The 55,208-nt window shown below is 64.6% G+C and carries 56 protein-coding genes (2 of these 56 running past the window's edge); 36 read left to right on the top strand and 20 right to left on the bottom strand.

From position 1 onward, the window contains the following. Positions 1 to 1,381, bottom strand: partial view of a flagellar basal-body MS-ring/collar protein FliF gene (gene fliF / locus ASE30_RS11450; protein ID WP_057284428.1) — the 5' portion only. Its footprint begins 299 nt before the window's first position; only the first 1,381 of its 1,680 coding nucleotides appear in the window; the start codon lies at positions 1,379 to 1,381; its stop codon lies beyond the left edge, outside the window. A gap of 333 nt (positions 1,382 to 1,714) precedes the next feature. Between fliF and fliE the strand changes: the two genes are divergently transcribed. Next, positions 1,715 to 2,047: a flagellar hook-basal body complex protein FliE gene (fliE, locus tag ASE30_RS11455; RefSeq protein ID WP_057284429.1), complete on the top strand. Its 333-nt coding sequence runs from the start codon at positions 1,715 to 1,717 to the stop codon at positions 2,045 to 2,047. 48 nt (positions 2,048 to 2,095) lie between these two features. Here the strand turns inward: fliE and ASE30_RS11460 are convergent, their stop codons facing one another. From ASE30_RS11460 to ASE30_RS11490, 7 genes are all read right to left on the bottom strand, one after another. Then, a complete protein-coding gene (locus ASE30_RS11460) occupies positions 2,096 to 2,905 on the bottom strand; it encodes a flagellar brake protein (protein WP_057284520.1) in 810 nt (269 codons plus the stop codon). 14 nt (positions 2,906 to 2,919) lie between these two features. After that, the gene (locus ASE30_RS11465; protein ID WP_057284430.1) at positions 2,920 to 3,246 is read right to left on the bottom strand and encodes an EscU/YscU/HrcU family type III secretion system export apparatus switch protein; all 327 of its coding nucleotides are present in this window, start codon (positions 3,244 to 3,246) and stop codon (positions 2,920 to 2,922) included. Then, positions 3,246 to 4,610, bottom strand: coding sequence for a flagellar hook-length control protein FliK (locus ASE30_RS11470; RefSeq protein WP_057284431.1), 1,365 nt, complete (start codon positions 4,608 to 4,610; stop codon positions 3,246 to 3,248). Before ASE30_RS11470 ends, ASE30_RS11465 begins: the two co-directional genes overlap by 1 nt. After that, the gene (locus ASE30_RS11475; protein ID WP_057284432.1) at positions 4,607 to 4,957 is read right to left on the bottom strand and encodes a flagellar protein FliT; all 351 of its coding nucleotides are present in this window, start codon (positions 4,955 to 4,957) and stop codon (positions 4,607 to 4,609) included. Before ASE30_RS11475 ends, ASE30_RS11470 begins: the two co-directional genes overlap by 4 nt. Before the next feature lie 47 nt (positions 4,958 to 5,004). Further along, entirely contained in the window at positions 5,005 to 5,433 is a 429-nt protein-coding gene (gene fliS / locus ASE30_RS11480) for a flagellar export chaperone FliS (protein WP_057284433.1), read from the bottom strand. A 17-nt stretch (positions 5,434 to 5,450) separates the two neighbouring features. Beyond that, positions 5,451 to 6,836, bottom strand: coding sequence for a flagellar filament capping protein FliD (gene fliD, locus ASE30_RS11485; RefSeq protein WP_057284434.1), 1,386 nt, complete (start codon positions 6,834 to 6,836; stop codon positions 5,451 to 5,453). Between the two features lie 144 nt (positions 6,837 to 6,980). After that, positions 6,981 to 7,358, bottom strand: coding sequence for a flagellar protein FlaG (locus tag ASE30_RS11490; protein WP_057284435.1), 378 nt, complete (start codon positions 7,356 to 7,358; stop codon positions 6,981 to 6,983). Positions 7,359 to 7,499: 141 nt separating this feature from the next. Between ASE30_RS11490 and ASE30_RS11495 the strand changes: the two genes are divergently transcribed. Then, the gene (locus ASE30_RS11495; protein WP_057284436.1) at positions 7,500 to 8,237 is read left to right on the top strand and encodes an IclR family transcriptional regulator; all 738 of its coding nucleotides are present in this window, start codon (positions 7,500 to 7,502) and stop codon (positions 8,235 to 8,237) included. Between the two features lie 32 nt (positions 8,238 to 8,269). Here ASE30_RS11495 and ASE30_RS11500 read toward each other — a convergent pair whose 3' ends face one another. From ASE30_RS11500 to ASE30_RS11515, 4 genes are all read right to left on the bottom strand, one after another. Continuing rightward, the gene (locus ASE30_RS11500) at positions 8,270 to 9,436 is read right to left on the bottom strand and encodes an acyl-CoA dehydrogenase family protein (RefSeq protein WP_057284437.1); all 1,167 of its coding nucleotides are present in this window, start codon (positions 9,434 to 9,436) and stop codon (positions 8,270 to 8,272) included. Then, positions 9,426 to 10,664, bottom strand: coding sequence for a CaiB/BaiF CoA-transferase family protein (locus ASE30_RS11505; RefSeq protein WP_057284438.1), 1,239 nt, complete (start codon positions 10,662 to 10,664; stop codon positions 9,426 to 9,428). Before ASE30_RS11505 ends, ASE30_RS11500 begins: the two co-directional genes overlap by 11 nt. Next, a complete protein-coding gene (locus tag ASE30_RS11510) occupies positions 10,664 to 11,635 on the bottom strand; it encodes a tripartite tricarboxylate transporter substrate binding protein (protein WP_057284439.1) in 972 nt (323 codons plus the stop codon). The genes ASE30_RS11505 and ASE30_RS11510 overlap by 1 nt, the downstream gene beginning before the upstream one ends. 67 nt (positions 11,636 to 11,702) lie before the next feature. After that, the gene (locus tag ASE30_RS11515; protein WP_057284440.1) at positions 11,703 to 12,119 is read right to left on the bottom strand and encodes a cupin domain-containing protein; all 417 of its coding nucleotides are present in this window, start codon (positions 12,117 to 12,119) and stop codon (positions 11,703 to 11,705) included. Positions 12,120 to 12,282: 163 nt separating this feature from the next. Here ASE30_RS11515 and folC point away from each other — a divergent pair, with 163 nt between their 5' ends. The 4 genes from folC (at position 12,283) to purF (ending at position 16,496) form a co-directional block, all read left to right on the top strand. After that, positions 12,283 to 13,593 carry a bifunctional tetrahydrofolate synthase/dihydrofolate synthase gene (folC, locus tag ASE30_RS11520; protein WP_057284441.1) on the top strand — a complete coding sequence of 437 codons (1,311 nt, stop codon included), beginning with the start codon at positions 12,283 to 12,285 and terminating at the stop codon, positions 13,591 to 13,593. Between the two features lie 72 nt (positions 13,594 to 13,665). Continuing rightward, on the top strand, positions 13,666 to 14,457 hold the full coding sequence (locus ASE30_RS11525) for an SPOR domain-containing protein (protein ID WP_057284442.1): 792 nt from the start codon (positions 13,666 to 13,668) through the stop codon (positions 14,455 to 14,457). Further along, positions 14,457 to 14,945 (top strand): CvpA family protein, encoded by a 489-nt coding sequence (locus ASE30_RS11530; protein WP_057284443.1) that lies wholly within the window; start codon positions 14,457 to 14,459, stop codon positions 14,943 to 14,945. Before ASE30_RS11525 ends, ASE30_RS11530 begins: the two co-directional genes overlap by 1 nt. Before the next feature lie 30 nt (positions 14,946 to 14,975). Further along, positions 14,976 to 16,496: an amidophosphoribosyltransferase gene (purF, locus tag ASE30_RS11535; protein WP_057284444.1), complete on the top strand. Its 1,521-nt coding sequence runs from the start codon at positions 14,976 to 14,978 to the stop codon at positions 16,494 to 16,496. A gap of 55 nt (positions 16,497 to 16,551) precedes the next feature. Here purF and ASE30_RS11540 read toward each other — a convergent pair whose 3' ends face one another. After that, a complete protein-coding gene (locus ASE30_RS11540; RefSeq protein WP_057284521.1) occupies positions 16,552 to 17,331 on the bottom strand; it encodes a GntR family transcriptional regulator in 780 nt (259 codons plus the stop codon). A 207-nt stretch (positions 17,332 to 17,538) separates the two neighbouring features. On the opposite strand from ASE30_RS11540, the gene ASE30_RS11545 reads away from it, so the two are divergent. The 11 genes from ASE30_RS11545 (at position 17,539) to ASE30_RS11595 (ending at position 27,096) form a co-directional block, all read left to right on the top strand. Further along, positions 17,539 to 18,396 carry a fumarylacetoacetate hydrolase family protein gene (locus ASE30_RS11545; RefSeq protein WP_057284445.1) on the top strand — a complete coding sequence of 286 codons (858 nt, stop codon included), beginning with the start codon at positions 17,539 to 17,541 and terminating at the stop codon, positions 18,394 to 18,396. Continuing rightward, complete coding sequence (locus ASE30_RS11550) at positions 18,393 to 19,394, top strand: ornithine cyclodeaminase family protein (RefSeq protein ID WP_057284446.1); 1,002 nt, start codon at positions 18,393 to 18,395, stop codon at positions 19,392 to 19,394. The genes ASE30_RS11545 and ASE30_RS11550 overlap by 4 nt, the downstream gene beginning before the upstream one ends. A 57-nt stretch (positions 19,395 to 19,451) precedes the next feature. After that, positions 19,452 to 20,552: a cupin domain-containing protein gene (locus tag ASE30_RS11555; protein ID WP_057284447.1), complete on the top strand. Its 1,101-nt coding sequence runs from the start codon at positions 19,452 to 19,454 to the stop codon at positions 20,550 to 20,552. 26 nt (positions 20,553 to 20,578) lie between these two features. After that, positions 20,579 to 21,070 carry an aromatic-ring-hydroxylating dioxygenase subunit beta gene (locus tag ASE30_RS11560; RefSeq protein WP_057284448.1) on the top strand — a complete coding sequence of 164 codons (492 nt, stop codon included), beginning with the start codon at positions 20,579 to 20,581 and terminating at the stop codon, positions 21,068 to 21,070. A gap of 14 nt (positions 21,071 to 21,084) precedes the next feature. Next, entirely contained in the window at positions 21,085 to 22,374 is a 1,290-nt protein-coding gene (locus tag ASE30_RS11565; RefSeq protein ID WP_057284449.1) for an aromatic ring-hydroxylating dioxygenase subunit alpha, read from the top strand. A gap of 2 nt (positions 22,375 to 22,376) precedes the next feature. Next, positions 22,377 to 22,706, top strand: a complete 330-nt coding sequence (locus tag ASE30_RS11570) for a non-heme iron oxygenase ferredoxin subunit (protein WP_057284450.1) — start codon at positions 22,377 to 22,379, stop codon at positions 22,704 to 22,706. Beyond that, complete coding sequence (locus ASE30_RS11575) at positions 22,703 to 23,947, top strand: FAD-dependent oxidoreductase (protein ID WP_057284451.1); 1,245 nt, start codon at positions 22,703 to 22,705, stop codon at positions 23,945 to 23,947. The genes ASE30_RS11570 and ASE30_RS11575 overlap by 4 nt, the downstream gene beginning before the upstream one ends. Continuing rightward, positions 23,944 to 24,375, top strand: coding sequence for a nuclear transport factor 2 family protein (locus ASE30_RS11580; protein WP_057284452.1), 432 nt, complete (start codon positions 23,944 to 23,946; stop codon positions 24,373 to 24,375). The genes ASE30_RS11575 and ASE30_RS11580 overlap by 4 nt, the downstream gene beginning before the upstream one ends. Before the next feature lie 31 nt (positions 24,376 to 24,406). Beyond that, positions 24,407 to 25,213: a 2-oxo-hept-4-ene-1,7-dioate hydratase gene (hpaH, locus tag ASE30_RS11585; RefSeq protein ID WP_057284453.1), complete on the top strand. Its 807-nt coding sequence runs from the start codon at positions 24,407 to 24,409 to the stop codon at positions 25,211 to 25,213. A 5-nt stretch (positions 25,214 to 25,218) separates the two neighbouring features. Next, a complete protein-coding gene (hpaI, locus tag ASE30_RS11590; protein WP_057284522.1) occupies positions 25,219 to 26,016 on the top strand; it encodes a 4-hydroxy-2-oxoheptanedioate aldolase in 798 nt (265 codons plus the stop codon). Between the two features lie 87 nt (positions 26,017 to 26,103). After that, positions 26,104 to 27,096 (top strand): tripartite tricarboxylate transporter substrate binding protein, encoded by a 993-nt coding sequence (locus ASE30_RS11595; protein ID WP_057284454.1) that lies wholly within the window; start codon positions 26,104 to 26,106, stop codon positions 27,094 to 27,096. A gap of 42 nt (positions 27,097 to 27,138) precedes the next feature. On the opposite strand, the gene ASE30_RS11600 is transcribed toward ASE30_RS11595, so the two are convergent. After that, positions 27,139 to 28,068, bottom strand: coding sequence for a LysR substrate-binding domain-containing protein (locus ASE30_RS11600; protein ID WP_057284455.1), 930 nt, complete (start codon positions 28,066 to 28,068; stop codon positions 27,139 to 27,141). A gap of 95 nt (positions 28,069 to 28,163) precedes the next feature. On the opposite strand from ASE30_RS11600, the gene pcaH reads away from it, so the two are divergent. From pcaH to ASE30_RS11650, 10 genes are all read left to right on the top strand, one after another. Next, positions 28,164 to 28,874 carry a protocatechuate 3,4-dioxygenase subunit beta gene (gene pcaH, locus ASE30_RS11605; protein ID WP_235515253.1) on the top strand — a complete coding sequence of 237 codons (711 nt, stop codon included), beginning with the start codon at positions 28,164 to 28,166 and terminating at the stop codon, positions 28,872 to 28,874. Positions 28,875 to 28,876: 2 nt separating this feature from the next. Further along, positions 28,877 to 29,467 carry a protocatechuate 3,4-dioxygenase subunit alpha gene (pcaG, locus tag ASE30_RS11610; RefSeq protein WP_057284457.1) on the top strand — a complete coding sequence of 197 codons (591 nt, stop codon included), beginning with the start codon at positions 28,877 to 28,879 and terminating at the stop codon, positions 29,465 to 29,467. A gap of 10 nt (positions 29,468 to 29,477) precedes the next feature. Continuing rightward, entirely contained in the window at positions 29,478 to 30,860 is a 1,383-nt protein-coding gene (locus tag ASE30_RS11615) for a 3-carboxy-cis,cis-muconate cycloisomerase (protein WP_235515254.1), read from the top strand. Positions 30,861 to 31,099: 239 nt separating this feature from the next. Beyond that, positions 31,100 to 32,116 (top strand): tripartite tricarboxylate transporter substrate binding protein, encoded by a 1,017-nt coding sequence (locus ASE30_RS11620; RefSeq protein ID WP_057284459.1) that lies wholly within the window; start codon positions 31,100 to 31,102, stop codon positions 32,114 to 32,116. Between the two features lie 114 nt (positions 32,117 to 32,230). Then, positions 32,231 to 33,547 carry a Rieske 2Fe-2S domain-containing protein gene (locus ASE30_RS11625; RefSeq protein WP_057284460.1) on the top strand — a complete coding sequence of 439 codons (1,317 nt, stop codon included), beginning with the start codon at positions 32,231 to 32,233 and terminating at the stop codon, positions 33,545 to 33,547. 14 nt (positions 33,548 to 33,561) lie between these two features. Next, positions 33,562 to 34,551, top strand: coding sequence for an ABC transporter substrate-binding protein (locus tag ASE30_RS11630; RefSeq protein WP_057284461.1), 990 nt, complete (start codon positions 33,562 to 33,564; stop codon positions 34,549 to 34,551). A 44-nt stretch (positions 34,552 to 34,595) separates the two neighbouring features. Next, positions 34,596 to 35,567, top strand: a complete 972-nt coding sequence (locus ASE30_RS11635) for a PDR/VanB family oxidoreductase (protein WP_057284462.1) — start codon at positions 34,596 to 34,598, stop codon at positions 35,565 to 35,567. A gap of 17 nt (positions 35,568 to 35,584) precedes the next feature. Then, the gene (locus ASE30_RS11640) at positions 35,585 to 36,781 is read left to right on the top strand and encodes a Gfo/Idh/MocA family protein (RefSeq protein WP_057284463.1); all 1,197 of its coding nucleotides are present in this window, start codon (positions 35,585 to 35,587) and stop codon (positions 36,779 to 36,781) included. Between the two features lie 75 nt (positions 36,782 to 36,856). Further along, positions 36,857 to 37,402 (top strand): MarR family winged helix-turn-helix transcriptional regulator, encoded by a 546-nt coding sequence (locus ASE30_RS11645; RefSeq protein WP_057284464.1) that lies wholly within the window; start codon positions 36,857 to 36,859, stop codon positions 37,400 to 37,402. Positions 37,403 to 37,532: 130 nt separating this feature from the next. Then, a complete protein-coding gene (locus ASE30_RS11650; protein ID WP_057284465.1) occupies positions 37,533 to 38,312 on the top strand; it encodes a sulfite exporter TauE/SafE family protein in 780 nt (259 codons plus the stop codon). Between the two features lie 66 nt (positions 38,313 to 38,378). On the opposite strand, the gene ASE30_RS11655 is transcribed toward ASE30_RS11650, so the two are convergent. The 6 genes from ASE30_RS11655 to map form a co-directional block, all read right to left on the bottom strand. Beyond that, positions 38,379 to 38,909, bottom strand: a complete 531-nt coding sequence (locus ASE30_RS11655) for a M48 family metallopeptidase (RefSeq protein WP_057284466.1) — start codon at positions 38,907 to 38,909, stop codon at positions 38,379 to 38,381. A 2-nt stretch (positions 38,910 to 38,911) separates the two neighbouring features. Beyond that, positions 38,912 to 39,508: a nucleotidyltransferase family protein gene (locus ASE30_RS11660; RefSeq protein ID WP_235515255.1), complete on the bottom strand. Its 597-nt coding sequence runs from the start codon at positions 39,506 to 39,508 to the stop codon at positions 38,912 to 38,914. A 5-nt stretch (positions 39,509 to 39,513) separates the two neighbouring features. After that, entirely contained in the window at positions 39,514 to 39,999 is a 486-nt protein-coding gene (locus ASE30_RS11665; protein ID WP_057284467.1) for a disulfide bond formation protein B, read from the bottom strand. A gap of 50 nt (positions 40,000 to 40,049) precedes the next feature. Beyond that, entirely contained in the window at positions 40,050 to 40,763 is a 714-nt protein-coding gene (locus ASE30_RS11670; protein ID WP_057284468.1) for a MarC family protein, read from the bottom strand. A gap of 79 nt (positions 40,764 to 40,842) precedes the next feature. Continuing rightward, the gene (locus ASE30_RS11675) at positions 40,843 to 43,449 is read right to left on the bottom strand and encodes a [protein-PII] uridylyltransferase (RefSeq protein WP_057284524.1); all 2,607 of its coding nucleotides are present in this window, start codon (positions 43,447 to 43,449) and stop codon (positions 40,843 to 40,845) included. Between the two features lie 16 nt (positions 43,450 to 43,465). Then, a complete protein-coding gene (gene map, locus ASE30_RS11680) occupies positions 43,466 to 44,287 on the bottom strand; it encodes a type I methionyl aminopeptidase (protein ID WP_057284469.1) in 822 nt (273 codons plus the stop codon). A gap of 796 nt (positions 44,288 to 45,083) precedes the next feature. Between map and rpsB the strand changes: the two genes are divergently transcribed. The 9 genes from rpsB to bamA form a co-directional block, all read left to right on the top strand. Then, positions 45,084 to 45,833: a 30S ribosomal protein S2 gene (rpsB, locus tag ASE30_RS11685; protein ID WP_057284470.1), complete on the top strand. Its 750-nt coding sequence runs from the start codon at positions 45,084 to 45,086 to the stop codon at positions 45,831 to 45,833. Positions 45,834 to 46,011: 178 nt separating this feature from the next. Then, positions 46,012 to 46,890: a translation elongation factor Ts gene (gene tsf / locus ASE30_RS11690; RefSeq protein WP_057284471.1), complete on the top strand. Its 879-nt coding sequence runs from the start codon at positions 46,012 to 46,014 to the stop codon at positions 46,888 to 46,890. A 178-nt stretch (positions 46,891 to 47,068) separates the two neighbouring features. Next, positions 47,069 to 47,785, top strand: coding sequence for a UMP kinase (gene pyrH / locus ASE30_RS11695; protein WP_054425864.1), 717 nt, complete (start codon positions 47,069 to 47,071; stop codon positions 47,783 to 47,785). A gap of 15 nt (positions 47,786 to 47,800) precedes the next feature. Further along, a complete protein-coding gene (gene frr, locus ASE30_RS11700; protein WP_057284472.1) occupies positions 47,801 to 48,361 on the top strand; it encodes a ribosome recycling factor in 561 nt (186 codons plus the stop codon). A 178-nt stretch (positions 48,362 to 48,539) separates the two neighbouring features. Further along, a complete protein-coding gene (gene uppS, locus ASE30_RS11705) occupies positions 48,540 to 49,304 on the top strand; it encodes a polyprenyl diphosphate synthase (RefSeq protein WP_057284473.1) in 765 nt (254 codons plus the stop codon). 52 nt (positions 49,305 to 49,356) lie between these two features. Further along, positions 49,357 to 50,214 carry a phosphatidate cytidylyltransferase gene (locus ASE30_RS11710; protein WP_057284474.1) on the top strand — a complete coding sequence of 286 codons (858 nt, stop codon included), beginning with the start codon at positions 49,357 to 49,359 and terminating at the stop codon, positions 50,212 to 50,214. Continuing rightward, positions 50,211 to 51,410 (top strand): 1-deoxy-D-xylulose-5-phosphate reductoisomerase, encoded by a 1,200-nt coding sequence (locus tag ASE30_RS11715; RefSeq protein ID WP_057284475.1) that lies wholly within the window; start codon positions 50,211 to 50,213, stop codon positions 51,408 to 51,410. The genes ASE30_RS11710 and ASE30_RS11715 overlap by 4 nt, the downstream gene beginning before the upstream one ends. Before the next feature lie 112 nt (positions 51,411 to 51,522). Beyond that, on the top strand, positions 51,523 to 52,854 hold the full coding sequence (gene rseP, locus ASE30_RS11720; protein WP_057284476.1) for an RIP metalloprotease RseP: 1,332 nt from the start codon (positions 51,523 to 51,525) through the stop codon (positions 52,852 to 52,854). A gap of 53 nt (positions 52,855 to 52,907) precedes the next feature. After that, positions 52,908 to 55,208: the 5' portion of an outer membrane protein assembly factor BamA gene (gene bamA / locus ASE30_RS11725; protein ID WP_057284477.1), read on the top strand. Its footprint extends 45 nt past the window's final position; the window shows 2,301 of its 2,346 coding nt (coding positions 1–2,301); the start codon lies at positions 52,908 to 52,910; its stop codon lies off the right edge, out of view.

Consider the following 55,208-nt stretch of genomic DNA (forward strand, 5'->3'; position numbering starts at 1 on the left):
CGCGCCACATCGGCACCGGCGGCGGGCCGTCGTTGAACTGGCTGTTCACCAGGTTCAGCGAGTCGCCGCGGGATTCGGAATAACCCATGGCTTCGCGCACCAGGTTGGTGAGCTTGTTCAGTTCTTCAGGCGGCAGGGCCTGGGGCTCGCCGTCCTTGTCGCGGATGTAATTCACCACCACGGCGACCGACAGGCGCTTCAGGTTGCCCATCGGCTGCTTGATGTGGCTGATGGTGCGGTCCACTTCATAGTTGGTGGTCGCGTCGCGGCGTTCATTCAGATTGGTGGCAGGAGCCTGAGTGCCGGTTTGCTGCTGTTGCTGCTGTTGCTGCTGCGCGTTGGCCGGTTGCTGCGGCTGGCCGGGGCGGGGAGGCTGCGGTTGCGGCGGGTTGGCAATCGGCGCCTGCGCGTTGGCCGGCGCCTGGTTCGACAGCGCGCCGGGCACGCCCTGGGCCGGATTGACGCCGCGCTGGGTCGAATCGCTGGTCTGCTGGCTGCGCACGGCGGCCTGGCCCGGTTCCTGATTGGGACGGTAAACCTCGGACGTTTCCTCGCGGCGGGAGAAGTCGACGTCGGCGCTGGCTTGCGCATGCACGTTGCCCGACCCGACCAGCGGATTCAGGATGGTGAGGATGCGTTCGACGGTGCGTTGTTCTGTTTCGCGCACGAAGCGCAACTGGTCCGCGTCCATGCCGCGGCCTTCGCCCACCGGCGCCGACAGCAGGCGGCCGTTCTGGTCGACGATGGACACGCTCTCGGCGGTCAGTTCGGGCACGCTGGAGGCGATCAGCCAGGAGATGGCCGAAACCTGGGAATCGCTCAGACTGCGGCCAGGGTATACATTCAACAGTACCGACGCGGTGGGCGCCTGGCGCTCACGCACGAACAGCGACTGGCGCGGCATGGCCAGGTGGACGCGTGCGTGCTGCACGGTATGCATGGCTTCGATCGACCGGGCCAGCTCGCCTTCCAGACCGCGCTGATAGTTGATCTGTTCCGCGAACTGGCTGGCGCCAAAACGGGCATTGTCCATCAGCTCGAAGCCGACGGAGCCGCCGCGTGGCAAGCCTTGCGAAGCCAGTTGCAGCCGTGCGTCGTACACGCGGTCGGCCGGTACGAGCAGCGCGGTGCCGGTCTCGTTGTAGCGGTAGGGCACGTTCATCGTACCCAGCGCCGTCACGATGGCGCCGCCATCGCGATCGTCCAGGTTCGAGAACAGGACCTTGTACTTCGGTTCGCTGCTCCACATCGCCACGGCGACGATCACCGCGACCGCCGCGGCGGCGGCGCCGAGGAGGATGGGCTTGGGCAGCGCCCGAATCCTTTCCAGCACGGGGAACTTGGCCAGTAGCGATGAGCTCAGGGTAGCCTGCTGATTCATCGACGGCTCCCGCTGGCTTCGCGGAGCAGGGAAGAGGACTTCATGTCTGGGTAGGGCAGATTACACATGCAACGTGCTTCTGGTCTGGGAAGAGCGTGGATTATTGCCCCTGAGACGGCAATCCCAATCGTTGAAAACAGCCGTTTTTTGGCGTTACTTGTCCCCTATGTCGATGGCAATGCGCAAAGCCGCGCCACGTAAGGGGGCGAGGGGGGCTGCATTTGGGGAAATGTCGGGTTTTTTGGCGGTTCTTGTCGGCTATGGACGCGTCCGATCGGCGTTACGCTCTGTATGCACATTGGCGTAATCCCCCCACCAGCAAGGAATCAGGTAATGGCTGTCTCAGGCTTGTCCGGCATCGAAAGCATGCTCCAGCAGATGCGCACGGTAGTGACCAAGGCGGAAACCGGCAATTTTGCCGCGGGCGAAGTCGCAGGTCAGCCCGACGGCTTCGCCGCGGAACTGCAGCGCTCCATCCGCCGCGTGACGTCCGCGCAAAACGCCGCCAGCAACCAGGCCAAGGCGTTCGAGCTGGGCGCGCCGGATATTTCGTTGAATGACGTCATGGTCGACATGCAGAAGGCCAGCCTCGGCTTCCAGACGGCGGTTCAGGTGCGCAACAAGCTGGTTGCGGCCTATAAGGAAATCTCCTCGATGGCCGTCTGAGCCCGCAGGCGGGCGCGGGGCCTTTCCCAGGGGAAGGCCCGCGTCCGTTCAGTTGCGCTGCGCGCCTTTCTCCAGGCGCCACACCACCTGCTGCAGCCAGTTCTCCTGGCGCGCATTCAAATTCAGGAACAGTGCTCCCAGGTGGCTGACCGGCGGCTCGCCGGTGAGCGACACGTGCTTGGGCGCCGAGTCGTCTGGACTGTCCGGATTGTCCGCGACGGCCATGGGCTGGCCTGAAACCGGGTACACATTGCGAACTTCCAGGTCGGCGTTGAGCTTGCCGAGGTCGCCGAAATCCAGTTGCACGTCTTCCATCACGGTGCCGCTTGCGGGCAGCAAGCCCACCGGCAGGCCCACGCGCAACCCCACGCCATCCACCGAGATATCGCGGATCGTGAAGCCGACCGGCTTGTCCGCGGCTGCGGGCTGCCACGAGGCAAAGCAGCGGCTGGCGCTGGAGATCATCGAGGCGCGGAACATCTTGCGGCGCTGGATACGGGCCAGGCGGTCCGGGAAGGGCGACATCAGCGCGGCGCTGCCGTCATCGAAGTGGATCACCTCGGGCCGCGCTACGCGAAAACGGATCTGCACGCCGCCATAGGCGGTGGCATTGAAATAGAAGGTGGTGCCGCTCAGCAGGCCCATGGAGTCGGACTGTTCGAAGTCCGCCCCGGCGTAGTCGCGCGGGCGCCAGAAAAACTGGCGCGTTTCCTTGTCGGCGCCGAGGATCAGCACGGCGATCTCGCGGTCCGCCGCGTCGCGCACGAGGATGTGGCTGTCGGGGTGCGTCAGTTCAAACAGAGCTGAGCGCATGTCTTCCGGCCGGGTCAGCAGGAATTCCGGGTCGCTGGCATCCAACACGTTGATAATCCTTAGGTAATGAGATCGGGCTGCGGGGCGCCGGGCAGTTCGCGCGATTCCAGGCGATAGAGCCAAGCCAGCAATTCTGCCACCGCCACGTAGAGTTGGGGTGGAATATGTGCATCCAGGTCGACCTGCATGAGCAAACCCACCAATTCGCGGGATTCATGCACGTACAGCCCGTGTTCTTCGGCGGCGCGCACGATGGTGTCGGCCAGTTGGCCGTAGCCCTTGGCCACGACGCGCGGCGCGCCGTCCTTTTCGTCATAGGAGATCGCGACCGCCGCGTTGCGGTTGGCATTGGGGCCATTGTCCGCGGTAGGGGGGGTAATGCTCATCAGTAATCGGCCGGGATGACGGGGCGCGGTTCGACCACGCTTACCGAAAGATTGCTCAGGGTGAGGCCGGCGGCAAGCAGGCGCGAACGCAGCGTGTCCGAAGAACCGTTGATTTCGGTGGCGCTGTGCGGCGCGATAAGCTGCAGCACGATCTGGTCGCCGGCCAGATTCAGCCGGGCATCGACGAGGCCCAGGCGCGGAAGATCCAGTTTCAGGCGCGTCGCCCAGGTGGGAACCGCCGACTCGCGGTCCGCGCCATAGGGGTCGCGTTCCACTTCCCATTCCATGGGTGTGCCGGGCCAGGCTTCGCCTTGCCAGTGCAGCGTCTGGTTGGCCAATACATCGAGCTGCTGGCGCACCAGCACGGTCAAATCCTGATGTATGCCTGCAATGGGTGCGCCGGGCGTGGACGAGCCCGACGACGCCGGACCGGACGGCGCGTCCGCGCCGGCGCCGGACCGGCTTGCGCCCGACGACTCGGCCCGGCCACGGTTCTGCGTGTTGGCTTGCGAGGCGTCTTTGGCCAGATGGGCCTGCGGCTCATTCTGCAAGGTGGACGGATTGGTTCGGCCAAAGACCATGTCGGTCAGGTGCGATTCGTAGAACAGCCCGCTGGTTTGCAGCGCGACCCGCAAGGCTTGTCCCAAAGCCCGCGCCGACGGGCCGCCCGCCGCCAATGCGGCATGGGACGCGGCATCGGGCCCCTTGGCGCCGTGGGCGCCATTGGCCAGGCCGGCGGCATGCGCGGCGGGCTTGGCGGCCGCCGTGTCGGCGGCGCCCGCCGTGGCGGTCGGCAGGGCCGGAGGCGGGGTGCCGGCCGGCTGGGCCGAGGCGGGCTGGCCGGGTAGGGCAGCTTGGCCGGGTTGTCCGGGTTGCCCGGGTTGCCCGGTTGGGCCGGGTTGGCCAGCCGCGGCCTGGCCGCTGGCCGTGCCGCCGGGCGGGGTGCCGCTAGAATCCGCGTTCCAGAGCGGTGCTCGTCCCTGGACGGGCGGCGCGGCTTCTGGAAACTGGGCCAGCAAGGCAAGAATGGTGCGGGCGGTCGTGCCCAGCGTGGTCGGGGCGGATGCCGTCGTGTCGCTGCTGGTGACCAGGCCGCGGGCGGCCAGGGCCAGCGCCGCGGCGACTTTGGGGTCGACAACAGTATTCTGGCGGTCGCCTCGGGCGCCGCCAGTCTGTATGCCTTGCTGGGAATCGCGAGTGGATCCGTCCGACGGTCCGGGCCTTTCGGGGCTGCCGGGCTGGCTGACGGCGTCGGCTCGCGCGCCCGAAATCTGGTTGGCGTTCGCGGCGGACATCGTCGTGCCAAGCACGGCGTCCAGCCGCTGCACCAGGACGTTGCCAAGCGCGGCGGGACCGATACTCATTCTTCAGGCGCCTGGTTGCCGTACGCGGACAGCAGGGTCTGTTGGCGCTTCATGCGTCCCAGCAGTTCACCCAGCCGCGCCAGTTGCGGCAGCGCCAGGTCCCGCGTCAGCGCGTCGTTTTCCAGGATGCGCACGAGCAGGTCGTACTTCATGCTGCGGCCGGCTTCGTCCAGGGGGCTGGAACGTTCGGCATGGCGCAGGCGCTCCACCTGTTCGCAATAGAGCTGGCCGTGGGCGAGCGCGGTATCCCAGTCGCCGGCCTGGGCGGCCGTCAACATCTCGCCCGTGGATATGGCGATATCCTGATACTGTTCCAGGATGGCGGAGTACTGGGTAAGGGACGTCATAGAAATCTCGGGCGTTCGATGGCTGGCTGAATTCGTCGTATGGGCCATCAAAGCTGTGCGCCGGGTGCGGGTCGGTCGATGGAGGTCTGCCAGGCCTCGGCCAGGTCCGCCAGCAGGCGGTCCGCGATGTCGAGCTGTTCGATGTCCGCCTTCAGGTTTGCCATCAGAAGGGTGCGGACAATGTAGTCGTAGAGGCGGCCGAGGTTGGCGGCGATGTCGCCGCCAGCCTCCATGTTAAGGCCCATTTTCAGGCCTTCGTCGACGATCTTGATCGCCTTGGTGATTGCCGCGCCCCGTTCGGCCACGCGGCCTTCCTGCAAGTGGATGCGCGCCTGCCCGATCGCCGCCCGCGCACCATGGTAGAGCAGAGTGATCAGCCTTTCCGGGGTGGCGCTCATGACTTGCGTTTCCAGGCCGATATCGGCGTAGGAGCGGGCAGAGTATGAGCCTGAGGGGCGGCGTGCGGCGTACGTCATTAATGCATCTTCTTGGGTTAAGCAGTCGACTTGTTCAGGGCCGCGAACTGCTGGGTCAGATAGTTGGCAGTGCCCTGTTGCTGCGAGACGAACTTGTCCAGCTGGACGAACTGGGCACGCATCATTTCAAGCGAGGCGTCGCTGGCTGCCTTGGCGCGGGTGTACTGATCCTTGACGCTGGCGATCGACTTGGCCAGGCCGTCTTCCCTGGTCTTGATCGAGCCATTGGTGCCGACGATGTCCTTGGTGGCCTTTTCGAAGTTGGCGGCCAGGCCGTCCTTGCCGGACAACATGCGGCTGACGTCCGCGCCATTGGACGCCAGGGCCTTGTCCAGCTTGGTCTGGTCCAGGGTCAGTTGGCGGGTCGTCGGATTGGTCGTGATGCCCAGGTCGGCCAGCGAACGCAAGGCGCCTTCCCCCGTCACGAACTGCAGCGCGCTGGTCAGCGACGACTGGATGCTGCGGGTCGTGCCGTCGCCGGTCAGGGGCTGGTTGGTCGCGGCGTCGGCGTCGAATGCCGTCAGGTTCTTGATCGTGGTCTGCAGCGTGTTGTAGGCGGTCACGAAACCCTGGATGGCCTTGCTGGCTACCGAGGGATCGCTTTCCAGCTTCAGCGTGATCGGCTTGCCGGCTTCCGTCTTGGCGCTCAGGTTCAGCGTCACGCCGTCGATGGCGGTCGAGATATTGTTGGTGCCGCTCTTGACCGTGATGCCGTTGATATCGATTTCGGCGTCGACGGCGGCGGTGGCCGTCATCTTGCTGTTGGCGGCATCGGTGCTGCTGTAGCTCAGGACGTTCTTCAGCGAATCTTCGCCCGTCACCGTAATGGACTTCACCGATGCCTGCACGCCGGTGTTCTTGGCGGTCAGCATCAGGTAGCTCTTGCCGTCGCCATCGGTGATGACGGTGGCGCGCACACCCAGGGTATCGTCGGCGTTGACCGCCTTGACGATGCCGTTGAGGGAGGTGTCGTCCTTCAGGTCGACGGTCTTCTTGGTGCCGTTGGACAGTTCGATTTCAAACTTGCCGGTGGCGCCATTGGACGCTTTGCGGTCGGCCACGCTGCCCGATTGCAGGGTTTGCGAGGTGGCCACGCTGGTCACGTTGATCGTGTATTGACCCGCCACGGCGCCTTCGGCGGCCACGGTCGCGGTCAGGGCGTCGCCGCCGGTCACGCTGCCTTTGACGGCGCCCATCGTTTCGGGCTTGCCGAGCAGGGCGGCAGCTTTCTGCACGGCTTCCACCGCGCTCTTCAACTGACCGAAAGCCGTAACACGGGTTTCGAAGCTGGTTTGGCGGTTGGTGTACAGCTCGAGCTTCTTCTGTTCCGCTACCTGAAGATCCTTGAGAATGTCTTCCAGGGGCAGACCGGAAACCGAGCCCAGATTGGTGATGGAGGCCATGTGAAATTCCTTCCTAACGATGCGATTCTGTCAAAAATATGATGCCGGCGATCGGCCGGGTAAGGGCATAAGGCGGGCCTAATTCGGCGGTTTTCTTACCGAACGGTGTTCGAACGGATGGCGAACACCGTTTTAAGTGCCGGATCAGGCCGTAGTCTTTATGCCATTGCCTTGCATGTTCACAATCATTTTGGCGATTTTCAGCACGGTTTCGCTGGGGATCGTGCGAATTACGTCGCCGGACTCCGCGTCGACCACCGACACCACCACCTGGTGGACGTTGGGGTCTATTTCGAACTGAAGCTGGGTGGACCAGGCCTTCATCTGGTCGTTGATTTCGTCGAGCGCCTTTTCAAGGGGCAGCTTCTGCGCGTTGGACTGGTCCGAGGTCGCGCTGTCGGAGGTGCCGCTCTTCGTGCTCGCGGCCGCCGGCGTGGAGGTGGCGGCAGGGTCTGGCGCGACGGGGACGGTCGAAACCGATAACGGCGCGAACGATGCGGGGGCTAACGGGGTTACGGCCATGAACACTCCAACGGCGAGGAGGCGTCTCGGAGGAACGCGCTGTTTTCAGGGAATTCTCAGTTACCATAACGACACGCCCGCAGGGAACTTTAGCCCCCGCGCCCGCGGATGGTTCACGTGCTAAAGAGTTCGGATCGGGCAATGAGTGTCAAGACGGCGCTGCGAGTTATCGAAATCATCGAAACCTATGCCCGCGAGAAGCGCGCGCTGCCGCTGTCGGAGCTGGCCCGCCTGCTGGATGTCCCCGTTTCCAGTTGCCTGGCGCTGATCCGCACCCTGACCGGCTTGGGTTATCTCTATGAAACCGGGCGCCGGCAGGGTTACTACCCCACCGGGCGCCTCTTGGCCATGGCGCAGCGCATCGCGCGCGCCGACCCGGTCCTGGATCGCGTGTATCCCAGTCTCACCGAATTAAGGGACGCCACGCGTGAAACCATCGTTTTCGCCAAGCTGGCCCAGGATGGCCGCGTGGTCTACCTGGATGTCCTGGATTCGCCGCATACGATCCGATACGCGCCTGTAGCCGGCGAGTTCAAGGACGTTCATGCAAATTCACTGGGGAAGGCGCTGATATCGGCGCTGGATGAACCAGCCCGCGAAACCCTGCTGGCCGGCATCGCCATGACACGCTACAACGACCGCACGCTGGTGACGCGGGACGCCTTGCTGGCGGACATCGAACTGTCGCGCCGGCGCGGGTGGTTCATGAACAGCGGGGAATCCATCGCCGACGTCGGGGCCATCGCCTGGCCGGTCACGCTCTCCGGAGAGCGCTACGCCATTTCGGTGGGCGGTCCGATCTACCGGATCGAGCCGCAACAGGAAGCCTATGCCCGCATCCTGCGGGCCGCCTGCACGGGGCTGGAACAGCAGGCCTGACCCCCGCCGCTTGGCGGGCGGGAGTCGCGCGCTCAGTACGACTTCGGCAGCCCGAGCACCTTCTCCGCGATGAAGCACATGATCAGTTGGGGGCTGACGGGCGCGATACGCGGGATGAAGCTCTCGCGCAGCAGCCGTTCCACGTGGTATTCCTTGGCGTAGCCCATGCCGCCCAGCGTCATCACGGCCGTCTGGCAGGCGTTGTAGCCCGCTTCGGCGGCCAGATACTTCGCCGAGTTGGCGTAAGGGCCGCAAGGCTTGCCGGCGTCGTACAGGCTGGCGGCCTTGAACACCATCAGGTCCGCGGCCTCCAGTTGCATCCACGCTTGCGCAAGCGGGTGCTGGATGCCCTGGTTCTGCCCGATGGGACGGCCGAACACGGTACGCTCGCCGGCGTACTTGACGGCCCGGTCCAGCGCCGCGCGGCCGATGCCCACCGCTTCCGCGGCGATCAAAATGCGCTCCGGGTTCAGGCCGTGCAGGATGTATTCGAACCCCCGGCCTTCCTCGCCGATGCGATCGGCGACCGGAATGCGCAGTCCGTCGATGAACAGCATGTTCGAGTCCACCGCCTTACGGCCCATTTTTTCGATCTCGCGCACCTCGATCTTCTCGCGGTCCAGGTCGGTGTAGAACAGCGACAGGCCTTGCGTGGGCTTGTCCACCTCGGACAGCGGGGTGGTGCGCGCCAGCAGCAGCATCTTGCTGGCCACCTGCGCGGTGGATATCCAGATCTTCCGTCCGTGCACGATGTACTCGTCGCCCTGGCGCACGGCGCGGGTGCTGAGCTTGGTCGTATCCAGGCCGGCATCGGGTTCGGTGACGGCGAAGCAGGCCTTCTCGCGGCCGGCGATCAGGGGCTCGAGCCAGCGGCCGCGCTGCTCGTCGCTGCCGAACACCACGACGGGGTTCAGGCCGAAGATGTTCATGTGGACGGCGGAGGCTCCGGTGAAACCGGCGCCCGACGCGGCAATGGTCTGCATCATCAACGCGGCCTCGGTCATGCCCAGGCCCGCGCCGCCGTACTCCTGCGGCATGGCGATCCCCAGCCAGCCGTCGCGGGCCAGGTCGGCGTGCAACGGTTCCGGAAAGCCGCCTTCGCGGTCGCGTTCCAGCCAGTATTCGTCGGGATAACGGTCGCAGATGCGGGAAACGGCGTCGCGCAAAGCCAACTGATCGGGGGTGAATTCAAAGTCCATCTTCGTTTCCGTCTTGGGTAATGCCGCGGGCGACCATGGCGTCGATGCGGTCCGGCGGGTAGCCGGCCTCGGCCAGCACTTCGCGGCTGTGCTGGCCCAGCCTTGGGGCGGGGCGGCGTATGGATGTCGGGGTGCCTTCATACCGGCCCAGCGGGGCGGTGGTGCGGATCCGGCCTTCCGAGGGGTGGTCCATTTCCTGGATGAAGCCGGTGGCGGCCAGATGTTCGTCCTGGAGCAGTCCGTCGACCGTGTAGAGCTGCGAGGCGGGAATGTCCGCCCGCGCCAGATCGTCCAGCCAATCCTGGCTGGGACGCGTGGCGATCACATCGGCCACGAAGGCATAGACTTCGCCGATGTTCGCGGCGCGCGCGCCGTGCGTGCAGAAGCGCGGGTCTTGCGACAGTTCGGGCCGGCCGATCAGGCCGAAGAAATTGCGCCAATGCTTGTCGTTGTAGATCAGCAGGCAGATGTAGCCGTCGGCCGTCGCGTAAGGCCGGCGATGCGGCGCCAGGAGGCGCGCGTATCCCGTCGGCCCCAGTGGGGGCTCGAAGGTGGCGCCGCCCAGATGGTCGCCCAGGACCAGGTGGGCCATCCCTTCGAACATGGGAATCTCCACCTGCTGGCCGCGGCCGCGGGTCCTGGCGCTGAGCACCGCCGACACCAGCGCGATGCCCACGTGCAGCCCGACCGTGCGGTCGGCCAGCGTCAGCGGCGCGTATCGGGGCACGTCGCCGCTTTGCTGGGCGGACAGCGCGGCGATGCCGGTCTGGCCTTGAATAAGGTCGTCGTAGGCCGGGCGGCCGGCATAGGGGCCGGCCTCGCCAAAACCATAGGCGCCCACATACACGATGCGTGGGTTGCGGGCGGCTACTGCGTCATAGGACAGGCCCAGACGCGCCATCGCCTGCGGACGGATGTTGTAGAGCAGCGCGTCGCAGCTTTCGGCCAGCTTGAGGCAGGCCGCCAGGCCTTCCGGGGTCTTCAGATCCAGCACGATGGACCGCTTGTTGCGGTTCAGATGCAGGTAGAGGTGCCCCATGCCAGGGTTGCGCATGGGGCCGACGGCCCGCATGTTGTCGCCGGCGGGCGACTCCACCTTGATCACGTCCGCGCCCAGGTCGGCCAGCACCTGGGTGGCGTACGGCCCCATCACGACTGAACTGAGATCCAGGATGCGCACGCCGCTCAACGGGCCGGCGACAGGCGTATCGGGGATGGGCTGGTCCATCATTGCGGTTCGATCCCCGCGTCGCGGATCAGCTTGCCCCACAGGTCGCGCTGTTCGCTGACGAACTGGGCGAAGGCTTCGGGGGTGCTGGAGAAGGCGTCGAAGCCCAGGCCAGCCAAGCGCTTTTTCACGTCGGGCTTGGCCACCACCTGGTTGATGGCGGCGTTCAGCTTGGCCACGATCTCGGGCGGCATGCCCGCCGGGCCAAAATAGCCGTTCCACGAATTCAGATCGAAGTCCGGCACGCCCGACTCAGCCATGGAAGGCAGGTCCGGCACGATGGTGCTGCGCTCCGCCGTGGACACGGCCAGCGCCCGCAACTGGCCGGACTGCACGAAGGGCAGGCCCGAGGCCAGGTCGGTGAACATGAAATCCACCTGGCCCCCGACCACGTCGGTCAGGCTCTGGGGCGTGCCTTTATAAGGTACGTGCAGGATGTCGATCTTGGCGCGGTTGGCCAGGGTGGCCCCAGCCACGATGCCCGTGCTGTTGCCGCTGGCGTAAGTGATGCGGCCCGGATTCTTCTTTGCATCCGCCACCAGGTCGCCCACGGTTTTCCAGGGACGCTTCGGATTCACCACCAGAAGGAAGGGCAGGTTGCCGCCGCGGGCGATCGGGGTGAAGTCCTTGACCGGATCGTACGGCACGTTCTTCATCAGCCACGGAGCGGCCGAATGCGAGGTGTTGGTCGTGACGAACAGCGTGTAGCCATCGGGCTTGGCCCGCGCGACGTAGTTGGCCGCGATGGTCGCGTTGGCGCCGGGCTTGTTTTCCACCACGATCTGCTGGCCCAGGATGGCGGACAGCTCGGAACCGAAGATCCGTCCTACGGCGTCCGTTCCTGAACCGGCGGGGAAGGGCACGATCAGGGTGATCGGCTTGGAGGGGTAGTCGGCGGCATGGGCGGCGGGGGCGGCCATCATGGCTGCGCCGCTGACCAGCACGGCGCCTAGCAGGCGTGAAGGTTGCATGGGTTTGTCTCCTGTGTTTTCAAGGTTCGGTGCGGCTTCTGCGGCCGCTGCCGGTTACAGCGCCGCATCAAGCGGCAGGGGGTGGCGCCGGGAAGTCGCGGATCACGCGGTCGGGGGATTCTTCATACGGAGGCGTGTAGATGACCAGCAGGCGGGCTGGCTCTTCGCTGGTCACGGTGAAGACGTGGGGAATGTCGGGCGGGAAGTAACAGCAGTCGCCCGGCCCCATGTCGGCCCATTCGTCCTGGACCTGGGCGCGGGCAGTTCCCGAAATCAGATAGCAGACCTGTTCGATGCCGGGGTGCGCATGCGGCAGGGCGCCTTTGCCCTTGTCGATGACGCCCAGCAGAACTTCGACGCCACGGGCGCCCACCGTGTCCGGGCCAATGAGCCGGCGGTTGAGCGTGCCGGTGTGGTTCGCGGGGTGGTAGCCCGGCACGTCGGCCTCCCGGACCAGCCATGCAGGGGTCTTGCGCTGCGTCATGTCGCTTCCTTTAATTTTTCATACATGAATTTATTTTCACGTATGAAAAAAACATCGGCAAGCAATTTTTCGATGCGGATACCGTGCCGCGCTCTAGGGGATTAGGGAAAACACCGTGCGCGCACTGCTAAAATCCAAGGCTGACCTTACTCTCGCCCCCGCCATGTCTTCTGCCCGCACGCCCGACGCTTCCGCCACCCTGTCCGATTGGCTGCAGTACCTGGAGTCCATCCACGCCACGGCGATCGACATGGGCCTGGATCGGGTGCGCGAGGTGGCCGGCCGCATGGGCCTGGAGCTGTCCGGCGTGAAATTCGTCGTGGGCGGCACCAATGGCAAGGGCTCCACCTGTGCCATGCTCGAGGCCATCCTGCTGGCCGCGGGCTACAAGGTCGGCCTGTATACCTCCCCCCACCTGATCGATTTCAACGAGCGCGCGCGCGTCAATGGCCAGATAGCCACCGACCAGGAACTGATCGCCCAGTTTCAGGCGGTCGAGGCGGCCCGCGGCGACGTGTCTCTCACTTACTTCGAATTCACCACCCTGGCCATTCTGCGCCTGTTCTCGCAGACCCGGCTTGACGCCGTCGTCCTTGAGGTGGGCCTGGGCGGCCGCCTGGATGCCGTGAACATCGTCGATGCAGATTGCTCCATCGTCACCAGCGTCGACCTGGACCACACCGACTGGCTGGGCGACACGCGCGAGATAATCGGTTTCGAGAAAGCGCATATCTACCGTGCCGGCCGGCCCGCCATTTGCAGCGATCCGGTGCCGCCGCAATCGCTGCTGGACTATGTGGAAACCATTGGCGCGGACCTGTGGCTCTTTGGGCGCGACTACAACTATTCGGGCGACCGCCAGCAATGGGCCTTCGGCGGACGGGAACAGCGCCGCAGCGCGTTGGCCTATCCGGCCTTGCGCGGCGCCAACCAGCTTCTGAACGCCTCGGCCGCGCTGGCCGCCCTGGAGTCCGTGCGCGATCGCCTGCCGGTGCAGCAACAGGCCGTGCGGCTGGGGCTGCTGCAGGCGTCGCTGCCCGGCCGTTTCCAGATCCTGCCGGGCCAGCCCACGGTGATCCTGGACGTGGCGCACAACCCGCACGCCGCCGCCGTGCTGGCGCAGAACCTGGACAACATGGGGTTTCATCCCTATACCCACGCGGTGTTCGGGATGCTGAACGACAAGGACCTGGCCGGCGTCGTGGCCAAGCTGGGTTCGCGCGTGGACCACTGGTACTGCGCCGGCCTGCCCGGGCCGCGCGGCACCCCCGGCCAGGCGCTCGCGGACCAGGTTGCCGCCGCGCTGCCGCCTTCGCCCGCGGGGGGCGAAAGCCCCTCCATCGCCGCCTACGCGGATCCTGCCCAGGCCTTTGCCGCGGCGCGCGAACGGGCAGGGGAGAATGATAGAATCGTGGTGTTCGGGTCGTTTCTCACCGTAGCCTCGGTTTTGCAGGCTCTGGGTCGCAAGGCATAGGCAAATCGGGCCAATCGCGTGGTGGCGGCCCGCCGCCGTATTGCCGCAAGGCGCCGCAAGGAATTCTCTTCCATGGGTTTTTTCAAACGCAAAGATCCTGCCGACCAGGCGCAGTCCGCCAAGCGGGCGGCAGTGCCTAGCGAGGTCCAGGCTGCGGAGCTGCGCGGCCGCGCGCGGCGCAGGCTGGCAGGCGCCGTGGCGCTGGTGCTGGCAGCCGTCATCATCCTGCCCATGGTGCTGGACTCGCAACCCGCGCCGGTTGCCGACAACATTCCCATCAAGGTGCCGGAACGCAATACGCCGTTCCAGCCGCAGATCTCCGAACCTCAGGTCGCTCCCCCGGCCACGCCCGCCACGGGCGCCACGCCCGCGGACCCCGCCGCCGTTCCCACACCGCCCGCCGTGACGTCCACGCCGCCGCCAGTTGCCGTCGCGCCGGTCACGCCGCCCGCCACGCAGCCGGCCGTCACGCCGCCCAAGCCCGAAGTTAAACCCAAGCCCGAGCCCAAGCCGGCCACGCCGTCCAAGCCGGATACACGTTCCGACGACGGCGCGCGCGCCCTGGCGCTGCTGGAAGGCCGGTCCGCGGCCGCGCCCAAGCCGGCCGCGCCTAAGCCGGCCGCCACCAAAGGCAATTTCGTGCTGCAGATCGCCGCCTACACCACCTCGGAAGACGCCCAGTCGCGTCGCGGCAAGCTGCATCAGGCCGGCGTGACCAACGCATTTGTCGAACAGGCCTCCGTCGGAGGCAAGCAGCAGTACCGTCTGCGGGTGGGGCCTTTCCCCTCGCGCGAGGCGGCACAGGCGGCCCAGGCGCGATTGCGCACCCTGGGCTATGACAATGGTTTCATTGCCGCCCAATAGTGACCGGTTTCGACTTCGTCGTGCTGGCCATCCTGGCGGTATCGGGTGTGCTGGGCCTGGTGCGCGGCCTGCTCAAAGAGGTGCTGTCGCTGGTCGCCTATCTGCTGGCCTTCGTGGCCGCGATATGGTGGGGGCCCACGGTCTATACCTGGCTGGAGCCCTATATTGAAACGACGCTGCTGCGCATGGGGGTTTCATATGCCGTGGTGTTCATCATCGTGTTGCTCGGCGTGGGTTTGGTCAATATGACACTTGCCGCCTTGATCCGCAGCACCGGACTGAGTCCCGCCGATCACGGCCTGGGCGGTATGTTCGGGCTGGCCCGTGGCCTGCTGATCGTGCTGGCGCTGGTCGCCGCCGCAGGTTATACGCCGCTGCCGGAAGAGCCGTGGTGGAAGGACGCCATGTTTTCGCATTCGGCCATCGAGGCCATCAAACATATCAAGACGTGGTTGCCGCCATCCCTGGCGACATGGCTGCCGTATTGATTAGCTTCAAATCAACCAGGAAATCTCACCATGTGTGGAATCGTAGGGGTCATCGGGCGCGGGCCGGTCAACCAGCTGCTCTATGACAGCTTGCTGCTGTTGCAGCATCGCGGGCAGGACGCCGCGGGCATCGCGACGTCGCAAGGCAACCAATTCAATATGTACAAGGCGCACGGCCTGGTGCGCGACGTGTTCCGCACGCGCAACATGCGCGCCTTGCCTGGAACTTCGGGCGTAGGCCAGGTCCGCTATCCGACCGCCGGCTCCAGCGCCAGCGAAGAAGAAGCCCAGCCGTTCTACGTCAACGCGCCGTTCGGCATCATGTTGTCGCACAACGGCAACCTGACCAACTGGCGTGAACTGCGCGAATCGCTCTACCGTGTCGATCGCCGCCACATCAACACGAATTCCGATTCGGAAGTGCTGCTGAACGTGCTAGCGCACGAGCTGCAATCGTCGGCCAACGGCGTGTCGCTCGACGACGACGCCATGTTCCGCGCGGTGTCGGCCCTGCACAAGCGCGTGCGCGGCGCCTACGCCGTCGTGGCGCAGATTTCCGGCTATGGCCTGCTTGCCTTCCGCGACCCCAACGGTATCCGGCCCCTGTGCATTGGCCGCCAGGAGACCGAAGAAGGCGTGGAATGGATGGTGGCCTCGGAATCCGTGGCGCTGGAAGGCAGCGGTTTCGCCTTCGTGCGCGATGTCGAGCCGGGCGAAGCGGTGTTCGTCGACCTGGACGGCCGGTTCGTTGCGCGCCAATGCGCCGACAATCCGCAACTGGTGCCGTGCATTTTCGAATACGTCTACTTTGCCCGCCCCGATTCGATGATCGACGGCGTGTCCGTGTACGACGCGCGCCTGCGGATGGGTGAATACCTGGCCGACAAGGTGGCGCGCAACATGCGCCTGGGCGATATCGATGTCGTCATGCCGATCCCGGATTCCTCGCGTCCCGCCGCCATGCAGTTGGCCGCGCGCCTGAACCTGGACTACCGCGAAGGGCTCATCAAGAACCGCTACGTGGGCCGTACGTTCATCATGCCGGGCCAGGCCGTGCGCCGCAAATCCGTGCGCCAGAAGCTCAATGCCATCGGCATGGAGTTCAAGGGCAAGAACGTGCTGCTGGTCGATGACTCCATTGTGCGCGGCACCACCAGCCGCGAAATCGTGGACATGGCCCGGGCGGCCGGCGCCAACAAGGTGTACTTCGCCTCGGCCGCGCCTCCGGTCCGCTTCCCGAACGTGTACGGCATCGACATGCCCACGCAGAGCGAGCTGATCGCCACCGGCCGCACTGACGAGGAAATCGCCCGCGCGATCGGCGCCGACAGCCTGGTGTACCAGGACCTGCACGACATGCAGCAATCGGTCCGGGACCTCAATCCCAAGCTGTCGCGCTTCGAGGCCTCTTGCTTTGATGGCCAGTACATCACCGGCGACATCACGCCGGAATACCTGGCCCGCCTTGGCCAGTCCCGCTCGGAGCCCGGCCAGGAAGAAGGCGCCAGCGGTTTGCGCTTCAACATGGGCTACGCCGCCAGCGACGCCTGACCGTCATCGCGGTTGGCCTGCGAAAAAATGCCGTCCCTTGGGACGGCATTTTTTTTCACTGGTCCGCCAACGGCTTGGCGAGGGGGCTTTGCTCCGGCGCCAGCGATTCCGCCGCACTGGCGCTCAACGCCATGCTGTGGCGCTCCGTCTTGATGGAATCCAGCATCACTCGTTTGTTCTCGCGGCTGCGATAGGCATGCTCGCGCATCAGGCTTTCGGCGCGTACGGCTTCGCGCCGGGTGATGGCTCGCAGCAGGTCTTCATGGTCGGCCTGCGCGCGGAGCACATAAGGCGTCTCGACCGTGGACGGCGTGGACGGCAGGGTCAGCGCGGCGGGGCCCGCCAACGGCGTCTTGTTGTTGTGTTCCAGGGCCGACAGCAGGGCGCGGTTTCCGGCAGCCTCGCACAGGATTTCGTGAAACTGCTGGTTGATGCTGCCCCAGGCCCTGGCATTCACCACAGCGTTGGGATCTCGCACGGCGGGCGCCAGCAACTGACGTCCCGCGTCGACCGTCTCGGTCAGGCGCGCCAGTACCTCCGGTGAGACGCCGCGCTCCGCGAGCAGGCGTACGGCCATGCCTTCAAGCACGCCGCGGACGTCGACCGCATCGCCGATTTCGTCGACAGTGAAGGCGCGGACGCGAAACCCGCGCGAAGGCAGCCGCTCGAGCAGGCCTTCTTTCTCCAACTCCGTCATGGCGATGCGCAGCGGCGTGCGCGACACCCCCAGGCGCGCCGAAAACTGCAATTCGACGACCCGCTCTCCGGGCGCGAGTTCGCCCGAGAGAATCATGTCGCGCAGTTCTGAGATGACTTTGTCGATTTGTGCGGCCATGTCGGTCCAGTCCATTAGGGGCTGACAGTGTACGGCGCATTGCATGCAATCGAGCATTCCTGAAAGCAAAAAAGCTTGCGAAAAATCAATATTGCATGCAATATTTCAAAAAACGCGCCGGAGCGAGCGGTAATTCGGTGTCATTGCATGCAAAGCCGCGCTGGCTATGTTTTTAAACACGGCGCCGGCCTGATTGGAGGAGACAAGATGAAGCTTCAGAGCTTCCTGCACGGCGGAGCCCCGGCGTGGGGCATACGCCAAGACGAACACGTCCTGCTCATGACGGCGCACTGGCCCGATATGAGCAGTGCGCTGGCCGCCGGGCCTGATCGCCTGGCGCGGGCAGCGCGCGAGCCCGGGGCGGTACTGGAGGCGGCCGGATTGCAATGGTTGCCCCCGGTGGTGGCGCCGCACAAGATCCTGTGCGTGGGACTGAACTATGGGCGTCATGTGATCGAGGCCGGTCGCGAACTTCCCAAGCATCCGTCGGTCTTTGCGCGCTACGCCGATTCACTGGTGGGTCACGAGCAACCGGTCTGGCGGCCGCGCGTTTCGGAAAAGCTAGATTTCGAAGCCGAATTGGCGGTGGTTATCGGCCGCGGCGGCCGCCACATTCCCGCGGAGCGGGCTCTCGAGCATGTGGCTGGCTATACCTGTATGGCCGAGAACTCCGTGCGCGACTTTCAGAAACACAACGCGCAGGTTACGCCGGGCAAGAACTTCGAGCGCTCGGGCGCCCTGGGTCCATGGCTGGTCACGGCTGACGAGCTGCCCGATCCGGCCGAGCTGCGGGTGCGCTCGTATCTCAACGGGGAGCTGATGCAGGACGGCGCATTGTCCGATCTGATCTTCTCCATTCCAACGCTGATTGCGTACATCAGCACCTTCACCCCGCTTGCGGCCGGCGACGTGATCGCCACCGGCACGCCCGAAGGCGTGGGCGCCACGCGCCAGCCGCCGCGTTTCTTGCGCGATGGCGACGTGTTTGAAGTGGACATCCCCGGCGTGGGCCGCCTGGTGAATCCGGTGATCGACGAACCGCAACAGAACAAGGCCGAGCAATGACGCAAGCGATTCGATATCTGTCCGAGGCCGATGTGGTTGGCGTGCTGGACATGCCACGCGCGATCGATGCACTGGCCGACACGCTGGCGCTGCAGGGCCAGGGCCAGGCCCGCAATGTGCCCAAGGCGCTGGCCACCTGGGGCGACGGCAGTTCCATGCATGCGCTGGGTTCGGTCGTGACCGGGGAGGGCGGTGTCTGCGGCTTCAAGAACTGGGTGCATACCCGTCAAGGCGGCGGTTCGGTCTTCACGCTGTTCGACGCCGACCGGGGAACCTTGCTGGCCGTGATAGAGGCGCGTGCACTCGGCATGTTACGCACGGCGGCCATCACGGGCCTGGCCACGCGCACATTGGCGCCGGCGTCGCCACGGCATGCGGCGCTGATTGGTACGGGACCGCAGGCGGTCACCCAGCTCGCGGCGCTGGCCGCGGTTCGCCAGCCGCAGTCGGTACGTGTGTATAGCCCCACGCCGGAAAAGCGCGCGGAATTCGTGCGCCAGGCGCAGGGCCGCTACCCGTTCTCCATCGAGGCGGCGGACAGCCTGGAACAGGCGCTGGCCGGCGCGGAAATCGTGACCCTGATCACGCGCGCCGAGCAGCCCTTTGTCGATGCGGCAGCGCTGCGCGATTGCCGCCATCTCAATGCCGTGGGCGCGATCCTGCCGGCCAAGGCGGAGTTCGCGCAAGACGTTTTCGAGCGTGCCGACCTGGTGGTCGTCGACGATCTCGAGAACGCACGCCGCGGTTCCCGCGAACTTCGCGAACGCTATGGCGCTGGCGTCGAGCCCTGGGAGGGCGTGTCGGTGCTGTGCGATCTGTTGGCGCGCGGCGCGGGCTCGCAACGTCCGCCGGACGCGCGCATGACGCTGTTCAAGGGCATGGGCATGGGGCTTTCCGATCTGGCCCTGGCCCGCGTGGTGTATCAGGCCGCGTGCGAACGCGATCTGGGTCAGCGCCTGGCGCCGCAGACCCGCGAAAACCTGCTGCTGGCGCGCTGAAGCGGGGCACGAAAACAATCCGGCGGGCCGGTCCCGCCGACAGACGAGGAGAACGAGATGTTCGTGGACGTGAGCGGGGCGGCGCCCCGCCAACAGAATATGTGGCCGTCGATCGTGATCGCGAAGGAAGACATCGATCTTGAGATCGCGCGTTTGATCGACGCGCCGCGGCCGGCCAACGGCCGCCGCGCCAGTTTGATCGTGCACCCAGAGGCGACCGCGCCGGGTCTGGGCCTGGCGCCCGGCACGGATGTCACGATCAACGTGGTCAATCCGGGAGAAAGCACGCTCAACCTGCGCAAGAACTCCAACATGCTGGAGATCTGTATCAGCGGGGAAGGGGTGGCCACGGTCGGCGGCCGTTCCTTTTCCATCGGCAAGTGGGATGTGTGGAACACGCCGTCGATGCAGGTTCACAGCTATCGAAACGACGGCAAGACGCCCTGGGTGCGGCTGTCCTACTCCAACGCGCCGCTGCTCGAAAAGCTTGAAGTGCATTTCGTCGAGGAATTCGAAGGCGAGGTTGCGCCATCCGATGCCAACACCACGCGCCGCGAAGGGCCGCAGGCGGGCGCGGCCCGGGCCCGCGACCTGGCGCTGAACACCCCTGTGGGCGCCGATGGCGCGCGGCTGCTGGGCTATGAATGGCTGATCGACATCGACGTGCTTGAGTCCAAGGCGCTGCACTGGCCCTATGCCAGCGTGGCAGAGCACTTGCCGTCGGTGGAGGACATCGCCAAGGGCTACAACGGCCGCCGCCTGTTCGTGCTTTACAACCCGGCCACCGAACGGCGCATCGGCACCACCCACAGCTTCTTCGCCACCATCTCGAGCTCGCCGCCCGACAACCATCATGTGCCGCACCGCCACAGTTCTTCGGCCATCAACTATTACCTGCGCGGCGAAGGCTATAGCAAGGTCAATGGCGTGCGCCTCGACTGGAAGGCCGGCGATCTGATCCTGTCGGCACCGGGCTGGGCCATGCATTCCCATCACACCAAGAACAGCACCACGTCTTCGCTCACCGTGCAGGACCATCCACTGCAGATCGCGATGGAATCACTGATCTGGCAGGAGCGGATGCAGGAACCCATACTCGCGCTCGGGAGCCAAGGCGGCTTCGAAAGCAACCGGGCCCAGCTCGCCGCGGCGCGCTGACGTCAAACGCAAGGATCCGTACCCCTATGTCCCAGCTTAATGATCTTTCCCCGGCCGCGCTGCGCGCCGAACTGCGTGATCTCTATGAAGACTACGCCGTGTGCCTGGACGAGGGTGACCTCGAAGCCTGGCCCGGTTTCTTCACCGAAGATTGCCACTACCGCGTGCTGTCGCGCGAGAACCATGACGCCGGCCTGCCGTTGGGCCTGATCTACTGCATGAACAAGAACATGCTGAAAGACCGGGTCACGGCGCTGCGCGAGACGACCATGTTCGAACCCCGCTCGCTGCGCCATTTCATCAGCGGCGTGACCGTGCGCGAGCGCCTGGGCGACCAGGTCGTCGCCCAGGCCAACTTCGCGATCATGGAATCGCTCTCGGATCGCGAGCCCAGCCTGAACATGGTTGGACGTTACCTCGACACCTGGCGTCAGACCGACGCGGGCTGGCGCCTGGCCAGCCGCGACTGCGTCTACGACAACTACCGGGTGCGCACCTCGCTCATCGTGCCCATCTGACTCTGGAATCCGCCATGACCTGCACCCATACCGAATCCCACGAGGCCTGTGCCTCGCACGCGCCGGCCATCGCCGAGCAGCCTGTCCATATCGAACGCCGCTGGCCCGCGGAAGGCCATACCCGCATACCCAACTGGGTCTACACCGATCCGGCCGTGTTCCAGAAGGAGATGGACATCTTCTTCAACGGCAAGACCTGGAACTATATCGGCCTGGAATGCGAGGTGCCGGAGGTCGGTTGCTACAAGCGCAACTGGATAGGCACCAGCCCGGTCGTCATGGTGCGCACCGAAAGCGGCGAGATCGCCGTGCTCGAAAACCGCTGCGCGCATCGCGGCGCGCAGATCTGCTGGCAGAACACCGGCAAGGTGACCGACTTCACCTGCCCGTACCACCAGTGGAACTACGACCTGAACGGCAATCTGCAGGGCGTGCCGTTTCGCCGAGGCGCGATGGGCAAGGGCGGCATGCCGCGCGATTTCGATCCCAAGCAGAACGGGATCCGCAAGCTGCGCAGCGTCAACCGCGGCGGGTCGATCTGGGCCACGTTTTCCGACGAAGCGCCCAGCTTCGAGGAATTCTGCGGCGCCGAGGTGCTGGCGGAAATCGATCACATGCTGCCCGGCAAGAAGCTCAAGCTGCTGGGCTACAGCCGCCAACTGATCCCCAGCAACTGGAAGATGTACCTGGAGAACCTCAAGGATCCCTACCACGCGACCCTGCTGCACACCTTCTACATCACTTTCGGCCTGTGGCGCGCCGATTCCAAATCCGAGTGCATACCCACCGGCGGCGGCGCGCACAGCGTGATGGTGTCCCACAACGAAGGCAAGAAAGTCACGGAGGCCACCTCCGAGATGAGCCGCTTCCGCAACGATCTGGAGTTGCTCGATCTGGAAACCGTGACGCCCCGGGCGGAATTCAACCGGGGGCGAGTCGGGGGCGCATGGGTGTTCCCGGCGGCGCAATTCGGCATCCAGGCAAATTCGCTCAAGACCCGGCACGTGATTCCGCGCAGCCCGACCGAACACGAACTGGTCTTCACCTACTACGGCTACGAAGACGACGACGAGGAAATGACGCGGCTGCGCCTCAAGCACGCCAACCTGCTGGGACCAGCCGGTTTCGTGTCGATGGACGACAGCGAAATGCTGAACCAGGTGCAGATCGGCGTCACCGGCTACCCGGATGCGCGCGGCATCGTGGAGATGGGCGGGCGCGACACGGAACCCGCCGACTACATGGTGACCGAAGTGCTGATCCGCTCGTTCTATCAGTATTACCGCCAGGCGATGGGGTTCTGATCATGGTCGATACCGAAGTGTGGAAGCCGGTGGCGCTGGTGAAAGACATTTCGCCCGACACGCACACCTTGCGCGTGATGCTGGAGGGCGAGGCCGTCTGTCTCTATGAACTGGACGGCAAGGTCTGCGCCACGCAGGACAGATGTCCGCACGGCAACGCCAGCCTGGCCGAAGGCTGGGTCGAGGACGGCACGGTCGAGTGCCCGCTGCACCAGGGCGTGTTCGACATCGCCAGCGGCAAGCACCAATGCCCGCCCGTGACCACGGACCTGCGTTGCTACGACGTGCGGGTCGAGGACGGCACCGTGTTCCTGCGCGCCGAGGCAGCATGAACTCGCCCGGCACCATGCTCATCGTGGGTGCGGGCCAGGCGGGTGCCTGGGCCGCGCGTACGCTCCGCGAGCACGGCCATACCGGCCGCATCGTGCTGTGCGGCGCGGAGCGGCACGCGCCCTACGAGCGCCCGCCCTTGTCCAAGGGGCTGATCACCGGCGCCAGCAGCGCGGAGCAGGCCGAACTTCTGGGCTTGGCCGAGATGCAGGAACGCGCCATCGAGTTCCTGCCAGCGCTGGAAGCCGTGAAGATCGACCCGGCGCGGCGCGTCGTGCGCTGTAACGACGGGCGCGAACTTGGCTACGACAAACTACTGCTGGCCACCGGGGGGAGTCCCTGTCGCCCGTCCTTGCCGGGGCTGGACAGCCCGCGGGTGCGCACGCTGCGCACGCTCGACGACGCCTTGGCGCTGCGCCGGGCATTCTCTGAAGCGCCGCGCGTGACCATCATCGGCGGCGGCTGGATCGGGCTGGAGACGGCCGCCACGGCGCGCACGCTGGGCTGTGCGGTCACGGTGATCGAGGCTGGCCCGCGCCTCTGCGGCCGCAGCCTCATGGCGCCGGTATCGGAATGGCTGCTTCAACGCCACGAGGCCGCCGGCGTCAGCGTGCGGCTGGCGCATGGCGTGACGGCGCTCGACGATCACGCCGACGGCACCGAGGTGCGGCTTGACGACGGCAGCACGATCATCGCCGATCTGGTGCTGGTGGGCGTGGGCATGCAGCCCAACGACGCGCTGGCCCGCGAGGCCGGGCTGGATTGCGCACGGGGCGTGCGCGTCGATGCCGCTTGCCGCACCTCGGATCCGTACATCTACGCGGCCGGCGACGTGGCGGTGCTGACGCATCCCCGCGCGCCGCAGGGGTTGAGGCTGGAGTCGTGGCAGAACGCCCAGGATCAGGGCGTCGCGGCAGCCCGCGCCATGCTGGAGCAGGCAGTCGCCTACTCGCCGGTGCCGCTGCTGTGGTCGGAGCAGTATGAACACATGATCCAGATCGCCGGGTTTCCGGGCCTGGCGCAACGCACGCTGTGGCGCGCCACGGCCGGGGGCGGCAGGCTTTACCTTGGCGTGGACGCCGCCGGCGTGGTGGTGGCTGCGGTGGGAATCGATGCGGGCCGGGATTTCCGGGCCGCGCGCAAATCGGTCGAGCAGGACGCGCAAGCGCCATTCACCGGCTACCAATCCTGTGATGCCCCGGCCGCCGCCGGGCCCGTCCCGACTTCGGAGTTGACGGCATGAACGACAAGACTTCCCTGCGCTGCGAGGACGCCGCTGCCCAGGTGCTGAACTTCTTCGCGGCGCTGGACCAGCGGCGCCACGACGACGTCGCCCAACTGATGGCAAGCGATGGCATATGGCACCGGCAGGGCCGCGCGCTGACCGGTCCTGCCGACGTGGCCGCGGCGCTGGCGGAACGCGACCCCGCGCGAGAAACCGCGCACATCGTCACCAACCTGCGGGCCGAGCTTACCGATGCCGGCCGCGCCCGGGTGCGATTCTATCTGCTGGCCTACGAGAGCCGGACCGATGGCGGACCGCAGGAAGCCGCGCCGCGTCTGGTGGCGATCCGTTCCTGCACCGACGAGCTCGTGCACACCGAATCCGGCTGGCGCTTCGCCAGCAGGGCAAGCCACCGCCACCTGCCGCCCGAGGCGCACGCGCGCTGACATCCGAATCCTTTCCCGAACGAGGTCATTCATGGCTCTAGCCGCCACCACCATCGATGCCATCGCGCGCCGCCTGCACGAGGCGGAACGCTCCCGCACCCAGATCCGCCAGGTATCGCTCGATCATCCCGAGATGGATATCTCCGATGGCTACGCCATCCAGCGCCGCTGGGTCGAACTCAAGCTGGCCGAGGGCCGCCGCCTGGTCGGCCACAAGATCGGGCTCACCTCGCGCGCCATGCAGTTGTCGTCACAGATCGACGAGCCCGATTTTGGCGCGTTGCTCGACGACATGCTGTTTGCCGACGGCGCCGCGATCGCGCGCGATCGCTTCATCGTGCCACGGCTGGAGGTCGAACTGGCCTTCATTCTGGACAAGCCGCTGCGCGGTCCGAACGTCACGCTGTTCGATGTGCTGGATTCCGTGCGGTACGTGATTCCGGCGCTGGAGATCATCGATGCGCGTTCGCACCAGATCGATCCCGAATCGCGCCGGCCGCGCAAGGTGTTCGACACCATCGCCGACAACGCCGCCAATGCCGGCGTGGTGATGGGCGGGCGCCCCGTGCGTGTCAACGAGTTCGACCTGCGCTGGGTTGGCGCCATCCTGTCGCGCAACGCCGTGATCGAGGAGACCGGCCTGGCCGCCGGCGTGCTGAACCATCCCGCCAACGGCGTGGTGTGGCTGGCCAACCGGCTTGCCGGACACGACGTGGCCCTGGAGCGCGATCAGATCGTGCTGAGCGGTTCCTTCACGCGTCCGGTCTACGCCGAACGCGGCGACGTCTTCCATGTCGACTACGGCCCGCTGGGCGCCGTGAGCTGCCGCTTCGAGTGATGATCATGAAAACACCGGGCAATACCTTCAAGGCCGCGCTGGCGCGCGGCGAATCGCAGATCGGGCTGTGGCTGGGCCTGGCCAATGGCTATGCCGCCGAAGTGGTGGCGGGCGCCGGCTTCGACTGGCTGCTGATCGATGGCGAACATGCGCCCAACACGCTGGACAGCATCCTGGCGCAACTGCAGACGCTGGCCGCCTATCCGCTGGAGCCCGTGGTGCGGCCCGCCTGGAACGATCCCGTAGAGATCAAACGCCTGCTCGACCTGGGCGCGCGCACCTTGCTGGTGCCCATGATCCAGAGCGCCGACGAAGCCGCCGCGGCGGTGGCCGCGATGCGGTATCCGCCGTCCGGCATGCGGGGCGTGGGCAGCGCGCTGGCGCGGGCGTCGCGCTGGAACCGCCTGCCTGCCTATCTGGACGAGGCCAATGCGGCGATGTGCACGCTCGTGCAGGTCGAGACCCGGCGCGGCATCGAGGCGCTGGATGAAATCTGCGCGGTCGACGGGGTCGACGGCGTATTCATCGGCCCGGCGGACCTCGCGGCCGATTACGGATATCTGGGGCGGCCGGGCGATCCGGCGATGCAGCAGATCATCGAGGCGGCGCTGGCGCGCATCCGCCGCCACGGCAAGGCGGCCGGCATCCTGGTCAGCGACCAGAAGCTGGCCGAGCGTTATATCGAATGCGGCAGCCTGTTCACGGCGGTGGGCGTGGATGCCACGCTGCTTGCGCGGGCGGCAACGGATCTGGCGGCGCGGCATGGACGCGCCGCCAACAGTGGCGCAGCGGGCGTCTACTGAATCAGAGCCGGCGGCGATTCCGCCGGCGTTTTTTGCAAAACCGGAAGGCCGGGACAAGGCCTACGGCAAACCTAAGGAGACAACGACATGAACCTCGCCAAGTCAACGGGCGCCCTGTGGGCGGCCAGCATCGCATCCAGTATCGCCCTGATCGCACCGGCCGGTAGCGCCGTGGGCGCGGAAACCTGGCCCAGCCGCTCCATCAATCTGATCGTGCCGTTCCCCGCGGGCGGCGGCGGCGACACGCTGGCGCGCCTGGTGAGCGAACCGCTGGCGCGCGAACTCGGCCAGACCATCGTGATCGAAAACAAGCCCGGCGCCGGCGGCAACATCGGCACCGCCACCGCGTCGCGCGCGGAGCCCAACGGCTACACGCTGGCCTACGCCACCAATGGCACGCAGGCGATCAATCACTGGCTTTACAAGACCACGGGCTTCTCGCGCGACGATTTCGAGCCGATCTCGCGCCTGACCACGATCGCCGCGGCGGTCGTGGTCAATCCTGCCGATCCCTACCGCTCGCTCAAGGACCTGCTGGACGCGGCGCGCGCGAAGCCGGGCGCGCTTACCTGTGGATCGGCCGGCAACGGCACCACCTCGCACCTGGCCTGCGAACAGCTCAAGCAGATGGCGGGCGTGAACATCGTCCATGTGCCCTACAAGGGCGGCGCCGCCGCCATGACCGATCTGATGGGCGGCCGCCTGTCCCTGCTGATCGACGTGATGCCGAACGTCGCGCCGCAGATCAATGCGCAGCGCCTGCGAGCGCTCGCGGTCACCACCAGCGAAAGAGTCGCTTCCAATCCGGACATTCCTACCGTGGCCGAGGCCGGCGTTCCGGGATATTCGTTCTTTGCCTGGGATGCGCTCTACGCGCCCAAGGGCACGCCGGCAGCGGTGCTCGACCGCATGAATGCGGCCGTGAACAAGGTGCTGGCCGAGCCCGCCGTACGCGCGCAATTGGAGGCCCGTGGCGCACAAGCCGCGCCGACCTCCCGCGAGGGGCTGCGGGCGTTCTCCAGTGAAGAGTACGACCGGCTCGGCAAGGTGGTGCGGACTGCAGGCGCCGTGATCGACTGATACGTCCCGAAGCGGCGCGTTGACGAAGCGCGCCGCTTGCCGTCACCGGTTGCGCGTCAAGCCCGCCTCCTTGAAGGCGTCGAACAGCCCGATGCCGTGCGATGAAAGCGTGACATCCGTTCGCCGCAGCAAACCGATGGGTTCGTCCGTCCCGCCGAAGGGCATGGGAACGTGCATCAATTCGCCGCTGACCACGTAGCTCTCGACGAGGCTCGCGGGGACGAACCAGATCGCGTCGTTGCGCAGTGTCAGTTCCAGATTCAGAGAAACCGAAAGGCTGCTGATCACCGCCGCCCGTTCGGGCATTCCGAAGGCCGCCAACACGCTGTCCGCCGACTGCCGGATCAGGGTGCCCGCGGGCGGCAGGACCAGGTCGTACGAGACGAGCGTGCTTGCGGTGATGGGGCCTCGCAGGATGGGATGCCCCGCACGCACCACGACCGTAAGCGGTTCACGAAAGAGGTGCTCGAAGCTCATTCCCGTCATGGAAGAAGGCTCGCCCAGGCGGCCGACCACGAAGTCGACCTCCGCCGCTTTGAGACGCCGCAACAACTCCAGGTTGTGTCCGGTTTGGACTTCAACGCTCACCAAGGCAGAGGACCGCCTGAATGCCGCCAGGGCAGGGGGGCACAGCACGCGCGCGAGGGTGGGCAGTATGCCGATCCGCACGACCTCGGGAACCCCCTGAAACTCCCCTCGCAGCTTTTGCACGCCTTCCTGGAGCGCGGAGAGCGAGGCGTTGGCGTAGGGGGCGAACATGCGGCCATGATCGGTCAGCTCCGCCCCTTTGCGCCCTCGATCGAATAGCCGGCTGCCTGTCGCCGCTTCCAGTTCGGCCAGCGTTTTGGAGACGGCGGGTTGCGTGATGGCCAAGGCTTCGCTCGCTCTTTGAAGGCTGCGTAGCTGAGCGACGGCGATGAAACACTGCAGATGCCGCAGTTTGATCCGATTGCCGTAGAGGTCCAAATCCATAACTTTTTGAGCCGTCTTGTTGTAAGAAAGATCACTATATATAACTTTAGGTCGTGGTTAAAGTCGTCCTATCCAAATAGTGAATGGGGACCGCCTTGAGCCACCACGACACCCTTCTTCTTACTCCCCGCGATTGGCAGGGGAATCCGCCGTATAAGCATCCTGCCTATAAATCCTCGGTGTTGCGCAGCCCGTCGCTGCCCCTGGTTCCTGTCAAAGCCGCGCTGGGAAACCGTCTGGCGCCGGTGTATGGCAGCGAGCTCTTGGGGGCCTCGGATCACGACCTGACAAGCAATGCCGCAAAAAACGGCGCGCCCATCGGTGAGCGCATCATCGTGACGGGCCGGGTGCTCGATGAGTCGGGCAGGCCAGTCCGTCACACGCTGGTGGAAATCTGGCAGGCCAACGCGGCGGGCCGGTACGTACATAAAGGCGACCAGCATGACGCGCCCCTTGACCCCAATTTTCTGGGCGCGGGCCGCTGCATCACCGATGACCAGGGCCGATACCGCTTTGTCACCATCAAACCGGGCGCCTACCCCTGGGGCAACCACAGCAATGCCTGGCGTCCCAATCACATTCACTTCTCCCTTTTCGGGCAGTACTTCGGCTCGCGCCTGGTGACTCAGATGTACTTCCCGGGCGATCCGTTACTGGCGCTGGACCCGATCTTCCAAGGCGTACCGGAACATGCGCGCGACCGCCTGGTAGCGCGGTTTTCCCTGGAAGCGACTCAGGAAGGCGTCGCGCTTGGCTATGAATTCGACATCGTGTTGCGCGGTGCCCGACAGACCCCCACGGAGTAACCATGAGCGAACTGAAGCAGACCCCTTCCCAGACGGTAGGCCCGTTCTTCGCATACGGTCTTTGCCCCGAGCAATACAACTTCGACTTCAAAAGCCTGTTCACCGCGAATGCGGCCGAACCCCACGCCGCGGGCGAACACATCATCGTCATGGGAAAGGTGTATGACGGAAGCGGAGCCGCCGTGGGTGACGCTATCGTCGAGTCGCTGCAGGCGGACGCGTCGGGCCATTACGTCGCCAGCCAGGAGGAAGCGTCGGCCCGCGGATTCACAGGATTCTGCCGCGTGGGAACAGGCACCGAGCAGGGCAACGCCTACGTGATCCGCACCCTCAAGCCGGGCCCGGTCGCGCCGGGCGCGGCACCTTGCATCGACATCATTCTCCACATGCGCGGCATGTTGCTGCACGCCTTCACGCGGCTTTACTTCGAGGATGAGCCCGAGGCGAATGAAGGTGACGCCGTCCTGGGCAGAGTTCCCGCGGAACGCCGACGGACGCTCATCGCGAAGCTCGACCCTGACAGTTCGGTGAAGCTGTATCGCTTCGATATCCATCTGCAAGGACCGGACGAAACGGTCTTCTTCGACTATTGATGGAGCGATGATGGGCACGCTGACAGACTTGATACGCGGCCATCCCGCCATGAATGCCGTCTGGTCCGAGGCCGGGACGCTGCAGGCCATGCTCGATGTCGAGGCGGCGCTGGCAACAAGCTGTGCCGAGCATGGCGTCATTCCATTCGATGCCGTCGCCCCGATCGTTGCCGCGTGCCGAGTCGAGCTGTTCGATATCGACAGCCTGAAAAATGATGCCACCGCGGGCGGAAACCTGGCTATTCCGCTGGTTCGGCAACTCACGGCGGAAGTAAAGCGCACTGACAGTAAAGCGGCCGGGTATGTGCACTGGGGCGCGACCAGCCAGGACATCATCGACACGGGCCTGGTGTTGCAACTGCGTTCCGCGCTCGACATCCTGCGGCAACAGTTGGACCGTCTGGCATGTGGCCTGGCCGCGCTGGCCAGCGAGCATCGCGCAACGCCGACTGTCGGCCGCACTTGGCTGCAACAGGCCCTGCCCATGACGTTCGGGCTGAAGTTCGCGCAGTATCTCGATACCGTGGGCCGTTTGCAGGACGCCCTTGCGGCGCACCAGGAAAGTGTTGCCGTGCTGCAGTTCGGCGGGGCGGCCGGCACGCTGGCAAGCCTGGGAGAGCACGCGTTCGCCGTCTCCCGGGCCCTGGCGCGCCAGCTCGGCCTGGCACTGCCCGATGTCCCCTGGCACACGCAACGCGACAGACTGGTCTCGGTCGCGGCGTGGATGGGCATGGCGACCGGCGCATGCGCGAAGATGGCGCGCGATATGAGCCTGCTGGCGCAAACAGAGGTCGGTGAAGTCGCTGAAGCAAGCGGCAAGGGAAAAGGAGGTTCTTCGACCATGCCGCACAAACGCAATCCGGTGGGTTGCGCATCCGTGCTCAGCGCCGGCTTGCGGGCGCCGCATCTGGTCGCCACGCTTTTCAGTTGCATGGTTCAGGAGCATGAGAGGGCGCTGGGCGGTTGGCAGGCGGAATGGGATGCCCTCCCGGAGCTTGCGGTGATAACAGGCGGAGCCGTTGCCACCACGGCAGACATCATGGCGGGGCTGGAAGTGCACTCGGATCGGATGCTGCGCAACTTGAACGCCACGCAGGGTCTGATTCAGGCGGAAGCGGTCATGCTCGAGTTGGGCAAATGCATCGGGCGTCTGCCCGCGCACGAGCTGATCGAGAAGGCGTCTCGCCAGGCGGTGGTCTCGCAACGCGCGCTGCTGGATGTGCTGTCCGAAGATACCGCGGTGACCAAGGTGGTCTCGCCGGAGCGCCTGGCCCATTTGCTTAGCCCACTCAACTATTGCGGGCAGTCCATGCACTTCGTGGATACGGTATTGGGCCGGTACCGCGAGCGGGTGGATAGCCCGGACGCTGTAGGTCGGACGGAGCAGGAGTAAGTAGAAAACGCAGAGTGCTTCCCCATACCCCGCGATGCGTCGCGGGGCGCTGGTGCTTGCCTGAAGAATGGCTGTACGCCTGCGTTTCAGGGAAAACGTGAACGCAAAAAGGTGCGTCAATTCATTGAACAATACTTAGGTCTCTAATATTATTTTTGGTGCGCGTTCGGAAGATGCCAGATGGCAAAGATCATCGGCACCATCCCTCACCAGAAGGCGCACATCCCATGGAGACAATCATGTTCAAGAATCGCCCGAAGAATATTTCTTCCTGTCAGAACGCCCGGTTGGGTCTCGCGCTCGCGGCCATCTTCTGCACGCTCGCCGTGCCTGCGACTGCAGTCGCCGATGACGCCGCGACGTTTCCCTCGCATTCCATCCGCTTTATCGTTCCGTACGCCGCCGGCGGATTGCCTGACACGGTTGCGCGAGTCGTGGCGCAGCGCATCAGCCAGAATCTTGGACAAGCCGTGGTGGTGGAAAACAAGCCGGGCGCGAACGGCGTGATCGCCGCGCAGACACTGACGAGCAGCCCACGCGACGGCTACACCTACCTGGTGACGGACGGGTCGATGATGTCGATCAACCCCGCGCTCTACAAGGACTTGTCCTACGATCCCAAGCGCGATTTCGTTCCCGTGTCGCTGATCGCCACGTCTCCGTTGTTTCTGGCTTCCAACAGCCAGAGCCATATCAACTCGCTCCAGGAATTCGTGGACCGGGCCAAGCGCGAGGGTGGAAAGATGAACTACGGATCCTCCGGGGTGGGCAGCACGCATCATCTCACCATGGAGGCGCTGAACGTCGCGCTCAGCTCCAAGGTCACCCACGTGCCGTTTCGCGGCTCGGGGCAATCCGTACCCGCGATGATCGGCGGTCAGGTGGATGTGGTTTTCGCGGCCTTGCCGTCCCTTTCAGGGTTCGCGGAAAAAGGGCAGGCGAAGATTCTCGCGACCAACAGCGGCAAGCGTTCCGCCCTGGCGCCCGATATTCCTGCCATAGCCGAAATCGTTCCCGGGTTTGACTTCGCGGTGACGGTGGGCGCTTTGGGCGCATCGGGCATTCCTCCCTTCGCCGTCAAAAGGATGAGCGAAGAGATTGCCAAGGCGGTCAGGGATCCGGCGGTCGTCAAGCAGTTCAACACCCTGGGTATCGAGCCCGTGGGCGGCACGCCCGAAGCCTATCAGGGTGCGATCGAGGCCGAAGGGAAGCGCTACGAGAGCGCGATCAAGGACGCGGGTATCAAGGCAAATTGAAGATGCCCTGAAGCGTCGAAAGATCCACCATTGAATAAATGCTTAGATCTCTAATATAATTGACTCATCGGCAGGCCGTGCGGTCGCGGCGTAGTCCAAGGATGAGGAGGACGTATGTTGACGAATGAGGAAAATGAACTGCTCTGCCGCGTGGAGGGCGAGGCGTCGATGGGGCAGTTGATGCGCAAGTTCTGGGTACCCGTCTGTCTCAGCGAGGAGGTAAGCGAACCAGACGGTGATCCCGTTCACGCCCGGATACTTGGCGAGGACCTGGTGGTGTTCCGTGACACGGAAGGCCGGGTGGGCGTGATGGACGAATATTGCCCGCACCGGCGGGTCTCGCTCGTGTATGGGCGCAACGAAGACTGTGGACTGCGTTGCCTCTATCATGGCTGGAAGATGGACGTCGAAGGAACCGTCGTGGAGATGGTTTCAGAACCGGCGGCCAGCAGCATGGCGCAGAAGGTCAAGCACAAGGCCTACAAGGTCGAGGAGTGGGCCGGGGTGATCTGGGCGTTCATGGGAGACCAGGCCGATATCCCCGCGTTCGTGCCTCCGCCATGGGCGCCTGAACGGTCCGCGAAGGTCAGCATCGCGAAGGTCTTGATTCCGTGCAATTGGGCCCAGATTCTTGAGGGCGCCATAGACTCCGCCCACAGCTCGAGCCTGCATTCTTCGGATTTCGTGCCAGCCCGCGTAGGCGGGGCTGAGGCGACCGACAAGAACTGGTTGCGGCCGTCAACGGACAAAGCGCCTCGGATGCAAGTTCATCGCACGCCATACGGCTTTCGCTACGCCGCGATTCGCAGGCCCATCACGAATGCGGCGCAGACCGATTACGTGCGGTCCACGGTGTTCGTGGCGCCGGGAACCGTGCTGATTCCGCCCAACAATCTGTACAACGTGGCAAACGTCAACGTCCCGATGGACGACACGAATACGGTCTTCTATTTCATCGCTTGGGGCGATCGGGCCACCACGCCGGATACCGAGACGTGGCGCAAGTTCCTGGGTACCAGCATCGGCACGGATCTGGACGATCGGTACCGCCCGTTGCGTAACGCCGAAAACCGCTTCTGGCAGGACCGCCAAGCGATGAAAGCCGGCAACTTCACGGGCATCAAGGGCTTTCCCAACCAGGACATCGCCATGTGGGTGACGATGGGGCCGATCGCCAACCGAACCGATGACCGCCTCGGCGCCAGTGACCTGGCCATCGTCGAGTTCCGCCGGCAGATGCTGGATGCGGTCCAGGAATTTGCCCGCGGAGAACCTGCCATCGGCACGGGAGACAAGCACATTCCCACCGCCGTCTGCTCGTTCCAGGCCATCGTTCCGAAAAGTATCGACTGGCGGGATTACGAAGCGAAGCCGGTGTACGGCGGCGGATCCGGTCCTCAACTTGAAAGCAACTACGAAACCACTGCCTGAGGCTGGAGCCGAAGATGTCGAAACTTCAATTGTCTATCGCGATGGGCGACTACGATCGCAACCGCGCGCTGTATGACGGGGCAGTACAGATCGATGGCGTGAACCCCGTGTTCGCGCTCTTGAACCCCGAGGAAATGTTCTTTCGCGCTTTCCGCTTCCAGGATTTCGACGTGAGCGAGCTGTCGTTCTCGAGCTACCTGGTCAAGCACGCGGCGGGGCAGTGCCCCTACATCGCGATTCCGGTGTTCCTGTCCCGGGCATTCCGGCATACCTCTATCTATGTCCGCAAAGACAGGATCCGCAGCCCCGAGGATCTCAAAGGAAAGCGGATCGGAATTCCCGAGTATCAGTTGACCGCGAATGTCTGGGCGCGCGCCATCCTCGAGGAAGATTACGGCGTCAAGCCGTCCGACGTGACCTGGGTTCGCGGTGGCATCGACCAGCCGGGGCGGCCGGAGAAGATCAAGCTGACGCTGCCCGACAGCGTGAAGATGGTGGATGCCCCCTCCGACGTGACCATCTCCGACATGCTGGATCGCGGCGAGATCGACGGCTTCATGGCGCCGCGCGCGCCGTCGGGGAACGCCCGCCTGAACCCGAACATCGGCTGGTTGTTCGACGATCCGGCGGCGGTCGCAAAAGACTACTACCGCAGGACGGGCATCTTCCCGATCATGCATGTCGTCGGCGTGCGTAAGACGCTGGTCGAGCAGCACCCCTGGTTACCAGGCACGCTGTTGAAGGCCTTTGAACAGTCCAAGGCGGCTGCCCTGGAAAAGCTCTCGGACACCTCGGCCACCAAGGTGACGCTGCCGTTCGTGGAAGAACAGTTGAAGGCCGCGCGCGACACGCTGGGTGCGGATTACTGGGCGTACGGGGTCGACAAAAGCTTGCCCACCTTGGACGCCTTTACCAGGCTCCACCACGCCCAGGGGCTCTCGTGCCGCCACGTTCCCGTCCAGGAACTGTTCCATCCCAGCACGTACGAGTCCTACAAGATATGAAAGAAGGGCGGGGCGGACCTGTCCCCCCGCGCCAGGAGGCAGTCATGACAGATCCCCAGACGGAACACGCGGCGATTCTGCCGCTCAAGATCGTCGCCGCCCGCCAGGTCGCACAGGGCATACGCTCATTCGAACTGGCGCGCGAGGACGAAACCGAGTTGCCTGAGTTTTCCGCCGGCTCCCATATAAAAATCCAGGTTCCCAATGGCGAATGGAGGAAGTATTCGCTGTGCAATGATCCGGCTGAACGCCACCGGTACGTGATTACCGTGAAGCGAGAGGCGCAGGGCAGGGGAGGCTCGGTGAGCATGGTCGATGACGCCCGACAGGGCGACGCCGTCATGGTTCTGCCGCCCGACAATGCCTTTCCCTTGGTGGACAAGCCCGGCACGCTCACCTTCATCGCAGGGGGCATTGGAATCACCCCTATGCTGTCGATGATCCGCTCATTCGGCGAGCTTCCGCCTGCCCCCTGGAAGCTGTATTACCTGAGCCAGGCGCCCGAGACCACCGCGTTTCTTGACGAACTGGGCGCCGATGCGTTCAAGCCGCACGTCAAGATCCACCACGATCACGGCGATCCGGACGCCTCCTTTGACCTGTGGCCCATCCTCGAAAAGCCCAACCGCGGTCACGTCTATTGCTGCGGACCCAGAGGACTGATGGAGGCGGTCCGCGATATGTCGGGGCACTGGTCGCCCAACCGTATCCACTTCGAGAGTTTCCTGGAAGGCGGAGGCAAAAAGCCGGACGACAAGCCTTTTGCCGTCGAACTTGCCAAATCAGGGCAGACGTTGGACGTGCCGGTGGGCAAGTCGATCCTGTCGGTACTGCTTGGCGCCGGCGTGCGGGTGGGGTATTCGTGCGAGAGCGGCACTTGTGGCTCCTGCCGTACCGTGATGCTTGAAGGAAGCGCAGACCACCGCGACATGGTATTGCTGCCCGAAGAGCAGGATTCGCAGATCATGGTGTGCGTATCCCGGGCGACGTGCGGCAAGCTCGTCCTGGACCTGTAATCGAACCGGCCGGCATCATGGACAAGCAGAAATTGCGTATTGGCGTGGTCGGGCTGGGAAGAGCATTCACCTTGATGCTTCCCACTTTTCTTGCGGACTCCCGGGTAGAACTGGTGGCGGGATGTGATCCGCGCGCCGCGGCCAGGGATCAGTTCACCAAGGATTTTTCTCGACCGGCCTATGACAGCGTGGAGGCCCTGGCGGCGGATCGCGACGTGGAAGTCGTCTACATCGCCAGCCCGCATCAGTACCACGCGCAACACACGCGGATCGCCGCCGGCCATCGAAAGCATGTGCTGGTGGAGAAGCCCATGGCGCTTAGCCTGGCCGAGTGCGACGCCATGATCGGCGACTGTGACCAGGCCGGCGTGCATCTGCTCATCGGCCATTGCCACAGTTTCGACACGCCCTATCTGAAGACTCGAGAGCTGGTGCGTTCAGGAAGATTTGGCGCCGTGCGCATGATTCACGCGCTGAATTTCACTGACTACCTGTGCCGGCCCAGACGGCCCGAAGAGCTGCAGACCAGCCAGGGTGGTGGCGCGGTCTTCAGCCAGGCGGCACACCAGGTCGACATCGTACGGCTGTTGGCTTGCCAGGAGCCCGAACGCGTGCGCAGCGCGCTCGGAAACTGGGACCCCAGCAGGCCGACGGAAGGGGCATATAGCGCCCTGATGTGGTTCCACGACGGCGCATACGCGTCGTTCAACTACAACGGCTACGGGCATTTCGACTCTGATGAATGGATGGGGTGGACCGGTGAGATGGGACAGCGCAAGTCGTCCGAGGCGTACGGCAACGCCCGGCGAAGGCTGAAGTCGATCGCGAACCCCGAGGAGGAGTCCGCGTTGAAGAACGCAGGCACTTACGGCGGATCCGCCTACCAGCCGCCGGGGCCCGAATCATTGGGCGGCGCGCTGCATCAACACTTCGGCCCCGTTCTTGTGTCGTGTGAAAAGGCGGATCTCAGGCCGCTTCCAAACGGAATTTCCGTTTATGAAGACGAGGAAAAATACTTCATCCACATCGAGCCGCCCAAGGTGCCCAGAGCCGAGGTCATCGATGAACTCCATGCCGCCGTCAGGACGGGCGCGCCGTGCCTGCATGACGGCAGATGGGCGCGACGCACACTGGAGATCTGTCTTGCCATGATCCAGTCGTCGAACGCGTCCCGGGATGTCGTTTTATCCGGGGCTGCGGGGGGTGAAACGTGAACCTGGCGCAGAAGGCGGCAAGGGCTTTTCGAGTATCATTTTCGAGAACCAACGTACCCGCTCACCCAATTGCCGATGACCTCAAAAGAAACCAGGACCGTACTTGATCATTGGCGCGAGGCTGTTCCAGACGATAGACTCGCGCACCTTATCAAGGATGCCACGCGAGCGCTTGTCCGAGGCCTTCAGATACGTTTGGCGGACCACAACGTATCTTTTGGCCACTGGGCGTTCCTGCGCATCCTCTGGGAACAGGATGGCCTGACTCAGCGCGAACTGAGCGAGCATGCGGGCGTGATGGAGCCTACGACGTATTCGGCCATGAAAGCGATGGAGTCACTGGGCTACATCGAGCGCAAGCATCTGCCTGGAAACAACAAGAATATCCATGTCTTCCTGACGCGTAACGGCCGCGCCCTCAAGAAGAAACTCGTTCCGCTCGCTGAAGAGATCAACGCGATCGGCACGCGCGGCCTGACCGACGTCGAAATAAAGACAACGCGCAAAGTGCTGCTCGCGATCATCACCAACCTGGCGGATGACGAAGCCGCCATCGAGAACGCCGAACGCAAGGTTCCCTCGACCCGAGAGCTGTCCCGCCGTATTGCGTCGGCCGAGTAAAGGCGAAGCGCGCGCCGCGGCAGCAACAGAGTTCTTGCTGCAAGGTTAGATCTCTAATATTCTCGTCCCTGCTGCCCGAAAGGCCGGATGGCGCCTGTTGCATGCGCCCAAATCAACGGACGAGACAAAGATGAATCTGCTGCCCCAGTTGCCGTGGACGTTTACCGCAGTACCGGAGTTCGCGCTGCTTGGGTTTGCCGCGCTTGCGTTCCTGGGCGCGGGCATCGTGAAAGGGACCCTGGGCGTGGGCTTGCCGCTATTCGCGGTCCCCCTGTTGTCGCTGGTGTTGCCGCCGCCGACGGCCATCAGCCTGCTGGTGGTGCCCGTGCTTTTCTCGAATCTGTGGCAGGCCGCGCAGGCCGCCCAGCCGTTGAAGTACGCCACCCGGTTCAGATGGCTGTCGCTGAGTCTGCTGGTGAGCACGGTCGTGTCCGTGAAGCTATCGTTGGCGCTTCCGATGGAACTGCTGAGTTTGCTTGTGGCGGCTTCCGTGATCTGCGCGGTCGTGCTGATGCTGTACAAACCGCAAGGCGCGATCCCCGCCGCCCGGGAACTGCCGCTGGGAATCGTGGTCGGCATTCTGGCGGGCGTGATGGGTGGGCTGTCGTCCATGACAGGCCCTTTCATCATCACTTACCTGCTTGCGCTCAAGCTGCCGCGCGACGAGTTCGTGGGAAGCATCAGCATCATCTACCTGTTTGGAATGATCCCGCTTTACCTGGTCCTGGCCTACTACGGGCGCCTGGGACTGACCGAGACGTCGATGTCGTTGCTCGCCATCGCGCCCATGGCCTTGGGAATGGCCATTGGCCGGCGGATGCGTGCGTACCTGAGTGAAGCGTCGTTCCGCCGCGTATTGCTTGGATTCCTGGCGTCGGTGGCGGTGCTGCTGGTGTCCAAGGGGGTCTGACGGTTTCGATTCCCCCCGTGTAGGCGTGTCATGCCCGATGGCATCGCCGGCCAAGACGGCCCGTCGTCACGAAGCGGCGCTCTGGGGATCCCACAGCGCCTGCCGTGTCGCCTCCAGATGCGTCAGATACAGCCGCAAGTCGAATTCATACTGGTGATAGTGCGGTTCCATGCGCAGGCACATGTTGTAGAAGGCCTTGTTATGGTCCTTCTCCTTCAAGTGCGCCAGCTCATGCACCGTGATCATCTTCAGGAATTCCGCAGGCACGCTCTTGAACAGCGTCGCCACGCGGATTTCGTGCTTGGCCTTCAGCTTGCCGCCCTGCACCCGCGAAATGTACGTATGCTGGCCCAGCGCGTGCTGGATCACGTGGATCTTGCTGTCGAAGGCCACCTTGTTGATCTGATCGCCGTTGCGCATGTGGGCGTTCTTCAGCTCCGTCACGTACTGGTACAGCGCCTTGTCCGTGCGCACGCCGTGCGCCCCGTCCGGATACTTGGACAGCAGCGCCGCGCCCAGCTTGCCCTGGTCCAGGAGCTTATGGGTCTGCGCCAGGAGGGGTTCGGGATAGCCGGTCAGGTATTTCAGGGTAGTCACGATCAGCGATGGATGGGCGGTGCGACGGTCAGGCGCGGCCAGGTTTCAGGATGACGCTTGGCCGCGAGCCGCTGGGCGTAGGCGTCGAGATCGGCGCCGGGACTGGGCCGCAGCACCAGCCCGAACAGGTCGGTCAGCCCATACGGGGCAACGATGCGTAGCTGATCGTCAGTGGTCAGCGCCACGCCCACGCAGGTGGCCGTTTCCGGCCAGCGGGCGATGCCGTCGGCAAGCGAACGCGCCGGGGGCGGAGCCGCGCCCTGGCTGTTCCGGTGCCATAGGTGGACGCGCGCCTGATTCACGATTTCCCAAGGGGCGTCCGGCGCGGCTTCACGCAGGCGCTGGGTGACGCGCGTTTCGTGCGCGGCCGAGAGGTCCGTCGGGTCGTAGTATACGAAGTCCACATCGGTGGGCGCATGGCGGCCCGGCGGGAAGCCATGCAGATGATCCCAGACCAGCGAACGCACCGCGCCCGCGCCGATGCAGCCATCGGCGGGCGCATGGCCGCGCGCGGCGCGCAGCCAGCGCATCAAGGGCGCATGCGCCAGGACCAGGGCGCGCAGCGTGGCGGCGTGTGGGTCCCCGTCCGGCGCTGGCACGGCGATTACCGGGCGTTGCCGCGCCGGAACGCGACGGGGAGCGCCATGAAGAACAGGATCACGAAGAGCGCCAGGCTCCACAGGGCGTACTCGACGCCCAGCACGGGCACCTTGGCGTCCATGCAGGTGGCGAAGATGCCGAACAGCGAGGGTATGGCGCTTTCCAGGCCGATGCCGGTCATGAAGCGGTCGGCGAAGGTTTGGTCGCAAGACAGCATATTGGCCGCCACGCTGTATTGATACCAGGCGGCAACGACGCCGGATAGGGACAGCAGCGCCGCCAGCGCGCCGCAGAGGCGGGTCAGCGCGCGTCCGCCGCCGAAACCGCCAATCAGGGCGATCACGCCGATCACCAGATAGATCAGGCGCTGCATGACGCACCAGGCGCAGGGCGGCATGTCGAAGACATGCTGGGATACGAGGGCCACGCCCACGGCGCCAAAGCAGAGGAGGGCGATCAGGCGGAGCAGGCGTTCTGAGCGAGAGGTCATGGATACGGTGGAATGGATTGGTCAGGTCGGGGCGCGTTGCCCGGTCACGCTTAGGCCTTCGGAATCGGAATTGGTTGCATCACCTGGGTCAGTACGCCCAGCAGCAGTTCGCGCGCGCCTTCCCAGAAGATCTGCACGCCCAGGCACAGCATGATGAAGGCCGACAGCCGCATGAAGACGGCCGTGCCGTTGTCGCCCAGCCGGTGCAGCATCTGCGCGGCGAAGCGCAGGCAGACGTACAGCGTCAGGGAAACGACGATGATGCCGGGAATGGAGCCGCCCAGCCGCACCAGGCTGAGCACATGGTTCTGGTCGCGCAGCGAAACCCCCACCGTGATGGCGGCGGCGATCGAGCCGGGCCCGCAACTGATAGGGAAGGTCAGTGGATAGAAGGCCCGGGCCTTCGCCATTTCCGGCGTGAACGATTCGGCCATGCGGGCAACGCGCTCGGTGTCCGCATCCGGCGAATTCACCAGCCGCCAGGCGCTGGCGATCACCAGCATGCCGCCTCCGACCCGTACGATCGACAGCGAGATGCCGAAGAAGCTCAGCAGGACGTTGCCGGCCACCATCGCGACGATCAGCATCAGGCAGACGTTGATCGCCACCCGCTTGGCCAGCACCATGCGCGTGGAAGACGAGGCGCCTTCCGTCAGCGACAGGAAGATCGGCGCGATCGCCGGCGGGTTCAGGAAAGGCAAGAGCGTGGCCAGCGCGAAGAAGAAGCTGCCACCAAAAACGCGCAGATAGTCGTTTAGCTGCATGAGAGCGAGCATCGCTTGGCCGAAACCCCGGATTGTATGCGTTCCGGGACGGGTCTGGCCATGTCTGGACGGTGGGGGATCAGGCCGCGCGCTGCTGGGCGTCGTCGCCCGCCAGCGCGTCCAGGATGTCGCGTTCGAATTGCATCTGGCTGCGCGGGCGCGCCAGCGCGGATCCGTCCACGATGAAGACGTCTTCGACCCGGTCGCCCAGCGTCATGATCTTGGCCATGAGCAGGTTGACGTCGTGGCGGGCGAATACGCGCGCCAGCCCGTGCAGCAGGCCGGGCCTGTCGGTGGCCGTCACGGAAAGGCGCCAGGAGGTGCTGCGTTCGTCGGGCTGCAGTTCGGCCTGTGGCATGACGGGAAAGACGCGCGACACGCGCGACTGGCGGCCACGGCTGTAGTAGCCGCCACGGCTGGGTTGCGCCTGGGCCGCGGCATGCGGATCCTTCAGGCGTTCGGCCAGTTCGTGTTCCACCAGCGTGGCCTGGGCGCGCAGGTCGCTCGCGCCTTCCGGCAGCAGGACGATGAAGCTGTCCAGCGCCCAGCCGTGCCGCGTGGTGTGGATGCGCGCGTCCTGGATGGACAGCGACTTGGCATCGAAATATCCGCAGATTGCGACGAACAGGTCGGGCGCATCGCGGGTGTAGACCATGATCTGCAGGCCTTCCCCGTGTTCGGTGGGACGGGCCTTGACCACGGCCTGCGCGGGCGCGACCTGGTGATACAGATGGCGGGTATGCCAGGCGATGTCGGACGCATCGTGGCGCAGGAAATACGCGACGTCGAGCTGGTTCCAGAAGGCCTCGCGGGCATCGTCGCGCAGGCCCGCCAGGCGGGTCAGGCGGGCGGCTTCTTCCTTGCGTTCGGTCAGCACGGTGTGGGCGTCGGCATGAGCGCCGCCCAGCGCGGCCAAGGTCAGCTTGTACAGGTCTTCCAGCAGCTTGCCTTTCCAGGCGTTCCAGACCTTGGGGCTGGTGCCGCGGATGTCGGCGACGGTCAACAGGTAGAGCGCGGTCAGGTGGCGCTCGTCCTTCACGGTGGCGGCGAAGTCCTGCACGACCGCCGGATCGGACAGGTCGCGCTTTTGCGCCACGGCCGACATCAGCAGGTGCTGGCGCACCAGAAATTCCACCAGCCTGGCGTCTTCCGGATCCATGCCGTGTTCTTGCGCGAACTTGCGCACCTCGCGCGCGCCGAGTTCGGAGTGATCGCCGCCGCGGCCCTTGGCGATGTCATGGAACAGCGCCGCCACATACAGCAGCCAATGCCGGTCCAGGCCGGCGATCAACTGGCTGGCCAGCGGATACTCCTGGGCATGCTCGGGCATCGTGAAGCGGCGCAGATTGCGCACGACCGCCAGCGTGTGCTGGTCCACCGTGTAGGCGTGGAACAAGTCATGCTGCATCTGGCCCACGATGCGGCGGAAAACCGGCAGGTAGCGCGGCAGGATGTTCAGCATGGTCATGCGGCGCAATTCATGCACGATGCCGCGCGGCTGCTGCAGGATCTGCAGGAACAGCCTGCGGTTGACCGGGTTGCGGCGGAACTGCGCATCGATGCGGTGGCGGGAATGCCAGATGGCGCGCAGCGTGCGGGCCGACATGCCGGTCAGTTCCGGGCGCTGCTGCATGACCAGAAAGGCGCGCAGCAGCAGCGTCGGATTGCGCTCGAAGCCGTCGTCACGAATGATGTCCAGGCGGTCGCGCAGATTGCGGAAATCGTCGTCGATGTCGCGCGCGTCGCTGTCCGGACGAGGAAACAGCCGTTCCTCGATGTTCTGCACCAGGATGCCATTGAGCTGCGTCACCAGGCGCGCCGCCCAGTAATAGCGCTGCATCAGCAGTTCGCTGCCGCGCCGGGTCGCGGTCGCGTGGATGCCGTAGACCTCGGCCAGGGCGGGTTGCAGGTCGAACAGGACGCGGTCCTCGCGCCGGTTCGACAGCAGATGCAGTTCGATGCGCAGCCGCTTGAATGCCTGTTCGGCCTTGCGCAGATCGCGCGCCTCGGAGGAGGTAAGCAGGCCTGCTTGCGCCACCGAGCGCCAGCTATTGCCAAAGCCCGCCGCCCGCGCCATCCACAGGATGACCTGCAGGTCGCGCAGGCCGCCGGGCGATTCCTTGCAGTTCGGCTCCAGCGCGTAGGGCGTGTCGTGGTAGCGGGCGTGCCGTTGCTGCATTTCCACGCGCTTGGCAAGGAAGAAGGCGCGGGGATCCAGCCGGGATTTGGTCGCGGCGTCAAATTTTCTCATCAGCACCCGGCTGCCGGCCAGCCAGCGGGATTCCAGCAACGAGGTTTCGACCGTGATGTCCGCGTCGGCCTCGCGCTCGCAATCCTCGATGGTGCGCACGCTATGGCCGGGCTCGAGGCCCAGGTCCCAGAGCGATGCCACCAATTGTTCGATGGCGGTTTCGTCTTCGGGCGTGGGGGCGTGCGGCAGCAGGATCAGCAGGTCGACGTCGGAATGCGGGTAGAGTTCGCCGCGGCCATAACCGCCCACGGCCGCCAAGGTGGCGCCGATGGGCAGGGGGTAGTGCTTGACCAGGTCCCGCAGGGCGGCGTCCACGACGCGCCGCAGCTCGGACAGCAGGGTATCGGGGCGTTCGTGTTCCCGGAACTGGGCCACCACGGCCCGCCGGGATTCCTGGATGCGTTCACGCAGCGTAGTGAGGATTTCGGCGGTCATGGCAAGCACGGGCACTTCAGACGGCGGGAATGACGATGGGTTCGGTGATGAACGCCGGCGGCGGGGGCATGCCAGGCGACAGGGTCAGTACTTCATAACCGGTATCGGTTACACATACAGCATGCTCCCACTGGGCGGACAGGCTGTGATCGCGCGTCACAACCGTCCATCCGTCGGACAACTGGCGGATTTCGCGGCGGCCGGCATTGATCATGGGCTCGATCGTGAAGAGCATGCCCGTCACCAGTTTCACGCCGGACCCCGGTTTGCCATAATGCAGGACCTGCGGGTCTTCGTGAAAACGCTGCCCGATGCCATGCCCGCAAAATTCGCGCACCACCGAGAAACCGCTGGCTTCGGCGTGCTTCTGGATGGCGTTGCCGATGTCGCCCAGGGTGGCGCCGTTCTTCACCTGCTGGATGCCCTTCCACATGCACTCGAAGGTGATGTCGGTCAGGCGGCGCGACAGGATGGATTGCTCGCCCACCGGGTACATGCGGCTGGTGTCGCCGAACCAGCCGTCCTTGATGATGGTGACGTCGATGTTCAGCGCGTCCCCGTTTTTCAGCACCTTGTCGCCCGGGATGCCATGGCAGACCTGGTGGTTGACCGAGGTGCAGATGGCGCCGGGGAAGGGCGGGTAGCCGGGCGGGGCGTAGCCCACGGTGGCCGACTTCACCTTGAGCTCGTCGGTCAGGTATTCCAGGCAGAGGCGGTCCAGCTCGCCAGTGGTGACGCCCGGCTTGACGTGGGGGGTGATGAAGTCGAGGATTTTGGCGGCGTCCTGACAGGCGGCGCGCATCTTGGCCAGGTCGGCCGGATTGGAAATTGTGCCCATGGAGTAGCTTGGCGATCTCTCGCTTGAATGTCTGCTTGAAAGAATAGTAGAATTATAGGCTTCCCTAAAAATTTGGGGAGCAATCGGGTTACAGCAAAGGCCGCGGCGAAAGCTTGCGGCTTGGCCAAATCCGGCGGGTGCGACTTGAAGGTTCCAAGCGGCCCCGGCAGTTATCTTGGTTTTGCGCGGATCATTCTTAGAGTCGGCGGCAAGCCCTGAAGTTTCACCGCAAGCGAAGGTTGTGGAGCGAATTCGGGCAAGTCGTGGGGTTCTGGGGGTGGGGCGACAGGCTAGGTTCCGGCCGGAAGCGTTTGGACATTGAAAGCCTCTTCTGCTGGGCACGGCGTGCTTGTAAGCCTGGTCATGTTTTAGAGCGGCGATGCAGGTTCGGTATGGGCGCTGAATTAATTTCTTGAAGGCGGAGTCTTGAAAGAGGCTGTGTCTTCTGAAGAAATGCCCCGGCGGCCTGATGCGCGGCCAAGCTGAAAGGCTTGGAAGTGAAGAGCTGGATTTCGCTGCCAACAAAACAAGTCCGGGTGCGCCTTGAAGAAACTTCCAGGAAATTCCTGGAGTGTCCGACAGGCGCGATGCAAGTGCGCGGTGCAAGGCGCTTGTTGTGGCGGCCGTCTGGGTTTATCGCGGCAGCGTAGTAAGGTAGTTATTGCGGCAGTGATCGGCCGGCCCGGTTAAAATTTTGTCATCCCGTATGTGCGGGAAATCGCGCGCAACACCACCCAGGGTGTCAGCCAGATGCTGATGCAGGTGCGGCGCAAGAAACCAACCCTTGGAGAATTACATGTCTTTGATGCGCGAAATGCTGGAAGCGGGTGTCCACTTTGGTCACCAGACCCGTTACTGGAACCCCAAGATGGCTCAGTACATCTTCGGTCACCGCAACAAGATTCACATCATCAACCTGGAAAAGACGGTTGATAAGTACCAGGAAGCCACCAAGTTCGTGAAGCAGCTGGCTGCTCGCGGCGGCAACATCCTGTTCGTCGGCACCAAGCGCGCTGCGCGCGAGCTGGTCGCTTCCGAAGCCGCCCGTTGCGGCATGCCCTTCGTTGACGCCCGCTGGCTCGGCGGCATGCTGACCAACTTCAAGACGGTCAAGACCTCGGTCAAGCGCCTGAAGGACATGGAAGTCGTCGTCGCCGAAGGCGGCGCCGAGCGCATGATCAAGAAGGAAGGCCTGCTGTTCCAGCGCGAACTGGACAAGCTGAACAAGTCGATCGGCGGTATCAAGGACATGAACGGCTTGCCCGATGCCATGTTCGTGATCGACGTCGGCTACCACAAGATTGCCATCGCCGAAGCCAAGACGCTGGGCATCCCCGTGGTCGCCGTGGTTGACACCAACCACTCGCCCGACGGTATCGACTACGTCATCCCCGGCAACGACGACTCGGCCAAGGCCATCGCGCTGTACGCCAAGGGCATCGCCGACGCCGTGCTGGAAGGCCGCGAACAGAACATGAACGGTCTGGTCGAAGAGCTGGGCGAAGGTCAGGAAGAGTTCGTCGAAGTGCAGGACAACCAGGCCTAAGCCTGCTGTCATGTCCGGCGGTTAGTGTCTGGGAGCGGCGCCGAAACGGTCCGCTCCCGCCTCGTCGGCACTGCGAAGGTGGGCTCCCATCTTCCAGCCCGCACACAGCGGGCGTCCCATCGAATCAATCCACTGCCCCGGCCCGCCGGGGCGTGTCTTAGCAAAATTTGGAGCAAACATGGCTGAAATTACCGCTGCCCTGGTCAAGGAACTGCGCGAAAAGACCGACGCGCCCATGATGGAATGCAAGAAGGCCCTGACGGAAGCCGAAGGCGACCTGGTCCGTGCCGAGGAAATCCTGCGCGTCAAGCTGGGCAACAAGGCCAGCAAGGCTGCTGCCCGCGTCACCGCCGAAGGCCTGATCGGCCTGTTCATCTCCGCCGACGCCAAGCAAGGCGCCGTCATTGAAATCAACTGCGAAACCGACTTCGTCGCCAAGAACGACGACTTCGTGGGCTTCGTGAACAAGCTGGCCGAACTGGTCGCCACGCAGAATCCGGCCGACGTGGCCGCTCTGTCGGCGCTGCCCTACGGCGACGGCACGGTTGAAACGACCCGCACCGCCCTGATCGGCAAGATCGGCGAGAACATCTCGATCCGCCGCTTCGAGCGCATCCAGACCCCGAACGCACTGGCCAGCTACGTGCACGGCGGCAAGATCGGCGTGCTCGTGGAATACACGGGCGCCGAGGAAGTGGGCAAGGATCTGGCGATGCACATCGCCGCCACCAAGCCCAAGGCGCTGAACGCCGACGGCGTGAACCCCGCCGACATCGCCGCCGAGCGCTCGGTCGCCGAGCAGAAGGCCGCCGAGTCGGGCAAGCCCGCCGACATCGTCGCCAAGATGGTCGAAGGTTCGGTTGCCAAGTTCCTGAAGGAAGTGACGTTGCTGTCGCAGCCTTTCGTCAAGAGCGACAAGCACACGGTCGAACAGCACCTGAAGGAAAAGGGCGCCTCGATCAGCAAGTTCGTGCTGTTCGTGGTCGGCGAAGGTATCGAGAAGAAGACCAGCGACTTCGCCGCTGAGGTTGCAGCCGCCGCCGCCGGCGCCGCCTGATCTCAAGGTAGTGCTTAAAGGCCGGCGCTAGATTAAATTCTAGTCCGGCCTTTTTCGCCGCAAGGGCTCCCCAAGGTGACACTTCCCTGGGGTAGCCACCCGCGCAGCGGGGCGGCGGTGGGGGGGTTCCCCATTCTTGTCTTACACTTTCGTCGGATTGTTCTTCGGGATATCACCTATGAGCAGCAGAGCATACAAACGGGTTCTTCTCAAACTTTCCGGCGAGGCGCTGATGGGCGACGATGCATTCGGCATCAATCGTTCCACCATCGTCCGCATGACCGATGAGATCGCCGAAGTCGCCGCCACTGGCGTCGAACTGGCCATCGTCATCGGCGGAGGCAACATCTTCCGTGGCGTCGCCCCGGGCGCGCAGGGCATGGACCGCGCCACCGCCGACTACATGGGCATGATGGCCACCATCATGAACGCGCTTGCGCTGCAAGACGCGCTCAAGCACAAGGGCATCGACACCCGGGTACAATCGGCCCTGAATATCGATCAGGTCGTCGAGCCCTACATCCGCCCGAAGGCCCTGCGCTACCTCGAAGAAGGCAAGGTCGTCATCTTCGCCGCGGGCACGGGCAACCCCTTCTTCACCACCGACACCGCGGCCGCCTTGCGCGGCGCCGAGATCGGCGCGGAGATCGTGTTGAAGGCCACCAAGGTGGACGGCATCTACAGCGCGGATCCCAACAAGGATCCGACCGCCACGCGCTATGCGCGGATCAGCTTCGACGAGGCGATCGTCCGCCGTCTGGAAGTCATGGACGCCACGGCCTTCGCGCTGTGCCGCGACCAGAAACTGCCGATCAAAGTGTTTTCGATCAATAAGTCCGGCGCGCTCAAGCGAGTCGTCAGCGGCGAAGACGAAGGCACGTTGGTACACGTCTAAAGAAAAGGAAATTCCATGAGCGCAGCAGAAATCCGCAAATCCGCCGAGGCCAGAATGGCCAAATCGCTTGATACGCTCAAGATCAACCTGGGCAAGATCCGCACGGGCCGCGCCCACACGGGCATCCTGGATCACGTGCAGGTCGACTACTACGGCTCGCCCGTGCCGGTCGGCCAGGTCGCCAACGTGAACCTCGTGGACGCCCGCACGATCAGCGTGCAGCCGTACGAGAAGCAGATGGCCGGCCCGATTGAAAAGGCGATTCGCGAATCGGACCTGGGCTTGAATCCCATCTCCATGGGCGACACCATCCGCGTGCCGATGCCTGCCCTGACGGAAGAGCGCCGCCGCGACCTGACCAAGGTCGTCCGCAGCGAAGGCGAAGAGGCCAAGATCGCCGTGCGCAACCTGCGCCGCGAGGCCAACGAAGCGCTGAAGAAGCTGGTCAAGGACAAGGAAATCTCCGAGGACGACGAGCGTCGTTCCCAGGACGACGTCCAGAAGCTGACGGATCGGGCCGTCGCCGACATCGACAAGATGGTCGTCCAGAAAGAAGCGGAAATCATGACCGTATAATCCCACCACGCCGTAGGGGCCGCCGGCGGTTGCCGCCAGCTCCCACGGTCGGGATTCCCTGCCCACGCGCCGTCCTGTCCATTGCCTCGCGGTACGCCTACGTAGCGATGGAAACGACGGCGCAGGCTTTTCCAGTATTCCTGTTTTTCGCCGTTTCACCGCGCGCAGTCCCACACTAATGGCAACCAGTTCGACTCAGGCGGTTCCCGATACTCGCGATATCCCCGAGCACGTCGCTATCATCATGGATGGCAACGGCCGGTGGGCCACGCGGCGGCTGCTGCCTCGCACGGCGGGCCATGCCAAGGGCGTGCAGGCGGTACGGCGCGTTGTCGAGGCCTGCGGCCGGGCCGGCGTCCGTTACCTGACGCTGTTCGCATTCAGTTCCGAGAACTGGCGCCGTCCCGCCGAGGAAGTGTCGCTGCTGATGCGCCTGTTCGTGCAGGCGCTGGAACGCGAGATCGGCAAGCTTGACGAGCAGGGCGTGCGCCTGCACGTGATCGGCGACCTGAGCGCCTTCGAGCCGCGCCTGCAGGAACTCATCGCCGCCGCCCAGGCGCGCACGGCGCACAATGACCGCCTGCACCTGACGGTCGCCGCCAACTATGGCGGACGCTGGGACATCCTTCAAGCGACGCGCGCCATGCTGGCGGCGGAGCCGGCCCTGGCGGCCCAGCCCGAGCTGGTCGACGAGGAGCGCCTTGCCCGGCATCTCTCCATGGCCTGGGCGCCCGAACCCGACCTGTTCATCCGCACGGGCGGCGAACAACGCATTTCCAATTTCCTGATTTGGCAAATGGCCTACGCGGAGTTCTACTTCACGGATCGCTATTGGCCGGACTTCGGCGCCAAGGAACTCCTGGAAGCCTTCGATTGGTACCGCACGCGCGAACGCCGTTTTGGCCGCACCAGCGCACAAGTCAGCGAAAGCGGCACGAAATAAGCTGAAGGCGACCTGCGCGTCTTTCCAAAGCTGCACACGAGGAGACCGTCATATGTTGGGCCAGCGTATCGTTACCGCCGCCGTCTTGTTGGCCATTCTGGCTGCCGCCATGGTCAGTGCGAACCCCTGGTGGTTCGTGGCCTTGCTGGCGCTGGCCGCCGCATGCGCCAACTGGGAGTGGCTGCGCCTGACGCTGCCCCAGCCCCCGTCCCCCCTGATTTCCGTTGGCATCGCCGTGCTGCTGTTCGCCGGCATGCTGGCGCTGGCGTCCGCCTGGCTGGCGGGCGACCGGGGCGGGGTGAGCGATCCGGCCTGGGTGCTGCGCTACCTGGTGCCCGCCGTCTCGGCCGTCTGGCTGTTCGGCGGCGTGGCTGCCGTGGTGCGCGGCCGGTCCGATGCGGCGCCCGCGAGCCTGGCCTGGTCCGCCTTTTCGGTGCCCGCCGCGTTCGCGGCCTGGGCCGTGCTGGCGCAGATGTTCCTCGCCCACGGCGCTGGGTTCGTCGTGTCCTTGCTGGCGCTGGTCTGGGTGGCCGATATCGCTGCTTATTTTGCCGGCCGGGCGTTCGGCAAGCGTAAACTGGCTCCGCGAGTCAGTCCGGGGAAAACCATCGAAGGCGCCATTGCCGGTGTCCTGGGCGCCGTGGTGTGGATCGGCCTGTCCAGCCTGTGGGCGGGGACGTTCGGCCACGCGCTGGTAGAGCGCTGGACCTTCTGGCTGGCGCTTCCGATTGCCGCGCTGTTGGGCGTGCTGTCCATCGTGGGTGACCTGTTCGAATCGCTGCTCAAGCGCCGTGCGGGCCGCAAGGATTCCAGCACGCTCTTGCCCGGCCATGGCGGCGTCTATGACCGCATCGACGCGATTCTTCCCGTCGCGCCGTTTGCGCTACTTTTGTCTGGAGTCTTGTTTTGACGGCTTTTCAACGCGTCGTCGTGCTGGGATCGACCGGTTCGATCGGTGAAAGCACGCTGGATGTGATTGCCCGCCATCCCGAGCGCCTGGCGGTGTATGCGCTATCGGCGTACAGCCAGATGAAGCGCCTGGCCGAGCAAGCGCTGGCCAGCCGCGCCGCGGTCGTGGTGGTGCCTGATGCCGCCGCGCGGCAGAAATTCCTGGATGCCTGGCCAGACGCCAAGCCGCTGCCCGAGATCCGGGTGGGCGCGCAGGCACTGGCCGATACCGCCGCCGACCCGCAGTGCGATTCGGTCATGGCCGCCATCGTGGGCGCTGCGGGTCTGCCCGCCGCTCTGGCGGCCGCGCGAGCCGGCAAGCGCGTGCTGCTGGCCAACAAAGAGGCCCTGGTCGCGGCCGGTTCGCTCTTCATGCAGGCTATCCGCGACAACGGCGCGGAATTGCTGCCAATCGACAGCGAACACAATGCCATTTTCCAATGCCTCCCGCACGGCGGGAGCGCTGCGGCGCCCGAGAAGCCCGCGCGCGGCGTGCGCCGCCTGCTGCTGACCGCCTCCGGCGGCCCCTTCCGCGGCCGCGATCTCGAAGACCTGCACGAGGTTACCCCGGCCCAGGCCTGCGCCCATCCCAACTGGAGCATGGGCCGCAAGATTTCAGTGGACTCGGCCACCATGCTCAACAAGGGGCTGGAGGTGATCGAAGCGCATTGGCTGTTTGCCATGCCAGCCGACCGCATCGAAGTCGTGGTGCACCCGCAAAGCGTGGTGCATTCCATGGTCGAGTACGACGACGGATCCGTGCTCGCGCAGTTGGGACAGCCCGACATGCGCACCCCGATCGCCTATGGCCTGGGTTTCCCGGAGCGTCTTGCCAGCGGCGTGGGCCCGCTGGATCTGACACGCCTGGGGCGCCTGGATTTCGAAAAGCCTGACCTGTCCCGGTTTCCTTGCCTGGCGCTGTCCTTTGCCGCGCTGCGCGCGGGGCAGGGTGCCTGCGTCACCTTGAACGCCGCCAATGAAGTCGCGGTCGAGGCCTTCCTGGACGGACGGCTGGCGTATACCTGGATCGCGCGGGTGATCGAGGCCTCCCTGGAGTGGCACGGGCGGCAAGCATCTGTTACCCTCAACAGTCTTGACGACGTACTCGCGCTTGACGCCGACGCCCGCGCGTTTGCGAGTAGCCTGGGGCTAGCCTGATGGCCGGCCGCGCCTCTTCTGGGTTTCCAGACTCGGGTTTCCAGACTCGGTTTTCCAGGCTCGATTTTCCAGATTCGGTTTCCTAGCTTCGATTTCTTAGACTCCCCGACCCATGCTTTTCACCCTGCTGGCCTTTGCCGTTGCGCTTGGCTCACTGATCATTTTCCATGAGCTGGGACACTATTGGGTCGCGCGCCTGTGCGGTGTGAAGGTGCTGCGGTTCTCGGTGGGGTTTGGCAAGGTCATCTTGCGCCGCACCGACCGGCACGGCACCGAGTGGGCGGTTTCGGCCCTGCCACTGGGGGGCTACGTCAAGATGCAGGACGATCCCCCGGCCGGCGCCAGCCCCGCTGAAATTGCCGGCGCGTTCAACAGCAAACCCGTCGGCCAGCGCATCGCCATCGTCGCCGCCGGCCCGATTTTCAACCTGATCCTTGCCGTCCTGCTGTATGCCGGTCTGAACATGGCCGGCACCGAAGAGCCGGTGGCGGTCATCGCCCAGCCCGCGGCCGACACGCCCGCGGCCCGCGCCGGTCTTCTGCCAGGCGATCGCATCCTGGCGATCGATGGCGCCGAAGTCGCTTCCTGGTCGGACGCCCGTTGGCGCCTGATGGACGTGATGTCCACGGGCGGGCGGGCGCTGATTGAAGTCAGCACGCCCGCCGGCGCCGTTCAGCAGCGCGAACTGCAACTTCCTTCCAACACGATGGACCCGGCCGGCGGAGACCCGCTGGCCGCCGCCGGCATCCGCCTGGCGCAGCCCAAGCCGGCCGTGCGTGCCGTGATTGACGGTGGCGAAGGGCAGGCCGCCGGCCTGCGCACGGGCGACCTGGTCGTGGCCGTGAACGGGCAGCCCACACCGGATACGGGCGCGCTGGTCAAGCAGATCCAGGAAAGCGCGGGCAAGCCCCTGGCGCTGACCCTGGTGCGCGATGGCGCCAACATCACCCTTAACGTCACGCCTCGCGCGGAAACGGTCAACGGCCAGGAAATCGGACGGTTGGGCGTTCAGCTCGGCGGCAACGTGCCGATGGTGACGGTGCGGTATGGCGTTTTCGAAAGCCTTTGGCGTGGCGCCGTCCGCACCTGGGATACCGCCTGGTTTTCGCTGCGCATGATGGGCCGCATGGTGACGGGCGACGTTTCCTGGCGCAACGTCAGCGGCCCGGTCACCATTGCCGATTACGCCGGCCAGACCGCCCGGATCGGCATTGTTGCGTATATCGCCTATATCGCGTTGATCAGTATCAGCCTGGGTGTATTAAATTTGCTTCCCATTCCTATGCTGGATGGCGGCCATCTGCTGTACTATCTCGTCGAAATTGTGCGGGGTAGCCCGCCGCCAGCAAAGTGGATCGACATCGGACAGCGCGCCGGCATCGGTTTATTGGCAGGCCTAATGGGGCTTGCGCTGTTTAACGATTTCACGCGTTTATTCACTTGAACGCGATTTAGCATAAAATCCCCCGCCATTTGCACGACCGAGGATACTCAAGGATGTCTTTTCGCCGGATGTTTCATCACAAAAAGGGTGTACTGCCTGGCGTAGTGCCAAGTCTGATCGCCGCGCTGCTGTTTCCGGCCATGGCCCACGCCTTCGACCCCTTTGTCGTGCGGGATATCCGCGTAGAGGGTATTCAACGGACCGACGCCGGCACCGTCTTTGGTTATCTTCCGGTGAAGGTCGGAGAGAAATTCACTGAAGAAGAAGCCACCGAAGCGATTCGCCGCCTGTACGGCACGGGTTTTTTCACCGACGTGCAGATCCAGACCGACAATAATGTCGTGGTCGTGGTGGTGCAGGAACGTCCGACCATCGCATCCGTGAACTTCAACGGCATGCGCGAGTTCGACTCCAAGGCGATCACCACGTCGCTGGGCCAGGTGGGTTTTGCCGAAGGCCGCATTTTCGACCGTTCCATGCTGGAACGCGCGGAATACGAACTGAAGCAGCAGTACCTGTCCAAGGGCAAGTACGGCGTCGAAGTGACCTCCACCGTGACGCCGCTGCCGCGCAACCGCGTCGGCGTGAGCTTCGACGTGTTCGAAGGTTCGGTCGCGCGCATTCAGGAAATCCGCTTCGTCGGCAACAAGGCATTTTCGGAAAGCGACCTGCTTGACGAGTTCAAGCTGACGACGCCGGGTTGGCTTACCTGGTACACCGATACCGACAAGTATTCGCGCGAAAAGCTCGAAGGCGACCTGGAACGCCTGCGCTCGTTCTACCTTGACCAGGGCTACCTGGAATTCTCGGTCGAGCCGCCCCAGGTCACGATTTCGCCTGATCGCCAGGATATCCGCATCACGATCACCGTCCATGAAGGCGAGCCCTACAAGGTCCGTAGCGTCAAGCTGGCCGGCAATCTGCTGGGCCTGGACAAGGAAATCAACGAACTGGTGCAGGTCAAGCCGGACGAGACCTTCTCGGCCGCCAAGACCAACGATTCGGCCAAGGCCATCACCGACTACCTGGGTGAACTGGGCTACGCGTTCGCCAACGTGAACCCGAATCCGCAGCTCGACCGCGCCAAGCACGAAGCCGACCTCACGTTCTACGTCGATCCGAGCCGCCGCGTCTATGTGCGCCGCATCCAGATCGGCGGCAATACCCGCACCCGCGACGAGGTCGTGCGCCGCGAAATGCGCCAGCAGGAAGCCGCCTGGTACGACGCCAAGGACATCAAGACGTCGCGTGACCGCGTCGACCGCCTGGGCTACTTCAGCGATGTCAACGTCAAGACCGATCCGGTTCCGGGTTCGCCCGACCAGGTGGACGTCAACGTCGACGTGAAGGAAAAGCCCACCGGCATGATCAACCTGGGCGTGGGCTACGGCTCGTCCGAAAAGGCCATTCTGTCGGCCGGTATCAGCGAAGACAACGTCTTCGGCAGCGGCACCAACCTGACGCTGCAACTGAACACCAGCAAGACGAACCGCGCCATCGTGCTGTCGCATACCGATCCGTACTGGACCAAGGACGGCATCAGCCGCACCACGTCGGCCTACTACCGCGTGACCGAGCCCTGGAACAACAACGACGGTGACTACCGCGTCAAGGCCCTGGGCCTGGGCATGAACTTCGGTATTCCGATCTCCGAGTACGACCGGATCTTCCTGGGCGCGAACATCGAGCGCAACCAGATCGACCTGTACAACAACTCGCCGCAGGCCTATGACGACTTCGTGGATCAGTATGGCGATTCCACGAATTCGGTGATTTTCAGCGCCGGCTGGTCCAAGGACACGCGCGACAGCGCGCTGGCTCCGACCAAGGGTTCGTACACCCGCCTGAAGGCCGACGTCTCGACCGTCGACCTGCAATACACGATGCTGACCGGTCAGCAGCAGTACTTCGTGCCGCTGGGCGGCTCGTACACGCTGGCCTTGAACGGCATGGTGGATTGGGGCCAGAGCTACGGCAACAAGAATTACCCCGTCATCAAGAACGTCTATGCCGGCGGTATCGGCACCGTTCGCGGTTACGAGGGTTCGTCGCTGGGTGCGCGCGACGTCAAGACCGGCGATTATCTGGGCGGCACGCGGCGCATTGTCGCAAATGCCCAGTTGTACCTGCCGTTCCCGGGCGCGTCCAAGGATCGCACGCTGCGCTGGTTCATCTTCAGCGATGCCGGTCAGGTGTCTTCGGGCAGCGGCCTGAGCTGCACCGGCGGCCGCGACAACACCGAGGTCGAGGATCCTTGCGGCTGGCGTTTCTCGGCGGGCGTCGGCCTGTCGTGGCAGTCGCCGATGGGACCGTTGCAGTTGTCGTATGCCCGTCCGCTCAATTCCAAGCCGGGC

It is taken from the genome of Achromobacter sp. Root83 (assembly GCF_001428845.1).
GTDB lineage: Bacteria > Pseudomonadota > Gammaproteobacteria > Burkholderiales > Burkholderiaceae_B > Achromobacter.

Excerpts from the sequence above, each read along its gene's own strand:
- uppS (WP_057284473.1), top strand. The coding sequence starts at position 48,540 with ATGGCAACCAGTTCGACTCAGGCGGTTCCCGATACTCGCGATATCCCC.
- ASE30_RS11635 (WP_057284462.1), top strand. The coding sequence starts at position 34,596 with ATGACAGATCCCCAGACGGAACACGCGGCGATTCTGCCGCTCAAGATC.
- rseP (WP_057284476.1), top strand. The coding sequence starts at position 51,523 with ATGCTTTTCACCCTGCTGGCCTTTGCCGTTGCGCTTGGCTCACTGATC.
- rpsB (WP_057284470.1), top strand. The coding sequence starts at position 45,084 with ATGTCTTTGATGCGCGAAATGCTGGAAGCGGGTGTCCACTTTGGTCAC.
- fliD (WP_057284434.1), bottom strand. The coding sequence starts at position 6,836 with ATGGCCTCCATCACCAATCTGGGCTCGGTTTCCGGTCTGCCCCTGGAA.
- purF (WP_057284444.1), top strand. The coding sequence starts at position 14,976 with ATGTGTGGAATCGTAGGGGTCATCGGGCGCGGGCCGGTCAACCAGCTG.
- ASE30_RS11675 (WP_057284524.1), bottom strand. The coding sequence starts at position 43,449 with ATGACCGCCGAAATCCTCACTACGCTGCGTGAACGCATCCAGGAATCC.
- ASE30_RS11580 (WP_057284452.1), top strand. The coding sequence starts at position 23,944 with ATGAACGACAAGACTTCCCTGCGCTGCGAGGACGCCGCTGCCCAGGTG.
- pcaG (WP_057284457.1), top strand. The coding sequence starts at position 28,877 with ATGAGCGAACTGAAGCAGACCCCTTCCCAGACGGTAGGCCCGTTCTTC.
- ASE30_RS11525 (WP_057284442.1), top strand. The coding sequence starts at position 13,666 with ATGGGTTTTTTCAAACGCAAAGATCCTGCCGACCAGGCGCAGTCCGCC.
- ASE30_RS11495 (WP_057284436.1), top strand. The coding sequence starts at position 7,500 with ATGAGTGTCAAGACGGCGCTGCGAGTTATCGAAATCATCGAAACCTAT.
- ASE30_RS11575 (WP_057284451.1), top strand. The coding sequence starts at position 22,703 with ATGAACTCGCCCGGCACCATGCTCATCGTGGGTGCGGGCCAGGCGGGT.
- ASE30_RS11645 (WP_057284464.1), top strand. The coding sequence starts at position 36,857 with ATGACCTCAAAAGAAACCAGGACCGTACTTGATCATTGGCGCGAGGCT.
- fliS (WP_057284433.1), bottom strand. The coding sequence starts at position 5,433 with ATGACGTACGCCGCACGCCGCCCCTCAGGCTCATACTCTGCCCGCTCC.
- ASE30_RS11540 (WP_057284521.1), bottom strand. The coding sequence starts at position 17,331 with ATGGCCGCACAAATCGACAAAGTCATCTCAGAACTGCGCGACATGATT.
- ASE30_RS11710 (WP_057284474.1), top strand. The coding sequence starts at position 49,357 with ATGTTGGGCCAGCGTATCGTTACCGCCGCCGTCTTGTTGGCCATTCTG.
- ASE30_RS11545 (WP_057284445.1), top strand. The coding sequence starts at position 17,539 with ATGAAGCTTCAGAGCTTCCTGCACGGCGGAGCCCCGGCGTGGGGCATA.
- ASE30_RS11505 (WP_057284438.1), bottom strand. The coding sequence starts at position 10,664 with ATGGACCAGCCCATCCCCGATACGCCTGTCGCCGGCCCGTTGAGCGGC.
- ASE30_RS11560 (WP_057284448.1), top strand. The coding sequence starts at position 20,579 with ATGTCCCAGCTTAATGATCTTTCCCCGGCCGCGCTGCGCGCCGAACTG.
- ASE30_RS11630 (WP_057284461.1), top strand. The coding sequence starts at position 33,562 with ATGTCGAAACTTCAATTGTCTATCGCGATGGGCGACTACGATCGCAAC.
- folC (WP_057284441.1), top strand. The coding sequence starts at position 12,283 with ATGTCTTCTGCCCGCACGCCCGACGCTTCCGCCACCCTGTCCGATTGG.
- ASE30_RS11565 (WP_057284449.1), top strand. The coding sequence starts at position 21,085 with ATGACCTGCACCCATACCGAATCCCACGAGGCCTGTGCCTCGCACGCG.
- ASE30_RS11475 (WP_057284432.1), bottom strand. The coding sequence starts at position 4,957 with ATGACGTCCCTTACCCAGTACTCCGCCATCCTGGAACAGTATCAGGAT.
- hpaH (WP_057284453.1), top strand. The coding sequence starts at position 24,407 with ATGGCTCTAGCCGCCACCACCATCGATGCCATCGCGCGCCGCCTGCAC.
- ASE30_RS11515 (WP_057284440.1), bottom strand. The coding sequence starts at position 12,119 with ATGACGCAGCGCAAGACCCCTGCATGGCTGGTCCGGGAGGCCGACGTG.
- ASE30_RS11555 (WP_057284447.1), top strand. The coding sequence starts at position 19,452 with ATGTTCGTGGACGTGAGCGGGGCGGCGCCCCGCCAACAGAATATGTGG.
- map (WP_057284469.1), bottom strand. The coding sequence starts at position 44,287 with ATGGGCACAATTTCCAATCCGGCCGACCTGGCCAAGATGCGCGCCGCC.
- ASE30_RS11615 (WP_235515254.1), top strand. The coding sequence starts at position 29,478 with ATGGGCACGCTGACAGACTTGATACGCGGCCATCCCGCCATGAATGCC.
- tsf (WP_057284471.1), top strand. The coding sequence starts at position 46,012 with ATGGCTGAAATTACCGCTGCCCTGGTCAAGGAACTGCGCGAAAAGACC.
- ASE30_RS11570 (WP_057284450.1), top strand. The coding sequence starts at position 22,377 with ATGGTCGATACCGAAGTGTGGAAGCCGGTGGCGCTGGTGAAAGACATT.
- pyrH (WP_054425864.1), top strand. The coding sequence starts at position 47,069 with ATGAGCAGCAGAGCATACAAACGGGTTCTTCTCAAACTTTCCGGCGAG.
- ASE30_RS11600 (WP_057284455.1), bottom strand. The coding sequence starts at position 28,068 with ATGGATTTGGACCTCTACGGCAATCGGATCAAACTGCGGCATCTGCAG.
- ASE30_RS11465 (WP_057284430.1), bottom strand. The coding sequence starts at position 3,246 with ATGAGCATTACCCCCCCTACCGCGGACAATGGCCCCAATGCCAACCGC.
- ASE30_RS11550 (WP_057284446.1), top strand. The coding sequence starts at position 18,393 with ATGACGCAAGCGATTCGATATCTGTCCGAGGCCGATGTGGTTGGCGTG.
- ASE30_RS11640 (WP_057284463.1), top strand. The coding sequence starts at position 35,585 with ATGGACAAGCAGAAATTGCGTATTGGCGTGGTCGGGCTGGGAAGAGCA.
- hpaI (WP_057284522.1), top strand. The coding sequence starts at position 25,219 with ATGAAAACACCGGGCAATACCTTCAAGGCCGCGCTGGCGCGCGGCGAA.
- ASE30_RS11595 (WP_057284454.1), top strand. The coding sequence starts at position 26,104 with ATGAACCTCGCCAAGTCAACGGGCGCCCTGTGGGCGGCCAGCATCGCA.
- ASE30_RS11620 (WP_057284459.1), top strand. The coding sequence starts at position 31,100 with ATGTTCAAGAATCGCCCGAAGAATATTTCTTCCTGTCAGAACGCCCGG.
- frr (WP_057284472.1), top strand. The coding sequence starts at position 47,801 with ATGAGCGCAGCAGAAATCCGCAAATCCGCCGAGGCCAGAATGGCCAAA.
- ASE30_RS11670 (WP_057284468.1), bottom strand. The coding sequence starts at position 40,763 with ATGCAGCTAAACGACTATCTGCGCGTTTTTGGTGGCAGCTTCTTCTTC.
- ASE30_RS11650 (WP_057284465.1), top strand. The coding sequence starts at position 37,533 with ATGAATCTGCTGCCCCAGTTGCCGTGGACGTTTACCGCAGTACCGGAG.
- ASE30_RS11470 (WP_057284431.1), bottom strand. The coding sequence starts at position 4,610 with ATGAGTATCGGTCCCGCCGCGCTTGGCAACGTCCTGGTGCAGCGGCTG.
- ASE30_RS11625 (WP_057284460.1), top strand. The coding sequence starts at position 32,231 with ATGTTGACGAATGAGGAAAATGAACTGCTCTGCCGCGTGGAGGGCGAG.
- ASE30_RS11500 (WP_057284437.1), bottom strand. The coding sequence starts at position 9,436 with ATGGACTTTGAATTCACCCCCGATCAGTTGGCTTTGCGCGACGCCGTT.
- fliE (WP_057284429.1), top strand. The coding sequence starts at position 1,715 with ATGGCTGTCTCAGGCTTGTCCGGCATCGAAAGCATGCTCCAGCAGATG.
- ASE30_RS11510 (WP_057284439.1), bottom strand. The coding sequence starts at position 11,635 with ATGCAACCTTCACGCCTGCTAGGCGCCGTGCTGGTCAGCGGCGCAGCC.
- ASE30_RS11665 (WP_057284467.1), bottom strand. The coding sequence starts at position 39,999 with ATGACCTCTCGCTCAGAACGCCTGCTCCGCCTGATCGCCCTCCTCTGC.
- ASE30_RS11490 (WP_057284435.1), bottom strand. The coding sequence starts at position 7,358 with ATGGCCGTAACCCCGTTAGCCCCCGCATCGTTCGCGCCGTTATCGGTT.